This is a genomic window from Acetobacter okinawensis JCM 25146, assembly GCF_000613865.1.
GTDB classification, from domain to species: Bacteria; Pseudomonadota; Alphaproteobacteria; order Acetobacterales; family Acetobacteraceae; genus Acetobacter; species Acetobacter okinawensis.
Genome location: NZ_BAJU01000008.1, coordinates 1 through 57,671, shown reverse-complemented (window position 1 = coordinate 57,671; position 57,671 = coordinate 1). Strand labels below are relative to the sequence as shown.

Below are 57,671 nucleotides of genomic sequence, written 5' to 3'. Positions count from 1 at the left end.
ACCAGAAGGATGGTGAGCAGCCAAGGGCGCTGGCACTGGCCGTGCTTGCCTATGCCCGCCATATTGATGACCTTGGCACACTGGGTGGCATGGTCGAACGCATTGCCGAAAAACATGTCGGCCTGAACATTCTGCCCGAGCATTATCCCTTTGTGGCCACTGCGCTGCTGGGTGCTATTGCCCATGTGCTGGGCGATGCAGCAACGCCGGAAGTGCTGGACGCGTGGGGCAAAGCCTACTGGTTCCTGGCCGATATTCTGATCGGGCGTGAAGGCCAGATTTACCACGCGCATGAAACCGCCCCCGGTGGCTGGACCGGCTGGCGCAGCTTTACCGTAAGCACCCGTGTGCGTGAGAGCGAGAATATTACCTCGTTCGTACTGACCCCGACAGATGGCAAGCCGGTCATGCGCCACCAGCCCGGCCAGTACCTCAGCTTCCGGCTGGACATTCCCGGCCATGGCTCGCAGCGCCGCAACTACAGCATTTCCTCCGCCCCCAGCGACAGCAGCTACCGCATCAGTGTCCGGCGGATGGGTGGTGGTGTCGTGTCCGAATGGCTGCATGACAGCGTGCAACCCGGCACGGAACTTCAGGTCTCTGCTCCGGCGGGTGATTTTACACTGAGTGAGCCGTCCTCGGCTCCGGTTGTACTGCTCAGCGCAGGTGTTGGGCTTACCCCCATGATCTCCCTGCTGGGTGCGCTAACATCGGCACAAACACCTGCCGCCATCCGTTATATTCACACAACGCCTTCAACCGACACCGAAGCCTTTGGAGAGTACATCAACACTCTGGCACAATCGGGGAAAATTCAGGCAGACGTGTTCTATAGCCAAAAGGCCCCCACCAGTGCACATGGTGCTGTGACCCAACACACGGGGCGGATGACGCAGGACTGGCTGAAGAGCCAGATCGACCCGCGTGCGACATACTACATCTGCGGTCCCGACAGCTTTATGCGGGATGTGATTGCAACACTCAGAGAGGCCGGTTTGCCAAAAGCTCAGCTACGTTACGAATTTTTCGGGTCGGCCAGCGATGCCGATCTGGTTACGTGACCCACAAACCCCATATTCAGGTCAGGCGGGTTTATGACCCGCCTGAAGCCGATGATGGCGCACGGGTTCTGGTCGATCGTCTCTGGCCACGCGGGGTCAGCAAAGAGCGCGCGCATCTGGACCTGTGGCTGAAAGATATTGCCCCCTCCACCGCCCTGCGGGAGTGGTTCAACCACGACCCGGCAAAATGGTCTGCTTTTGGGGAACGTTATCAGGCGGAACTCTCAGCCAATCCGGTTGCGGTGGCCCAGATTATGGCGCTCATCAAACAAGGACCGGTCACACTGCTTTATGGCGCGCGGGACACTGAACACAACGAGGCCGTTGTGCTGGCGGCATGGCTGGATAAACACGACAAAGACTGAACCCCGGCGAGGACTTGTCATGATTTTGCATCTTGGCGCGCTGGCCGGGCGTCTGTCCATACCTGTTGGGCGCGCCAGCCGCATGGAGTTGCTGGGTGCTACCGGAGCACTCCTTGGCATTACGCTTACAGCCCTGCTCAGCAGCCTGCTCGCGCATTCGGCATTTCCTTTTATTGTGGCACCCCTTGGTGCATCGGCGGTTCTGCTGTTTGCAGTGCCTGCCAGCCCCCTAGCCCAGCCCTGGTCCATTGTGGGGGGCAATACTCTGAGTGCCGCCGTGGGAGTGGCCGTCTCCCTTACTGTGTCCAACATGGCCATAGCTGCGGGCCTGTCTGTGGCACTCGCCATTGTCGTCATGATCATGACGCGCTCCCTGCACCCTCCCGGTGGGGCTGCGGCCCTGACTGCCGTTCTGGTGCACCCCTCCGCCACCAGCCTGTCTGCCGCATTGCTTTTCCCTTTTCTGCCGGTGGCGCTGAACTCCCTTATTCTGGTTCTTGTGGGGGTGCTGTTTCACAAAATATCCGGGCACCGTTACCCGCACTCGGCCGAGGCCGCACCTGCCTCCCCCTCCCAGCGGCTGGCCATGGAAGATATTGAGGCAGCCCTGACAACTATGGGCGATGCGTTTGACATAGACCCCGCGGATCTACAGCACCTGCTACTCCTTGCCGAACAGCACGCGCTGGAAAGAACAACCAGAACCACTCCTGACAACAAAGCGTAACATAGGGGCGTGAGCCTGCCCCCAATACCGGCAGTTCGTCTGGCGGGTCGTAACACTGTTTTTGCACGTTCTGCCGCCACGAGGGCGCGCAATGTGAAAAACATGAGCCTGAGTGCCAGAACAGTGCCGGGTTGTTGCGCCCGGCTGCTGCACGCATGTTTTTTGCCCATGGCGCACGAATCATTCGATACGATGTTGCAATATTATTTAATGTATATACAACCAAAGAGGCGGTACGCATGCGCGGAATAGGATTCAGGCCCAATGAGCGTCCAATACGAGACCTCCTGTAAAAAAGAGCACACCCCCACTCAACCTGTTACGTTTGGCACACACACAACCACGATTGCCGAGATCGTTGCCGTGGCCTATGGAGCACCTGTTGTTGTGGATGAGGGCGCACTGGCGGCACTCCACGCGCTACAGGCCAGCCTACAGGACGCCATCGCCCAGAAGCGCCCCGTTTATGGCCTGACCACAGGGGTCGGTGACCAGTACTCGGTTCTGCTTTCTGCTGAAGAAATCAGCAATGCTCAGATTGGCATGCTCCGCAGCCATGCCTGCGGCATAGGCGCGCCACACCCCCACACGGTCGTGCGCGCCATTATGGCCACCATGCTCCGTGCACTCCTGCAAGGCCATAGTGGCGTGGGCACAGCCCTTGTGACCACAATGGCGGCCATGCTGAACAGGGGGGTCATTCCCTGTTCCCCCTCCAAAGGGTCTGTGGGCTACCTGATTGCCACAGCCCATATCGGTCTGGTTATTTTTGGGGAGGGAGAAGCCACCTACAGGGGCGAGCGCCTGCCCGGCCGTGTTGCCATGGAGCGGGCGGGTTAACCCCCCTCACCCCCGGCCCGCGTGAAGGGCATGCCCTGATCAGTGGCACATATGAGATTACAGCCATTGGTGCTCTGGCCTTTGAGCAAGCCCGCCGTGCGGTGGAACTGGCTGATCTGGCAGGCTGTATGACGCTGGAAGCATTGCGTGGGAACAGCCGTGGCTATGACCCTGACCTGCAAAGCCTGCGCCCCCATCCGGGGCAGGTCCACACGGCTGCCGTTCTCAGGCAGCTTCTGGCCGACAGCCAGATCATGGCTGCAAACCGGGACCACCGCTTGCAGGATGCGCTCAGCCTGCGCTGCATTCCACAGGTGCATGGCGCAGTCAGGGACGCCATGCACTATGTCGGGCAGGTGCTGGAGACCGAAATAAACGCAGTAACCGACAACCCGGTTTTTTTCTGGCGCAACAATACCTACGAGGCCCTACCGGGCGGGAACGGGCACGGTGCGCCCACGGCTCTGGCGCTGGACACACTGGCCATTGCCATTGCTCCATCAGCAACATGTCGCAAGCCCGCTCCGACCGGCTGACCAACACGTATTTAAGCGGCCTGCCGCCTTTTCTGGCCCCAAAGGGCAGTGGGCTTTCCGGCCTGATGATCCCCCCTTATGCCGCAGCCGCAGCCGCGGCAGAAAACAGGTGCCTTGCCACTCCCTCCTCCGTGAACAGCCTGTCCACCTGTGCCGGGCAGGAAGACCATACCAGCATGGGGGTGTATGCGGCCCAAAAAGCCCATACCGCGGCAGACAACGCGCTGGATGTTATTTGCATAGAGTTCCTGTGCGCCGCACAGGCACTGGAATACCACCAGCCCCTGCGTGCTGGCAGGGCTGTGCAGGCAGCGTATGAGGCCATTCGCGCCCATGTCCCACCCCGCCACGCGGACACTGCACTCCACCCCGAGCTAGGCGCTATCCGCACACTCATGGACACGGGTGTCCTCAGCGCCTGCGTGCAGGACGCTCTGGCCCCCTCACCCTCAGGAGAATGACCGTGACCGCTGCATCATCACCATGCCTGCCATTGCAGGGTGTTAAGGTTCTGGATTTATCCCGGGTTCTGGCAGGACCTTTGTGCGCCGCCATGCTGGCAGACCTTGGGGCGAATGTCACCAAGATCGAACGGCCAGACGGAGGGGATGATTCCCGCGCGTTCGGGCCTTACCTTAACGGAGAGAGCACCTACTTCATGCTCCTCAACAGAGGTAAAAAAAGCATCACCCTTGACCTTAAAAAAGAAGATGGCATGGCCATTTTTCTCAAACTGGTCAAACAGGCTGATGTTCTGGTCGAAAACTTCAGGCCCGGCGTAACAGCCCGTCTGGGCATTGATTATGCCAGCCTCCACGCCATTAACCCCCGCCTTGTCTACGTCAGTATTTCAGGCTTTGGGCAGGAAGGCCCCCTAGCCCAGCGCGCGGCCTATGACCACGTCATTCAGGCCATAGGCGGGATTATGAGCAGCACCGGCTGGCCGTCCACCGGGCCAACAAGGTGGGTGACCCCATTGCCGATGTGGTATCCGGCCTGTATGGCGCATGGGGCGCACTGGCAGGCATTCTCCAACGCCAGATCAGCGGTAATGGTACCCATGTTGATGTGGCCATGCTGGATGCTGTTATTTCGCTTCAGGTTGTCTCACTCGCGCAGCTTATGGGGGGTGCTCCCCCACCCGGCCTGCTGGGCAATGCCCATGCCATCAGCGCTCCGATGGACACATTCCCGACCACAGATGGGGAGATTGTTATTGCCGTAGCCAATGACAGCCTGTTTACACGCCTAGCAAAAGCCATAGGCCAGCCCGAGCTGGATCAGGACCCCCGTTTTAGTTCCGACCCACAGCGCCACCAGAATCAGGACACCCTGAAAACCATCCTGAGCGCATGGTCCAGCACTCTGACCACGCAGGAGGCCATGACCATACTGGTCACAGCAGGTGTGCCCGCAGCCCCGGTCAACACCCTTGTCGACGCACTACAGAGCCCGCATGTGCAGGAGCGCGGCATTGTAAAGCAGGTTGAACACCCCGTTGCCGGTCCCATACAGATTATTCCCCAACCTGTACGCTTTAATGGGCTCAACCCCGCGCCAGAGCGTGCGGCCCCGGTTCTGGGCGCACACACCGATACGATCTTGCACGATGATCTGGAACTGTCGGACGCGCAGATCGCACAGCTCCGCGCAGACCATGTGCTTTAAGCCCGGGCAGAACAGACAATGACGGACACCGCACACATGACCCAAAGTAAAATTGCCGTTGTCGGTGCGGGGACCATGGGCGCAGGCATTGCCAGCGTCTTTGCCGCACTCGGGTGGCAGGTTGCCCTGTACTCACGCAGTCAGACCACGCTGGATACCGCCAGAAGCATTGTAGAGGCCGGTGCTGGCAGTGCTGCTGCCCATGTTCTTTACACCACATCCTTGCAGGCCTGCCTGGAAAATGCCGATGTGGTCAGTGAAAATCTGGCTGAAAACCCTGAACTGAAAAAAACAGTTCTGCGGGAGGTTGAACAACAGGTTCCACCAACCTGCCTGTTAAGCACCAACACCTCCAGCGTGCCCATTACCCAACTGGCGACAGCCCTGCGCTGCCCACAAAGGTTGATTGGCATACACTGGTTCAACCCCCCTCAGGTCATGCCACTGGTGGAAATTGTGCTGGGGGAAGCAACAGCGGATGACGTTGTGGCTCAGGCACAAGCACTAGCCAAAGCTGCGGGTAAAGCCTCCATCATCGTCCGTCAGGACTGTCCGGGCTTTGTGGTCAACCGCCTGCAATACGCCATGCTGCGCGAGGCCCTTTTTCTGGTCGAACAGGGGGTTGCCAGCATGGCCGATGTGGACCTGGCGGTTGAGAGCACACTGGCGCCGCGCTGGTCCGCATGTGGGCCATTACGCCTGATGGACATGGCCGGACTGGATACGGTGAAAAATGTCTCCGCCATTCTTATGCCCGCCCTGAGCAACGCCACGGATATTCCTGCTCTGGTAACGCAACGGGTTGCTGAAGGCGCACTCGGCACCAAAACCGGACGGGGTTTTTACCCGTGGACGGAAGAAAGTGCTGCATCCGCCCGCAGCAGACGAGACCAGATGGTCACCCATGCACGCAAGGTCGCTAGCCATGACTGAACCACTCATCCTCAAGCAAAAACAGGGCTGTATCGGGCAGATTACCCTCAACCGCCCCCAAAAGCTGAACGCGCTCAGCCTGCCTATGCTGGCCGAACTTGTCGCAACCATACGGGAATACGATGCAGCTACAGATGTGCGGGCCATTGTCATCTGCGGGCAGGCACGCGCCTTTGCCGCCGGGGCGGATGTGGGCACACTTGCCCAGAGTGGCGCCATAGCCCTGTACACCAGCGGATTTAGCGAACACTGGGACCAGATTGCCGCCTGCCAGACCCCGATCATAGCCGCAGTGCAGGGCTATGCGCTGGGCGGCGGACTGGAACTGCTGATGGCGTGCGATATTATTATTGCAGCCCCAGACGCTGTTTTTGGGCTGCCTGAAACCACACTGGGCATTATCCCCGGTGCAGGAGCCACACAAAGGCTGACCCGCACACTAGGCAAGTCCCTTGCCATGGAAATGGTTCTGGCCGGGCGCAGGCTCACGGCAACAGAAGCCTGCACACAAGGGCTGGTCAGCCAGATAACACAAGCAGGCGAGGCCGTCTCCACCGCCATGGCAGTGGCCGAACGCATTGCTCAGGCTGGCCCGCTGGCTACACACATGGCCAAAGCGGCCCTGCTGGCCAGCTATGACATGCCGCTTACTGCGGGCATCAAATATGAACGTACACTCTCCGCACTGGTCGCCGCGAGCGAGGACCGGCAGGCGGGCTTGAGTGCCCTTGCAAGCAAAACCAAGCCTATTTTTCACGGACGTTAAAATCAGACGCCACTACAAGGCAGCGCCCTGCAACCCGGCTTTGTGCCTGCTACCAGCACTCTCTACCAGACATGCCGGGGGCAGCGGGCCTGCCCCCAACACATCTTTGCTGGACTATACGGCAGGGGATAGCGCGCAGTTCTGTGGGTCCACCACCACACGGCCACCAAAAATGACCCCACGTGGTTTTCTGCCCCCGATCCAGTAAGACAGTTCATGGGGGCCTGCCATGTCCCATAGGGCCATATCCGCCTGACAGCCGGGCTTGAGCATACCCAGACTTTGCTCCAGCCCCAGTGCGCGCGCACCTACGGTTGTGACGGCCCTGAATGTTTCCTCCGGTGTCATTCTGAACAATGTGCAGGCCATGTTCATTACACCGGGCAGGCTTAATATGGGGGAAGTTCCGGGGTTGCAGTCCGTTGCCAGCCCCATGGGTACACCATAGTGACGGAACAGATTGATAGGAGGCACCTTGCTCTCCCGGATAAAGTAGAATGCGCCGGGCAGCAGCATAGCAACTGTGCCAGCCTGCGCCATACAGCTTACGGCTTCCTCATTCACATATTCCAGATGGTCAGCAGACAGCGCACCGTAACGCGCAGCCAGCAGCCCGCCGCCACTGGCCGACAACTGGTCGGCATGAATACGCACGGGCAGCTTGAGCTCCTGCGCCCTGCTGAACAGTTTTTCGGCCTGTTCTGTGGAAAACGCTATATTTTCACAAAAAACATCCAGACTATCTACCAGATTTTCTGCCATCAGGCATGGCAGCATCTCTTCACTCAGGTGGCGGATGTACTCGTCAGCGCGGCCAACGTATTCTTCTGGCAGAGCGTGCGCACCCAAAAACGTGGTGTGTACATGTACAGGCAAGCGGCGCGCCAGTTCCCGCGCAACGCGCAGTTGCTTCAACTCATCACGCGTGCGCAGACCATAACCGGATTTGACCTCTATGGCCGTTGTGCCCGACGCAATCATCTCCTGCACACGGGGGATGGCCTTATGGAGTAACTCCTCCTCCGTGGCATCACGCGTGGCCCGGACCGTGGAGAGAATTCCCCCGCCCTGACGCGCAATCTCCTCATACGACACGCCATGAAGGCGGAGGGAGAACTCGGCACTCCGGTCACCACCAAAAACAACATGCGTATGCGCATCCACCAGACCAGGCGTCATCCACAGTCCCTGCCCGTGGCGCAGTTCGCGCGCAAGCGTATGGGCGGAGGCAGGCAGATCCTCCATAGCCCCGACCCATGCAATCTTGCCGTCCTGCACAGCCAGAGCGCCATTGCGTATGCAGCCAAAGCCATCCTCCCCGGATATCCGCTCTGGGTCAGAGGTCGCCAGATGGACGTCCAGCCACAAAGTATCCCACGTCATAGCCTGTTCCTTTTATTCTTCGACTGACCCAGCAATATATGTATATACAACTATGTCAATTCCGTTATAGTTTCGAAACAGACCCGTTGTGGTGAACCCTTGCTTGAGCTCGCAGAACTTCAGATGTCCGATCTTTTTGCACGACAGGCCCTCCTCCCCGATGGATGGCACCAGAATGTTACAATAACTCTTGCCAAGGACGGCACCTTTGCAAAGGTTACGCCCAACAGCGCAGCCCCCGCAGGCGTGGAGCAGGTAGCCTGTGTTGTGCCACCCATGCCCAACCTGCACTCACACGCCTTCCAGCGCGCCATGTCCGGTCTGGGGGAAAAACGCGCCAACCCGGACGATACATTCTGGACATGGCGCAAGCTCATGTATCAGCTCGCGCACCGCATAACGCCCGAGCAGATGCACGCCATCTCCGCTTACCTGTATGCAGAAATGCTGTGTGCAGGGTACACGCAGGTTGCTGAATTCCATTACCTGCACAACGCGCATGACGGCGCGGCCTATGCCCAGAAGGCCACACTCTCCCTCTGTCTGGCCAATGCGGCGGAAGAAGCGGGCATGGGCCTGACCCTGCTACCCACACTGTACACCTATGCGCTTTGGCAAAAACCACTGCAAGATGCCCAAAAACGCTTTGCCAGCACGCCAGAACTCATCGCCGATATTGTAACCGCCACACAGGCAGCCACACAGGATTCTAAACTGGTCAGGGTAGGTGTTGGCCTGCATTCACTCCGCGCTGTAGCACTCGATACGGTCGCCGACATGCTACGCATTGCAGGCCCGCATACGCCCGTCCACATCCATATTGCAGAACAGATGCAGGAAGTGCGGGACTGCATAGCGGCAACCGGCCAGCGCCCGGTGGAGCATCTGCTCACCCACGCCCCGGTCGATGCACGCTGGTGCCTTGTGCATGCCACCCATCTGACTGAAGCCGAAACACAGGCTCTGGCAAAAAGTGGGGCCATAGCGGGCCTTTGCCCGATTACGGAAGCCAATCTGGGCGATGGTATTTTCCCTCTGGCAGACTACGTCAGCCATAATGGCCGCTTCGGGCTGGGGAGCGACAGTAATATTCTTCTCAGCCCATGGGAGGAATTGCGGATTTTGGAATACAGCCAGCGCCTGCACCACCAGAAGCGCTGCGTCGGCCTACCATCGAAGCATCTTGGCTCTACCGGCGGCTGGCTCTACCGCGAGAGCCTGAAAGGCGGCGCACAGGCCTGTGGCCTGCCTGAGTGGGGCCTGCAAGCCGGAGCCCGCGCGGACCTGTGCGTGCTGGATACAGAGGCGTTTCTCCTCCCCGACCTGATGGGGGATGATGTGCTGGACGCTGCCATTTTCTCGCAGACAGCGCCGCCGGTGCTGCATGTGATGAGTGCCGGGCAATGGCGCGTGCGTGACAGACAACACCACAACGCCACCGCCCTGCGTCAGGCGTTCCGTCAGGCGGTGCGTCCGCTCCTGTCCAATTAACTCCAAGCAGGCCCAAAAGCATGAGCGATATTTTTACGTATTCTCCCGGTCAGTTGCCTCTTCTGGTCACTATTCCCCACTCTGGCACCCTGCTCGCCCCCGGCATGGAGGCGCGCCTGACACCTAATGCACGCACACTGCCGGACACGGACTGGTACGTGGACCACCTTTACGCCTGCGCACACACACTGGGTGCCAGCACCTGCGGGCACGCTATTCACGCTATGTCACGGACCTGAACAGGGGGGCGGACAATGCGGTGCTCTACCCCGGCCGCCCCAGCACAGGTGTTGTGCCAACACATACCTTTGATGGTACCCCCCTTTATCTGGCCGGGCAGGAGCCGGACGAGGCCGAAATACAGGAGCGTATCAGCTCGTACTGGCACCCCTACCACAACGCCATAACAGCGGAACTGGAGCGACTACGGGCCAAATGGGGCTGGGCTATCCTGTGGGATGCGCATTCCATCCGCTCGCAGATTCCGCATCTGTTTGAAGGTACGCTCCCGACCCTTAACTTTGGCACAAACAGCGGCGCAAGCTGTGCAGCCAGTTTGGCGGAGCAGCTTGTGCAGCACGCAGCACAAAACAGCAACTACACGCATGTGCTCAATGGTCGCTTCAAGGGTGGATATACAACCCGCCATTACGGGCAGCCACAGAACGGCATCCATGCCGTGCAGCTTGAGCTGGCCCAGTCCGCCTACCTTGCCAGCGAGGATGCACCATGGCCCATGAGCCTGCCCGCCGCAGCCCAGCTTGGCCAGTTAATAGAAGGCCTGCTCAAACTTGCCATTGCCTACCGGCCTGACAGGTAAAAGCGCGCAACACACCCCGGCGGCACTTTACCAAACCGTGCCACCGGGGCATTTGCCCCTAAGCCTTCAGCCCGCCCCATCTGTTACAGCGAACACACCATAGGCCAACGGGGCCTCCCCCTCTTCCGGGGCCAAATCCAACGTCTGCGGGGTGGAAGAGCGTAAAAAGGAGGCTCCCGCTGCAACGCGCACCTCCTCCTCTGGCGGCACGGCACCAATACGCCAGACACCCCGCACAGGCACAAGAGCGAGCAGACCGTCCACCCTGCATGCCTGTGTTATCGGGCGCAATAGATGGCGCTGCCCGGCACCGTACATCAGGTTCAGCACCTGCACCGGGCCATCATGCAGCATGCCAGTCAGCGCAAGATTGCCAGAAAAAGCAAAACACACACCAGCCCTATCCAGCACCATGGGGGCAAGCGCCTGATCCTGTGGCTGAAGAGAAAGGCCATGGCCACGCATCAGACCAATTTCGCGCGTCAGCCCCTCAAAAATGGAGAAGCTGGAGGACGTCCGGATTTCTGCCAGACTGAGCCGCCATGTGGCATCACCCCCCAGCACACGGGTCAGCCCCTGTCCGTTTTTCCAAGGCTCCCAGTTACAATCCTCAAAAAAAACAGCCTGAGACATGCTCGCGATACCTTATACAATCAAACTGTCTTTATTGGTTTTCCCGGGCAGGCAATGTCAATACGGCAGGGTCGTATTGTAGGCGGTAAATACAATGTACCGCATTCCCATAATTTTCCTATGCTCGCTTTTTGCGCCACCAATGCTAAGGTGTGCGCAATCAGGCAACGATTTCATGGAATAACCGTGTCACAGACTCTGAAAAAAAACCGTTCTGCCTCTCGTTATGTACAGGTCAAAACCTTTATTACCGACCGTATTAACAAGGGGGAATGGAATGTTGGCTACCGCCTTCCTTCCGAGAACGAACTTGTTGAACAACTTGGCATTTCACGCATGACGGTGCATCGCGCCCTACGTGAACTGACAGCAGACGGTATTGTGACACGCGCACAAGGGGTTGGCACCTTTGTGGCCAAACCAGCCAAACGGGTAGAACTGCTGGAAATCCGCGATATTGTTGATGACATTGTTGCCAGCGGCAACAACTACCGCGCTCAGGTTCTGGCGCTGGAAATGATCCGGGCCAACAGTGATCTGGCCATTGCCTTTGACCTGCGACCGGGAGCGCGGCTTTTTCGCTCCCTGATTGTGCATTACGAAGACGACACCCCACTCCAGCTAGAAGAACGCTTTGTTCTGCCCTCCTTTGCACCGGATTATCTGGAGCAGGATTTTACCACGACCATTCCCCACCGCTACCTGTTTGGCATTGCGGGCCCAGAGGAAATTGAACACGTGGTATTTGCTGTCTCCCCCTCCCCCAGCATGTCCAAGGATTTGCAGATTGGCCAGCATGATGCCTGCCTGCAACTTGTCCGGCGCACATGGGTGGACAATCATGTCGTTATGAAAGGGATTTTTACCTACCCCGGCAACCGTTACAGCTTTGGTGGGCATTACAAACCCTAATCGGGGCAGGCTCCGTATTGTCTGATTGACAGCGTGGAAAATAGCATGAAACATACTTGTACATACAATAGTGCAGGTAGTAATCCGACCCATGCCCGATACGCGACAAACCCTGTTACTGGATGCCCCCCTTACCCCCCAGCAGGTCTGGGATATAGCGCAGAACACCGTAAAGCTGGACCTGTCCAGCGCGGCGCGCCTACGCATCCGCCATGCCAACACCAGCCTGCGCCAGCTCATTGAAGGTGACACCCCTATTTATGGCCTGAATACAGGCGTAGGGGGGTTATCCGAGCAGAGAATATCCGCCGCACAGCAGGCTGAACTGTCCAAAAAAATTCTGTTCAGCCATGCCGTGGGCGTTGGCCGCCCGCTGGACGCTGCACAGACACGTGCAATTATGGCCTGTGCCATCAATTCCTATGCACTGGGTTATACTGGTGTTCGGGAAGATATTCCTGACAGGCTGCTCGCCCTGCTCAACAGCAACAGCCTGCCCATTATTCCCAGCGAAGGCTCGGTGGGTTATCTGGTCCATATGGCGCATATTGCACTGGCGCTCATCGGCCACGGCACGCTGCAAACACCCACAGGGCTAGAACCCGCAGCCCTTGTCCTGCAAAAACTGGGCTTTGCCCCCTTGCAGCCAGAAGCTAAGGAAGGGCTTGCACTGGTCAATGGGCTGGCCTGTGCAACCGGGCTTGGGTGCCTGAGTGCGCACAGCCTGAGCACAACCCTGCATTGGGCCGACCGGATTGCCGCTGCAACATTTGATATTATGGGCGGCCAAAGCCGGGCGTTTGACCCGCGCTCCGCAGCCTTGCGCACCATGCCCGGCGGGCAGCATGTTTCCGCCAGATTACGCGCACTGACACAGGGTTCCGCACACCTTGCCGCACGGCAGGGCGGTAGAACACAGGACGCCCTGAGCCTGCGCGCCGTCCCCCATATTCATGGTAGCGTGCATGACGCGCTTGAGGGCATTGAGCGCACACTGGCGCAGGAACTCAATAGCCTGTCTGATAACCCCGCAATTATTAACATTGACAACCAACCACAGGCTTTTTCTCAAGCGCATGCGGTTGGGGCCAGTCTGGCCCGGATTATGGATGAAGCCGCACTGGCCGCAGCATCGCTCGGCGCTGTTGCGGAGCGGCGGCTTGACCGGATGGTCAACCCGCTTGTCAGCCCCTTCCCCGCCTTTTTACCGAGCGATAGCGGCACAGGAAGCGGGTTTATGATCGCGCAGTACACAGCCTGTGCTCTAGTTGGGCAGAACCGGCGTCTGGCGGCACCTGCCAGTCTGGACGGGGGGATTACCTCTGGATTGCAGGAGGATATTCTGGTCCACGCCACACCTGCGGCCCTTAAAGCCCAAAGCGTTGTGGACAATACCCGCACCATCCTTGCCATTGAACTGCTGGCACTGTGCCAGGCCATAGACCTTGCCGGGCTTTACCCTGATCTGGCCCCAAAAACACAGGAGCTTTACACACAGGTCCGCGCCCAAGTGTCCTATTATCAGGAAGACCACCCTTTAGCGGATGATATTGCAACCATTACCCACTGGCTTGGAACTACCCAGCCCTGAGACAAGGGCACACCAATCCCTGACACCATGCAGTAAGGCGGCTGTCACAGCCGCCTTTTTTGTGTGCCACCCCAGCGCTTGCTTTGGCAGGGTTAGACCATTTCCAGATGCGCTTCATGCTCTGTGGGTGCCATAGTGGACTTGTGTAATGCTCTAAAAAGAACCGGCAATGCAAAAGGCAAGGGGGCGACACACATCAGGAATCCACAAATCCCAAGCACAGTAAAAGAGGTATGGTCAACCAGCAGACCACCTAGTGGCGCGCCCAGCGCATAGCCCATGCGGTCCATGCCACCACAAAACGTGCCAACACGGCCACTGCCATCCAGCGTTGCCGCACTCCCCAGCAACCATGCGTAGGACAACATGGCACAATTCCAGTACAGAACCACACCAACACCATAGCTCAGAGCATCCCACGCCACGCAGGTCAGCAGGCACCCGGCCCCGGTTCCCAGCAGGGTCAACAGTAAAACCGTCTCCCTGCGCCAGCGATGGGCCAGAGCAGCCCCAACCAGACTGGCAAGAACACTGGTAACAATGCCAACGGTCGAGAGAGAGACAATAAAGTCAGGGGTAAGGCCAAGGTTGCGGCCCATACGCTCCGCAAAGGACCATGCCATACTGGACCCCAGAGAACAGCCAACCCACACGCACAGTAGGGCAATGGCCCCACCTGTTAGCAGCGGTCCACCCTTTTGCTGCCGGGTGACCGGCCTGCAAGCATGCACGTGGCGGAAGCTGAGAACAGATGGCATGGCAAGCAGCATGATACAGGCCACAGCCAGAAAAACACCTAACGGGCCGAAATACCGTGTGCTGACAGGCACAAGAGCAATGACAGACACAATAATGACCAGTCCGCCCCCACTGGCAATGGCGTATATCCGCTCGGGGTTCAGGGAGGAGGAGACAGCGCGCACATACGAGCGGCATAGCAGGGCAGCAGAAAGGCCAAGCAGGACGGCCACACTACAGATCCAGACCTCCACCCCCGGCCCGATATACAGCAAAAGGCAGGCGACAATACCAAGAGCCATGCCAGACAAGGCAGAGTACATGACCGGTAGCGCAAGGAACACGCGCGACAGCAGGAGCATGAACAACGCAAAGGAGAAAATTTCAAAAAAACCGAAAACACCAGCCAGACTGGCCGACTGGTGCAGGCCGGTCATTAACGCATCAATCTGGAAAGGCATGATGGATGACCCCAGATGCGCGCAGCCCGAGCAGATACTCGCACCCATGGCCAGAACCAGAACGGAACGATCCTGAGCAGAGTGCGCTTGTTCTGATCTGGCCATATATCTTGCCTTTTTTGATGATGTGTTAACGAAGCAGTACGAAGAGAGCACAAGGCATACGGTATGGGCGCAGAGTGCCCGCAGAACATCTCTGGCCCATGCTCCTTACGTGGTCTCAGCTTTTGCGGGTAATCATAGGCAGATCAAGGCCTTTTTCCACCGCGCAGTTGACTGCAATGTCGTACCCTGCATCCGCATGACGCATCACACCGGTTGCCGGGTCGTTCCACAGCACGCGTTCAAGCCGGGCGGCCGCATCCTCCGTGCCATCTGCAACAATGACCATGCCCGAATGCTGCGAGAAGCCCATGCCAACGCCACCACCATGGTGAAGGGAAACCCAAGTGGCGCCAGAGGCCGTGTTAAGCAGCGCATTGAGCAGCGGCCAGTCAGACACAGCGTCCGAACCATCCTGCATGGATTCTGTTTCGCGGTTGGGGCTGGCGACCGAACCACTGTCCAGATGGTCACGACCGATGACGATGGGGGCTTTGAGTTCACCCTTGGCAACCATTTCGTTAAAGGCCAGCCCCAGACGGTGCCGATCCCCCAACCCAACCCAGCAGATGCGCGAGGGCAGCCCCTGGAACTGGATTTTCTCACGCGCCATATCCAGCCAGTTGTGCAGGTGCTTGTCGTCGGGCAGGAGTTCCTTGACCTTCTGGTCAGTCTTGTAAATGTCTTCCGGGTCTCCGGACAAAGCAGCCCAACGGAACGGACCAATCCCCCGGCAGAAAAGCGGGCGAATATAGGCCGGCACAAAACCGGGGAAAGCAAAGGCATCTTCCAGACCGTCTTCAAACGCCATCTGACGGATGTTGTTGCCATAATCAAAGGTGGGAATACCCATGCGGTGGAACGCAACCATAGCGGCGACATGCTCCCGCATGGAGGCACGGGCGGCTTTTTCCACTGCTGCGGGGTTTGTCTCCCGCATTTTGGCGGCCTGTTCCAGCGTCCAGCCAGCAGGCAGGTAACCATTCAGCGGGTCATGGGCAGATGTCTGATCCGTTACCGCATCGGGGCGGATGCCACGGCGCACCAGTTCGGGGAAAACCTCTGCCGCATTGCCCAGCAGACCAACAGAAACAGCCTCGCCTTTTGCGCAGGCGTCATGGATAATGCTCAGCGCCTCATCCAGCGTATCAACCTGCCGGTCAAGATAGCCGGTTTCCAGACGTTTGCGAATACGTGAGGGTTCGCACTCAACCGCCAGCATGGAAGCACCGGCCATAACCGCTGCCAGAGGCTGCGCGCCGCTCATGCCGCCAAGGCCGCCAGTCAAAATCCAGCGCCCTTTCAGGCTGCCGTTGTAATACTGGCGGGCCATCTCGACAAAGGTTTCATACGTCCCCTGCACAATGCCCTGCGAGCCGATGTAAATCCATGAGCCAGCCGTCATCTGGCCATACATCATCAGGCCACGCCGATCGAGTTCGTTAAACTTGTCCCAGTTGGCCCAGTGGGGCACCAGATTGGAGTTTGCAATCAGCACACGCGGCGCATTGGCATGGGTGCGGAACACCCCAACCGGCTTGCCGGACTGCACGACCAGTGTTTCCTCATCCCCCAGTCCACGAATGCATTCTACAATGCGGTCGTAGCAGGCCCAGTTACGGGCTGCCTTGCCAATGCCACCATAAACCACCAGCTCGTCCGGTTTTTCGGCCACTTCGGGGTCCAGGTTGTTCATGAGCATGCGCAATGCGGCTTCTGTCTGCCATGATTTGGCAGTTTTTTCCGTCCCATGGGCGGCCCGGATCACGCGACCGTTCGCCACAACCTGATCGGAAGAAAAGGACTCATTTTGCATAGACTTGAAACCTCTGTTTTTCTTGTAATGGACTTGACGCGATAAATTCAGAAACCGGCGGCAATAGTCATGGACGTGGTAAAGCGCGGCGCAATGTAATACTGGGGTGAAGAGCCTCCTATGCTGGAGCCGTGTATTCCCGTTACGGTCTGGGCGTTCAACTGGGGAGACGCCACACCGGAGAGCACTTTCTCATCAGTCAGATTCATGAATGCAACGCGTATTTCAGGGTTTTTAACAAACCCGAAGCTTGGAAGACGGTACCCCAAAGACAGGTTAAGGGTCTTGTAGCTCGGCATTTTTTCGTCGTTCATGAATGTCGAATACTGCGAGCCGGTGTATTTGACAGAGAATGTGCCAAAAAAGTTCCGATGATCGTAAACAATACCAATAGCCCCCTGAAAATGCGGGCTTCTGACTGCTGTTTTACCAGCCGTTGGCAGGTAGTCATTGCCAACCTGAATGTTGTTATCAATCGTTGCGTGCAGGTATTCGGCCGAAACATAGGGAGAAAACCCATGGAATGGCATTAAGCCTGCCTCAAAATCCACACCGCGCGTTGTCTGCCCACCGCCGTTAATGGTGGAGTAAACCTGCACGTTGTTCACGTAGCGCTGACTGGAAACCTGACGATTGGTAAAGTTGTAGTTGAAAAGGGCAACAGACGCATGAACGATGTTCCCCTGATACCGATACCCCAACTCTTCCGAAATTGAATATTCAGGTTTGAGGTTGGAGTTCCCCTGCGTACTGATCGCCCCGCCTGAGTAGCTGTTGTACAGCGTGTCATCAATCGGCATGAGCGTATTGGTGGTGACGTTAAAGAAGACCTGATGGTCTTTGCTGAACTTGTACGCCACGGAAAGCCGGGGAAGCGGCTGGAAGTTGTTGCTCCCCACATGGTACTGCGGCCCGGGCAGGCCGTTGGTACCTTCCTTGTTCACCATCAGCGCTTTAATGCCGCCCACAATCTTCAGCCTGTCCTGCAGGAGGGAGACCTCGTCTTGCAGGTAAAGGGCGTTTGTCTGGGTCACCGTGTGTTCTTTTTCCGCCAGATAGGGCTCGCCATTGCCCATGGTGACGTTGTGCAAACTCCATGCAGACCCAGTCAGCCCCGAAGAGGACACGCTGGAAAACGGCATGGACAGATCATCCACACCATACTGGTACCAGTAACCCAGAGTAATTTTGTGGTCGCCAAACTTGCGTGACAGAGCCGCATTGACCCCGCCCACACTCTGCGTGCCCACATAGTCGCTCCGCACACTCCCACCCGATTCATCAACACCGGGGATAGTGACGGAAACAGGCTGCGTGCCGTAGTAATTCCCTGTCTCGGACAAGGTGGAAGAGGCAGGAGAGTTCTGCCATGCTTCCAGAAAATAGGGAGTAACATTCAGTTCGGTTTTACCCGGCAGTTTGAACAGCGATGGCATGCTGAGCATGATCTGCTCCCACTTCCAGCGGTTCTGCTGCCAGTAATCCGAGCTACCGGGCGAGAAGGTTCCGCCCCATGCATAGCTGCGCCCGTAGGTGTTCCAGCTATCCTTGGTCGGGTTGGGGTTGTACATGTAGTCCATGTCAACGTAAGAGCCATTCAGCTTGATGACATCGCCGTTTTCAAAATCTTTTTTCACAGCAAAATCAACGTGCCGCCGCATCTGCCGCCCCGGACCGAGCGAGTTTTTGGCTGTTCCGTTGGAAAAAGAGACATAACCCGTCAAACCCGTGTGACCGATTTCGCCACTGTCGATGCGGCCATAAAACCGCTCCAGATTCAGTGTGCCATAGCTATAATCCACCAGCCCGCCGAACTTCTTGCCCGGGTCGCGCATGGTCGTGGTAATCTGTCCGCCTGCTGCGTTCATGACCGGGGCCGTAATGGCAGCGGAGCCCTGCGTCAGGCTGACGGACTCAATATCCTCACCATCGGCCCAGTAGGTCGGGTATCCGTTGTAGGTTTCAATGTCGTTTACGGGCATGCCTTCCCAGACCTGCCCTACTTCATTCCCACCCAGACCGCGCACGCTCAGCATGGAGTTAGCCGCAAAACCGTACGGATCACTCTGCGAAAAGTTAGCGCCCGGCGTCAGCGATACCGCCTGATAAGCCGTAGTCGTTGCTGCCTGCTTGTTGATATATTCCGACGTAACCGTGCTGCGCATATCCCCGCCGGTCTGGCGCGCCATCAGCCCACCACCGGCAATACGGCGCATCCGCCCATAAGCGCCATGCTGCAGGGCCGCGTTAACCTGCACTTCTTCCGTGCCATGCGATACAAGTGTGCGGGGTGCCGCAGCCTTAGCCTTACCCGAAGCGGCCTTGCCCGACGTAACATGCGACCCGGATGCCACCTCATGCTGCCCGGCAGCACTGCGCACGTGGGTATGATCGACAGCGGCATGCGCCAAGGCAGTGGAAGCCAGAAAGGATGCGGTTGAAAGTGCAATGTATGTCTTACACGCACGATAATGTACGATGGTTAGCATGGCACCTGCCCTGGATGGTATTTTTGTTTCAAACAAGCAATGACATTGTTTAACTTGTCTATGCAACCATATTTTTCCCTCGGACCGAAAAAACATTACGATTTAGAATTAAAAAATCTTCACCTCACGACGTAGCGTGCCGCAGTTTTGAAATATTTTTTTTGTTTTTACATGCACTTAACGTGTATTTTTTATGGCGCATCACCGCATCATGCATATTCTTGCATGCGGAAAAGTCATTTCCATCAAGAACCAAATCCCCTCGTAAAATAGGATTCGTTCGGAAATTCCGAAAAATAAAATATTGTATAGGTATGTTGTGTTCTCTTTCCTCAGTACACAACTGAACCTCACCGCGACACACCTGAATTTTCCACCATATTTTATAAAATATTATCTTCTATGCAAGAACAGGAGATTATTTTATCATTCAAAGCGCAGAACCAAGTTGTACATACATTTGTATGGGATTTATCATGCATCAGCCTGCAAGCCATATCGGGGATCCGGTTGCTCCTTTTACACAAAGAGCCAGCACCCCCACGGGCAGCCATACATTTGATATGAGTGGAGGGCGCTTTAACCTGCTTTTGTTTTGCAGCACACTCAATACGCCAACAATCGCAGATACGCTGGATGCCATTCAGGCCAACCCTCCGCCTGCAGGGCCGCCAAACTGCTCTGTTTTTATCGTCTGCTCCGGCACAATCAATTCAACAGATGCAGACTTGCAAAAGCGTTATCCACACTGCGTGTTCTTTTTTGACTGTGACCATAAAGTCCATAAGCTGTTCGGCATATCACCCAACGACCCCACCCAATGGGTCATTGTTAATCCGATGCTGCATGTTGCTGAGCGGATGCCGCATACACCACAGATATGGCAAACCCTCCATACATGGGTTAGCCAGCAGCAGGCCGTGCCACTGGGCATGGATTGTCCGGTTCCCGCACTTGTTTTGCCACATGTTCTGGAACCAGAATTCTGCGCCGCCCTCATGCATTATTACCAGACCCATGATGCCCAGCCCTCCCCCATTCTTTTTGCAGACTGGGACGGAAATCCACAGCGTGTTATCGCCCCAGACTTCAAAAGACGACATGACTGCTTTTTACGGGACAAACATCTGGTAGAGGGACTGCAAGCGCGCGTCATACGTCGGGCCGTGCCCGCTATTTTTAAAGTATTCCGCTTTCAGGCAAGCCGGATGGAGCGCCTGCTCATCAGCGCATACCATGCGGAAGATCAGGGTTTTTTTGGCCCTCATAGAGACAATACTGTTTCGTCCTCCGCACACAGGCAGTTTGCAATTTCCATCAATCTCAACAATGACTTTGACGGCGGCAGATTGTTCTTTCCAGAATTCAGCCTTCAGGAGTTTTCGGCCCCTGCGGGGGGTGCTGTCATTTTTTCCTGCGCCCTGCTCCACGCCGTAACACCCGTAACCCGAGGGAAACGCTACGCCTGCCTGCCCTTTATTTCCTGAGCAGCCCTGATGATGCAAAACACTTCCATAAATACCTACCAGAGCAGTTTTGCACTATGCCAGCACTGATATGTGCACTGTTTTTTTGGGCACATGCGAACCAAGATCGGCCCTTGCATATTTGAACAAGCACACCTATAAACCGTGCTCACGGAGAGGTGCCAGAGCGGTCGAATGGGGCGGTCTCGAAAACCGTTGTGCGAGCAATCGTACCGAGGGTTCGAATCCCTCCCTCTCCGCCAAAACCAATTCTCAGACATTCTTATAAGCTAGCGCCTGAACTGGAACAGGTGATCGGGGCATCCATCACCACATCTTCGCCCCCGGTATGGAACCCACCTTGTGGCGGCGTAGTCAAAATATGTGTCTGACATCCATATTAAGTGAGCTTTTCCACCTTTATACCAGCCATTCCTCACGCTGTTTGCGTCTTGACGCTGGCAGTTATCTGGCGCAAGTCAGCGGGCGATCTTTTGTTTTTGTTGACGCTGAATGGTATGGGGCCACCTAACATGACATCAATCCCCCGGCACGCTTTGTCCTGAGCGAAGATGCACAACAGCACTTGCCATTCCAGCCTGTACATCCATTTTTTTGACATGACAGATCATCAGGAACGCCTTCAGAACATGACCATGGCCCATCAGGACGTGCTGAAAGAACATTCACCTGAGCAGTCTGCGCCACGCCACATCAAGGTGGTTTTTCTTCTGATCGCCCAGCCACACCAGACGCTGCACTCCCTGCCAATCGCTTTTGAAATGGCAACACGTCACCCCGATGTGGAGGTGCATGTTACCTGCCTGACCAAACGCCATCTGGATTATGTGCGCTCACTCGGCAAGCTCTACCCCTCCGCCAGAGTAGTGTATGAGCTGCTGCCCATCCCGTCATGGCTGACAAAACTGATTGAACGGCACGGCCCCGGCCCGTTTGAAAAAGTGGCCTCCCTGTTTTTTAGCCGGCATTATTTTGACCATTTTCAGGCCATTGTGGTGCCCGAGCGCACATCGCTGTACCTCAAGCGCATGGGCGTTACCAAACCACGCTATATCTGGACAAGGCATGGTGCGGGTGACCGCGCCATAGGGTTTGCCAAAGATATCAAACGGTTCGACTTTGTGCTCCTGTCCGGCAAAAAAGTGGAGGAAAGGCTGCTCGAACGCCGCCTGATCACACCGGGCAACTACTATATGGGCTCCTACGCCAAGTTTGATATTGTTGAGCGGCTGCAAAAAAAACGGTCGCGCCTGTTTGATAACGACAAGCCTATTGTGCTGTATAACCCGCATTTTTCGCGTAACCTCACCTCATGGTATCTGTTTGGTGAGGCGATCTTGAACTATTTTGCCAATCAGGACCGTTACAACCTGATCTGTGCCCCCCATTACCGCCTGTTCAATAGCCACCAAAAACAGGGTAAGGCACTGACCAAACGCTTTGCGCAGTATTCCAACATCCTGATCGATACTGGCAGCACCAGCAGCATAGACATGACCTACACCATGGCTGCGGATCTTTATCTGGGTGATGTCAGCAGTCAGGTTGCTGAATTCCTGATCCGCCCGCGCCCCTGTATTTTTCTGAACGCGCACCACGCTGCGTGGCAGAACAACAAGGATTACCGCTTCTGGACATTGGGGCAGGTCATTGATAACCCCGCGGACCTGAAAAAAGCACTCCCCGTAGCCTTTGCCCGACAAAACGAATTTGTGGCCAAGCAGCGTGCCTACGTGACAGAAACCTTTGAGCATTGTGAGCAGGGCCCCACATCACCTGGTGCAGCGGATGCGATTGTCCGGTTTTTGCAAAAATCCGCCTGAGGTCTGGCTGACCAGCACGGATGACGGGGGCATGCTCCCTCGCCTATTCGGCTGATTTGTGCAAAACTGGCGATAATGAAAATCGCATATGTCATAAACTCCGTGGAAGGCGGCGGCGCGGCCTCGCCAGTTCCAGCCATAACGCAGGTCATGCGTGAGACAGGGCACCATGTGGAAGTATTTGCCCTGACCCGCCGGGACGGACTGGCCGTAGAGCCAATGCACAAGGCAGGCCTGAATGTGCATATCCGCCCCGGCACACGCAAAGACCATGGTCCAGCCCTGTACTGGCTGAACAGACAAATGCGCACCTACCAACCCGATGTCATATGGACATCCCTTAGCCGGGCAACGCTGCTGGGGCAGATTGTGGGGCAATGGCACCATGTGCCGGTTGTAAGCTGGCAGCATTCAGCACGCCTCAAGCCCTTTAATGCCTTTCTGCTCAGGCGTTTCAGGAACAGAAGTGCGCTGTGGGTGGCAGATTCCTCATGCGTGGCGGAGCAGACACGCCAGACACTGAGCGTATCCCCCGAACATCTTGTGCAGTGGCCCATCTTCCGGGCGGATGCGTCTTTCCCCATGGCCACTCCATGGCAGCCGGGAACTACCGTGCGTATTGGCGCACTGGGCCGTCTGCACCCTGTAAAAGGGTATGATATTCTGTGCGCAGCCATTGCCAGACTGCAATCCCTCCCCGACCTGCCGCCATTTGAGGTTTTGATTGCAGGCGAGGGAGAAGAACGCCCCAAGCTGGAAAAACTGATTGCGCGCGACAACCTGCCCGTGCGGATTATAGGGCATGTCAAAAACCCGGCAGGGTTTTTGTCGCAGTTGCACCTTTATGTGCAGCCCTCCCTGTGGGAAGGCTTCTGCCTTGCCGCACACGAGGCCATGCTGGCTGGACTGCCCGTTATTGCCTCCAGAGCAGGGGAAATGCCCTCCACAATCACGCCCCAGACCGGACGTATTGTACCTCCGCAGGATGTGGAGGCCCTGACATCTGCCCTGCACGAACTGCTCCGGCAGCCTGAGCAGCTGGCAGCCATGGGCCAGCGCGCGCGCAGCACTGTGCTCGAGCGTTTTGGCGCGGCCCGTTTTGACCAGACAGGGCGCACCATACTGGCCCGCGTTGAACAGATTGTTAAAGACAGCCGCTAAAAGCGCCGCACAGCCTCCAATGGCAATACGGACCGACTGGCACGGTGCCTGTTACTCTTTACCCGCGACGGGCGTGCAGTTTGCTTTCCACTGCTGCAATATACATCTGTGCACCAACATTGATCCGAAAACGGGCCACACGCTCCCCGACAAGATGGGTAATATCGCGCCCATTCTGCAAAGCCTCAACCAACCCCTCGGCCAGAGCCTTCGGGCTGTTGGGCGGCACGACCTTGCCACAAACACCATCATCAAAAATATCGTACACGGCTGGCGTGCAATCCGTTGTCACGACATAACGCCCGGCTTCCAGCGCTTCCAGCAGAACTGCACCATACCCTTCCCGGCGGGAGGAGAGGACAAAAATGGCGTTCCTGTCCAGATACGGACGTATATTCTGCACATACCCCACCAGCGTTACAGCATCCTCCAGCCCATAGCTGCGTATAAGCTGCTCCAGCGCGGGTCTTTCCTCCCCCTCGCCACAGATGGTCAGTTGGGCCTGTGGCAGCGCGCGCCGCACCAGTGCAAACGCCCGGACCAGATCATCAAACCCTTTTTGTTCAGTCAGCCGCCCTGCGGCAACAACAGACAGGGTTGCAGGGCGCGGTGTAGGAGGAGCCCCAGTTGCGTCCAAGGCAGGCAACGGTATGAGCAGCGTGTCTGTTCTGTGCAAAATGGCGTTGCTCTGGCGCGCACTCATGCGATCCATGGCGACCACAAGGTCACTCCTGCTCAGCAGGTAGCGCATACGCAGGTTGAACAACATCTGTCTGAAGCGTGAGCGACCGGGTTTGTAAATAAGAGAACTGATCTGGGAGACAAGAACAGGACGCGAAGAGACCGGCAGACGGGCCAGCTCATGCGTAACAAGCCAATGGTAATTACCCGGAATATAGCAGAAATCCACAGGGTTTTCGGAAAAATACCGCCGCGCCCTGCGTGCAAGCTGGTACATGCTGCCATAATGGCGTGACAGGACAGGAGACGTGCAGACCACCCTGACACTGTCACAGAGGAGATGACGCATCTCCCCCTGAACGGAGGCACAGAACACTGTTACCGAAAACCCGTTACCAGCCCAGTAATTTGCAAGCCTGATGGCTATGCGCTCCGAGCCACCGAACTTGAAATCGTGAATAACCACACCAATGCTTGACAGTTCCGTACCCCCATACCTTCACCCATGATACCCTGTTTAAACTTTAAGAAGACATCTCCATTTTTCCATAATTTTATCGGGCGAAAACAAATTGGACCGCGCCTTGGCGGCGGTGGAAAAACGCATGCGCATGTCTCGGTCCCCCATCAACTCAATAACAGCATGGGCAAATCCCTCTGCATCATCCTGCGTTACAAGAAAACCTGTTTGACCTGACGCAATAATTTCAGCCGGCCCTGTTTCACAATCAAAGGCGACAATCGGTATTCCTGCGGCCTCCGCTTCCAGCATGACCATGGGCAGCCCCTCATACCGTGATGTGGAAACCAGAATACCAGTGCGCGCATAAACAGCGCTGACATCTTTCCGCGCAGGCAGAAAATCTACATGTACGAGCGATTCAGCCCTGCCTCGTAACTGGTCCAGCTCTGGGCCAGATCCCATGATCTGCAACACCCAGCCCGTAGAACGCCGATCCTCTATAATTTTTTCCCAAGCGGCCAGAAGCCTGTCAAACCCCTTCTGGTGCGTAAGTCGACCAATAGCGACAACATGGCGTGAGTCCGGGTCATATTGCACAGGTGGTAGGGCAGGCACCATGTTGGGAATACAGACCAGTCTGGCTTTTGGGGCCAGTTTCTGACGCCACAAGGCTATGTCCCTGCTGGTCAGGGTTACAATGTCATCCGCCCAGCGTGCCGCTATCCACCGCCCCCAGCGGCGCTTGCGTTTGCCCATATCCACGTTGCAGTTAAAATGTTCCCAGACAACGCAGCGAATACCCGCCAGACGGCAGGCTGCAACACCGTACAGGGCATGCGTACTTTCCACCACCACCAGCACGTCCAGCTTTAAGGCGCGGATCTGCCTGTAACACTGCCAGACCAGACGCCCCCAGTGGCTGAGCATGGGCATATGTCTGGTAAAAAGGGAGACAGTTTGCACTCTGGGGTCTAACCCATACGCAGCGGAGCCTTGTGACCAGAGTTCGATCAAAGATACGCTGGTATGCTCGACCAGCCCATTCATCACAGCGCAGGCGGTCCGTTCTGTCCCGCCCAGACCATTGATGTGCTGAATGAGAAACCCTACGCGCATATCATGCCAACCCTATACGCCCGAACAGCAGGCACCCCGCATAGGATCAAGGCACATGCAGTCATTAAGACTGCGTTTTACTATCACCAAGGAGCGGCATAAACCAATCCCCTTTACACGCGCAGCAGAAATTCACCACACGATCACGCAACCTACCCGGCCCGGCCTCCGGAGCCTGACGCCAGTAGGGAAAGATAATGCTCCCCACCGTGGGCCAGATGGAAAGAGCGCACGGTTTCAGCCAGCCTTTCACACGGCGGAGCTGGCTGGGCCTGCAGGCGCACAATGGCATCCGCCAGAGCACACGGGTCCCCCACTGGCACGGCTTCCCCCACCCATGGGGCCTGCATCAGGTCCTGTAGCGCAGGCGTGCAGCGGGTGCTGACAATCTGCCGCCCTGCAGCCAGAGCCTCCACCAGAACAGCACCATAACTTTCTGCATAAGAAGACAGGACAAACATACGGCACGCATCCAGCCATGGACGGATGCAGGAGACATAACCCGCCAGCACCACGTTCTCGTGTAACCCCAGAGTGCTTATCAGACTTTCAAGCCTTGGGCGTTCCGGTCCCTCGCCACAGATGATCAGGCGCACGGTTGGGCACTGTTTTTTCACAAAGGCGATGGCTTCGATCAGCACATCAAACCCCTTGACCGGCACCAGCCTACCTGCTGCCAGGATGTTCAGATCACCATTCTCTGGCACAGGCACAAGGTCGTGCTCCACCCACACAACGGGCAGGGGAATAACCTTGACCTCCCGGCCCGTCAGCACGGTGCGGGTGTCTTTGGCCAGTTCATGCTAACGGCCACAACATGGTCGCTTGCACGCAGCAAAAACCGCATGCGTACATTATACAGCCACTGCGACAGCGGACTACGCCCCTGCCGGAAGATGGGAGAACTGACCTGCGACACAAGGGTCGGTCTGACCCGTCTGGGCAGTTGAGCCAGACGTCGGGTAATGGGCCAGTGACCATTGCCCGGCACATAACATGCCTGCACGGGATTAGCCCGAAAATGCCGCCGTGCAGCCCAAGCTGTTTTTTTGCCCAGTAACCTGTCCGGGACGGTTGTGGGGACTGATGCGGAATGCACGGCAATTTCCGGGCGAAGCAGATCACGCATTTCCCCCTCACTGCGCCCGACAAACACCGTGACCAGAAAGCCAAGCCCGGACCAGTAATTAGCAAGGCCAATAGCAACACGCTCGCTGCCGCCAAGCCTGAAGTCCCTAAGAACAACCCCTATTTTAAGCAGTTTCTGGCTTGCAAAACGTTCCATTACCGACATCTTTATTATCAGATGGTTTCTAAAATGCCTGTTTGGTCTCAAACATGTGCAATTGATAATTTTTTTATAGAATAACAAAGTGAAAACCTACCTATATTCAGCACATGCCAAGTGCAACATTACTTGGAGAAATTAAATTTATTTTTAATTCTCTCTATTCAACTCATATTTCACAAAATGAAAGGCATAGACACGACATATACAAATGTTTTCCACGATTTTATCAGAAAAACACTGCACCTATACCTAAAGATACAAACATCTGAATTAACCAGAACCCTCATCTTTCAGGTATTTTAGCACAGCATACATGCCACATCAGCAATAAATATGCAGACAGGGCCTTATTTTCCACACACCCCCAATTGGTGTAAAAGCCGCGCTTCAGGCCTTTGATGTGTGAGATTGCATGGACCACAGCCACAATTCTGTTTTTATGCGTATTCTGGGAAATACAGGAATCCTGATCGGCAGCCGTGTGGTCAACGCCGTATGCAGTTTTGTCTATGTTGCATGGGCAGCCCAGACACTGGGGTTGCAGGATTTTGGCGTCATGCTGCTCGTCATTACCTTTGCATCCATGGTGTGTGACATCACACACCTGCAATCGTGGCAGTCCCTTTTGCATTACGGCACCAGTTATTTTGAACAAAAACAGTTTGACCGGTTTTATGATGTGCTCACCTTCTGCATCCGTGCTGATTTTATCAGCGGGCTGGTTGGGGTGCTTACGGGCCTAGGGGGGGTCGCCTTGCTGGGCGGCTCCTTTATGGGGTGGAGCCCGCAGGTCCAGCTTGATGCAGCCTTGTGCATGCTGACCATTTTTTTCATGAACACGGGCTGGTCAACCGGCATGCTGCGGCTGTGCAACCGCTTTAAGCTTGTGCCCGTCTATGAGTTCCTGACAACCTGCGTGCGCACGGGTGGCACCGGTATTGGCTTTATGTACCATTTGGGTATTGGCTACTTTCTACTTGTCTGGTCCTTAACCCAGTTGACCATGTTTGTGTCCTGTAGCTGCGCCGGGATATACTTGGTTAAAAAACAGACAGGGGGCTTTCCCTCCCTTTCCCACATCATTCTGGGCAGGTCAGGCATTACGGGCATATGGCCCTATACGATCAAGACAAGTGTCAATCAGGTTCTGGAATCCTTTTTCTCGCAAGGGGCCACGCTACTGATCGGTGGCAGACTGGGTGCGAGCGAAGCCGCAGTGTACAAAGTGGCGCGCCAGATCAGTAACGGGCTAGCCAAACCCGCGCAGTTGATGATTCCAACACTCTACCCCGAATTCATCCGCCTGAGGGATGCACAGGACTGGCAGGGCATCCGCACCGTTATATTCAAGATATTTGGTCTTATCATTGCATTTTCAGCCCTCTCGCTTGTGCTGACAGCAACAGTTGGCAACCGCCTGTTTTCGTACATGCTGCATGACGTCTGGCCCGGACAGCAGACCATACTCCTGCTGCTTGTGGGCGGCTCCTTGCTGGATATCTGCCTGATCCCGCTGGAGCCATTCCTTGTCATGATCGACAAGGTTTCCATTCTGCTGCGGTGGCGTATTATTGTGATGTGCCTTTATTTTCCGCTGCTTTTTGTGTTCATGGCGTTTGGCGGCATCAAAGGCGCATCGCTGGAGACACTTCTGGCCTCGCTGATGATGTTTGTGGCCTGCGCGCTCCCCGTCCTGCGCCAGCTCAACCACAAGGTCGTCCAGCCCCGGCCCACAGGCCAGACCACGCCGGGCTAGGCAGACTGCGCCGCCCTCCACAAGGTCGCCCCAACACCTGACCCGACAAGCAAGGAACACTCTACCATGGGATTGCGAAAAGACATCTGGCGCGTTGGTATTGTCGACAGCCCCCTGCCCGCCATTCTTGAGCGCGGCACGCTTGAGGGGCTGCCTGTTGTCTGGACCCCTCCCATGCGTAGCTTCTGCTTCCGCGCAGACCCGTTCGGACTATGGCGCGATGGCAGGCTGCATGTGTTCGTGGAGGATTACGACCACCGCGTGCGCGTGGGTTCCATAGATGTCTTTATCTATGACGCGGCATTCAACCTTCAGGACCAGCGCAAGGCGCTCCAGACTCCGTGGCATCTCTCCTACCCTTATGTTTTTGAGGCAGACGGGCAGACATGGATGCTCCCCGAGGCCCACCACTCAGGCAAGCTCACGCTGTATCGGGCCGTCAACTTTCCTGACCAGTGGGAGGAAGCGGCCGTTATCCCCCTTGGGGAAGATATTGCCGTGGATGCAACCCCCTTCTTCCACGACGGGTTGTGGTGGCTGTTCTACACACCCGCCAGACGCCCAGCCGCCCCTGTGGGTGAACTCCACCTTGCCTACGCCCCCAGCCTGCTTGGCCCGTGGCAGCGCCACCCCACCAACCCCGTACGGCTGGACAACGCCAGCACCCGCCCCGGCGGCACCCCCTGTGTGGTCGGCGGCAAGGTTGTGCTGCCCGTGCAGGACTGCACCCACACCTATGGTGGGGCCATCCGCCCCCTGATTTTTGATGAACTGAGCCCACAGAAGGTCATAACCCACGCCGGTGCGGCCATTCGCAGGCCCGCAAGCTACGCCCCTTATACAGAGGGCATGCATACGCTTGCAGCCGCCGGCAACGTGACCCTGATTGATGTGAAATACACCAACCTGTCTGCGCACGGGCTGGGGTTGCAGGCGTGGCGTGAGGTCAAAAAACTGGCCCGCAAAATACCACCGCGGGCCTGAGCATGCAGGTGCAGCAAGGCTATGTCTGGCAGGCAGAGTGTGGCCAATCTGCACGGCGCAGACCGCCAAAACCACCTCACGCGCCCAGAACCGTGGCATGCGCGCAAGTTCGTTGTTGACGTGGCGGCGAGTCTGCCAGTAAAAGCCCCGCTGATCCACGCAGATGGAAGCATGCCGTGCAAAGTCACGGTCAAAGAATAAAAAGCGAGCTGATCTTTCGCCTGTGCCCAAGGTGCCGCGAGGGTCAAGAGATCGGAAAGAGAGACAGTTTATGTTCGCAGTTATCCGCACTGGCGGCAAACAGTACCGGGTTGAGCCCAACATGGTGCTGAAGGTTGAAAAGCTGGAAGTCGAAGCCGGCTCCACCATCACCTTTGATGACGTTCTGGCCGTTGGTGGCGAGAGCGGCACCACCATTGGTGCTCCCACAGTAGCTGGCGCAAAGGTAACGGCCACCGTTATCGCTCAGGACCGCCTCAAGAAGGTCATCATCTTCAAGAAGCGCCGTCGGCAGAACAGCCGCCGCAAAAACGGCCACCGTCAGCCGGTTACCGTTCTGCGCATTCAGGAAATTAACGCCGCCTGATTTCCCCAAGGGGAACAACAGGCCGGTACGACCACGGAGGACTTAGGTCATGGCACAAAAAAAAGCTGGCGGTTCATCCCGTAACGGGCGCGATAGCGCCGGACGCCGCCTTGGTGTAAAAAAGTTTGGTGGCGAGCAGGTTATTGCTGGCAACATCATCATTCGTCAGCGCGGCACAAAGGTTAAGGCTGGCGTTGGCGTTGGTGTTGGCCGCGACCACACACTGTTTGCTCTGGTTGACGGCAGCGTGCGTTTTGAACGCCGTGCAGAAGGCCGCGTCCACGTTTCTGTTGACGCGCTGCCCCTCGCAGCCGAATAAGCAGGCTGGTTTTTCCAGCCTACGTTTTAGCGTAGCTGGAACGCAAAACAGGGCCGGGCCGGAAGGTTCGGCCCTTTTTCGTGTTCCGGGGCGGAAGGTATGTCATGAAATTTCTGGACCAGGCTAAAATCTACGTTCGCTCAGGCGATGGTGGAGATGGGGTGACAGCCTTCCGGCGGGAAAAATACGTCGAATTCGGTGGCCCCGATGGCGGTAACGGCGGCCGTGGGGGCGACATTATATTCGAGGCGGTTCCCAACCTGAACACGCTGATCGATTTTCGCTATACCCAGCATTTCCGCGCCCGCAAGGGGGGGAATGGCGCAGGCTCGGACCGCACGGGGGCTGCCTCTCCCCCCGTTGTCATCAAAGTGCCCATCGGCACCCAGATCATGGATGATGACCGCGAAACCCTGCTGGCTGACCTGGACGAGGCAGGCAAGCGCGTAACCCTGTGCCGTGGGGGCGATGGCGGCTTTGGTAACGCCAACTACAAAAGCAGCACCAACCGCGCCCCCCGCCGCTCCGACAAGGGCTGGCCGGGCGAGGAACGCTGGGTGTGGCTGCGGCTCAAGCTGATTGCAGATGTCGGGCTGGTGGGCCTGCCCAATGCTGGCAAATCCACATTCCTTTCCGTTGTCTCTGCCGCCCGACCAAAAATTGCCGACTACCCCTTTACCACCCTGCACCCCCAACTTGGGGTTGTCCGCCTGTCCATGACCGAAGAATTTGTGGTGGCAGATATTCCCGGTCTGATTGAAGGCGCACATGAAGGCACAGGGCTGGGTGACCGCTTTTTGGGCCACGTGGAACGCTGTGCCGTACTGCTGCACCTGATTGATGGCGCGGCGGGCAATGTGGTGGACACATGGCGCACCATCCGCCACGAACTGGCGGCCTATGGGGGTGGTCTGGCTGAAAAGCCCGAAATTATTGCCCTGAACAAGAACGATGCCATGACCCCGCGTGAGGCATCTGCCCGCCGAGCGGCCCTGCAAAAGGCCAGTGGCGCGCCTGTTCTCCTGATCTCCGCCGCAACACGGCAGGGTGTTCCCGAACTGCTGCGCCTGCTGCAAGATACGGTCACCGCAAAACGACGGGATGCGGACGCCCAATCCTGAGCCAATACCCCACAATGCCATAGCTGGAGGGGGGCATACCCCCAACGGATAAGCCCATGACCACACACAGTACCCGCCCCTCCCTCCTGCGTGCCAAACGGCTGGTTGTCAAAATTGGCAGCGCTCTGGTGGTGGACCCACAAAAAGCGGCCCCACGGCAGGAGTGGCTGGCAAGCGTTGCCGCAGATATAGCTGTTTTGCGCAAGCAGGGTGTTGCTGTCAGTGTTGTCTCCTCCGGGGCTATTGCTCTGGCACGCCACACGCTGGGCCTTACAGGTGGCCCCCTGCGGCTGGCGGAAAAACAGGCCGCGGCAGCCGTGGGCCAGATCAGCCTTGCGCAGGCGTGGAGCCATGCGCTTTCCGCCCACGGACTAACCGCAGCCCAGCTCCTGCTGACCCCCGAAGATACAGAAGACCGCAAGCGCTACCTGAACGCCCGCGCAACGCTGAACACCCTGCTGGAACTAGGGTGTGTGCCGGTCATCAACGAGAACGACACCATTGCCACGGCCGAGATCCGCTTTGGGGATAACGACCGCCTTGCCGCACGCGTGGCGCAGATGACCGATGCCGACCAGCTTGTTCTGCTCTCCGATATTGATGGGCTCTACACAGCCGACCCCCGCACCAACCCCGATGCCCAGCACCTGCCGGTCATTGAGCACCTGACCCCTGAAATAGAAGCCATGGGGGGAGAGCCACCTCCGGGTTATTCCTCTGGTGGCATGCGCACCAAACTGCTGGCGGCCAACATTGCCACGCGCTCGGGTTGCGCCATGGCCATTGCCATAGGCAAACCCCTGCACCCGTTGCAGGCTCTTATGGATGGTGCGCGCTGCTCGTGGTTCCTGCCCCATAGCAACGGGCACACAGGCCGCAAGCAGTGGATTGCAGGAAGCCTGAACCCCACAGGCGAAATCAGGGTGGATGACGGCGCAGCCGAGGCGTTGCGCAAAGGCGGCTCCCTGCTGCCTGCGGGGGTCCTGCATGTGCAGGGTAATTTTACACAGGGTGATCTGGTTGAGGTGGTCGATGCCAGCGGGCGCATTCTTGCCCACGGCCTTGCTGCCTACGATGCGGATGACGCCCGCCGCATAGCAGGCCACCAGTCAAGCGAGACGGCACGCATTCTGGGCTGGCAGGGGCGCGACGAGCTGATCCACCGTGATGACCTTGTCATGGTCTGAGCCAGCCCGCAGGTAGCCAGCAAATACAGACCGGGCCAACAGAGGTCCGGTCTAAACCCCGACAGCCCACGCAAGAGCTTACGGCCTGTTGCGGGATGGAAAATGCAGCACAGGTTCAGCCCGACCTGTATGCGCGTCATAACGCGTTTCGGACACGGAAGGGCGTGTGGGTGACTGCTCGTGTGAAAAATCAGGCCTGTATGCAACCTGATTGGCATCAGCGCTCTCTGGCGGCGCAGAATTTCGGCCCCGCTTTCTGCCTCGGGGGGCTGTTCCTCGTGCCATGGCATACGTCTGGCTGGAGCAGCTTTGTAGGAATCAGGTTCAATGTGCGGAGCGGGTGGTGCATCCAGCCGTGGCTCGTAAGCATCCGAGACCCTTGGCGCACGCAGTTCCGCAAAAACGGGGGTGCTGCGAGGTGGCTGGTTTTTTTCCGCCACGGGGGGGCGTACCTCCTCCACCACGGGAGCATCCGTACGCCGGGCAACAAAGGGGAGCGGACCTTCCGCCGCGCCAGTGGCATATCCGGCGGAAACCCCATTCCCCTGCATGGCGCGTGCACGCAGTTCTGCCTGAAGCTCCTCCAACTGGAGAGAGAGTTCAGACAGCCTGCTTTTGACGCCAAAAACTGCAAACGGCATCATCATAAACGCAAGCCCGAACACAATGCCCACCGCCAGCGCCAGCAACTGGCCCCATAGCGGCACCCATTCGGGAAAAGACAATGTCATCATCAAAAGCCGTCCCGACCTTGTGTTGCGCCTGCGCGGATACTCTTACATGCCCAGAGCACGGCGGTAGATGTCCAGCAGGGTTTCCTGCTCTTCCACTTCCGAGGGCTCCTGTTTGCGCAGGCGGATAATCTGGCGGATGACCTTAACATCAAACCCGGCCGATTTGGCCTCGGTAAAAATGTCCTTTATGTCACCCGCAAGTGCCTTGCGCTCTTCCTCAAGCCGCTCCACCCGTTCAATAATGCTTCTCAGCCGGTCTGCGGCAATACCGCCTACTGCTGCGTCTTCATGTTCGCCATCCATGTTCGGCTCCCTTTAGTTGCGCATCGTATCCCAGGCTCATCAGTACGGGATAACAAAAACCGTACTGTGCGGCCTAGCCAAAGGCTGCGGGCTTATCGTGCCGCGTGCATGCGGTCAATGTCACACACCATTCTAACCCTTGCAAACCCGCCCCGAGCCTTCCATAAGCTGAACAATTCTTGTGTTGCGGGCGCACACCCCTACAGCACCTTTATGGACGGCGGCCCAGCCCACCACCCCTGCGGGAATGTTCTTCCATGGCTCTTGTCAATCACACGGGACCTTTTGACTTTGTCATTTTTGGCGCAACGGGCGACCTGTCGCGCCGCAAGCTGCTGCCTGCCTTTTTGCGCCGCTTTCATGCGCAGGAGTTCAGTGATGACGCCCAGATCATCTGCGTTGCCCGCACAGCCCTGAACACGGAGCAGTTCCGCGAGCAGACAGAAGCCGCCCTGCGTGAATTTGCCCCCGAAACCGCCCAAGACGAGCAGACCCTGCACCATTTTCTGGGCCTTCTGACCTATATTACGCTGGATGCGCTCCAACCCGGTGGGGACTGGCAGGCGCTCAAAACCCTGCTGGCGGCAAACGACCGCCCCCGTGTTTTTTATCTGGCCACAGCCCCGGCCCTATACTCCCCGCTCTGCGAGGCACTGGCACGGCATGACCTGATCAACCAGCACTCCCGCGTGGTGCTGGAAAAACCCATTGGCGTTAATCTGGAGACCGCGCAGACCATCAACCATGGCGTGGGGCAGTTCTTCCCCGAGGCCTCCATCTACCGGATCGACCATTATCTGGGCAAGGAAGGGGTGCAGAACATTCTGGCCCTGCGCTTTGCCAACCCGATGCTGGAAAAACTCTGGTCGTCCGAGGCCATAGCCCATGTGCAGATCACCGCAGCCGAGACTGTAGGCGTTGGCAGCCGCGGCTCCTACTACGATGAATCCGGAGCACTGCGGGACATGGTGCAGAATCACCTGTTGCAGATGTTGTGCATGGTAGCCATGGACGCCCCGGCCTCCCTCGGTTCCGATGACCTGCGCAACGAAAAGCTGAAGGTGCTGAATGCCCTGCGTCCCATGACCCCGGATATGGTGCGCCGCAATGTTATTCGCGGGCAGTACGTGGCAGGGGAACTCAAACGCACGGATGTGCCCGGTTATAATGATGACCTTGGCACAGGCCGGGCCAGTAATACCGAAACCTTTGTGGCCATCCGCACCAAAATCCGTACTGCGCGGTGGGGGCATACACCGTTTTACCTGCGCACCGGCAAGCGGCTGGCAACAAAAACCACCGAGATTGTCATCCAGTTCCGCCCGCAGGTGTGGCCGATCTTTACCAACATGCCCTCGCCGGGGCGGCTGGTCATTCGCATTGCCCCGCGCGAGGAGTTGTCCCTTGTGACTGCGGTGCGCGACCCCGGTGCCGGTGGGTTCCGCGTGCGCAATGCAAAGCTGAGCATGTCTTACGAAAACGCGTTTTCCGTCACCTATCAGGACTCATACGAGCGCCTGCTGCTTGATGCGGTGCGCGGAGACCCTGCCCTGTTCATCCGCCGTGATGAGGTCGAGGCCTCATGGCGGTGGATCGAGCCCATTCTCAACTCATGGCGCCACGCCATGACCCCGCTTGAGCCCTACCGCGCAGGAAGCTGGGGACCCGCCTCCACCAGAGCCCTACTGGCCCGCGATGGCGCCTTGTGGCATGAAGATATGCTGACATGACAGACACCAACAAAACCCCGACCTCCGCCCGCCCCACAATAGGGGCAAAACGCGGCCCATTTGCCAAGCGTACCCTGCGCCAGCATATCCTGCGCAGGCTGGCCATGGTGCTGCCCCTGACTCTGCTTATGCTTGTACTGGCAAAAAGCGGCATTCTGGAGCGCATGGTGGACCGTTACACGTTCTCCGCCCAGAGCTGGTACAACGACACGGCATTAGTCCAGCACCTGCGGCTCAAGGTCACGCAGAACGGCATGACCCACGACAAGCCGGAATGCCTGCTGTTTGTTGTCAATGGCAACGACCAGCCTACGGCATCACGCATTGATGTGATGGAAAAAAGCACCGGCACATGCCCTGCCCCCAAGGGGGAGCTGAACAAGCTGTTTACCCTCAAGGTGGACCGCATGAACCGGGTCATCCTCTCCGATCAGGCTCGCCCGGCTTTTTCCACCCCATTCCCTAAGCCACCTCCCCTATATCTGGGCAGGTCGCGGGTCGCCCGTAGTTATGTGCGGGCGGCAAAAACCCTGCGCAGTGCTCTCCCCCCAAGGCGTAAGGCCGCCTTGCCATGGGGCATAAGGGCATAAAAATTGAGAAAAGCATGTAAGGTTCCGGGGTAGCAGCGGTATAGCACCGCCACCCCGGCCTGCTGGAGGGCCGAGGCATAGGCTCGCCCTTCATCACGCATGGGGTCACATTCCGCCGTCACAATCACCGCTGGGGCCAACCCACCCAGTTCGGCCGTGTGGCCGGGTACAAAGCTGGGGTGGGTCCAATCCTCGTCGCGCTGCACATACTGGGCGGCATACCACTCCATGGACCGGCGGGAGAGAAAATACCCATCCTCGTAAGTTGCCTGCGATGGCAGGTTATTGCGCCCGTAAAGCGAGGGATAATACAGCAGTTGCAAAGCCGGATCAGGGCAGCGACCTGCCCGCCCCTCCTGCGCCAGTACCGCCGCCAGATTCCCCCCCGCACTATCGCCTGCAACACCCACCTGCCCACCCCAATAGCGCGCACTCGCACGCGCAAGCCAGCACAGGGCCGCACGCGCATCCTCCACAGCAGCGGGAAAAGGGTGTTCGGGTGCCAATGCATAGTCCGGCAGCAACACCGCAGCCCCTGACTCGCGCGCAAGGCGGCAGCATATGCCGTGGTGCGAGTTCAGCCCGCAATGCACAAACCCGCCTCCATGCAAATACAGCACTGCCCCCCGCACCCGCCCGCGCGGAACATACAGCCGCGCAGACAAAAGCCCCGTAGCTCCGGGTATTTTTACGGCAATCACCCGCCGCAACGGCAGGGCGGACAGACACTGGGGGAAGGACGGGGTATCCATGGCCCTGCGCAAGGCGTGCAAAAAATGCCGGTGCGTATCCGAGTGTTCAGGTGCCAAAGGAGCTGGCTTTGCATCGGGGTCTGTGGCAGCGGCGTGGTGGCACTCCTGCGCATCCGTCGGGTGGACTGCGTGATTGGCCTGCCGCTTTTTACGCCGCTCCTGCCAGCGGATGACCCCCAGCAGCACGCGTGAGGACAGGTTGGGCACAAGCGGGACAGACGCGGATGGTGGAAGCGTAAAATCGGGCATTGCGCATGATGTGCATTCTTACCCCATGCTGCCAAGAGCGCTTTTACACCACAAAGCCCTTGACCTGCGCCTGCCGCCAACGCAGGGTGCGCGGGCCAGACGGTCGGACGGTCGCTGTTGTGCGTTTTTGCGCATGATGGAGGAAAGTCCGGGCTCCACGGGAAGAACGGTGCCGGTTAACGGCCGGCGAGGGTGACCTCAGGGAAAGTGCCACAGAAAACAGACCGCCTTCCGGGTTCCGTAACATGGGACACCATGGGACGGGCTGAAGGTAAGGGTGAAACGGTGCGGTAAGAGCGCACCGCTCCGCTGGTAACAGGGGAGGCACGGTAAACCCCACCGGGAGCAAGACCGAATAGGAACGGCAGAAACCCTCTGGGTTTCGGGGGTTCTCCCGCCCCGTCGTTCGGGTTGGTCGCGTGAGGCATGTTGCAAGACATGTCCCAGAGGAATGATCGTCCAGGCCCTTTTGGGCTAGACAGAACCCGGCTTACAGACCGTCTGGCACTCAATCTCCCCTTTTCTACTGCGCAACCGCACATGGGCTTTTGCGTACCATTTTTACCGTAAAAGAACATAACATGAACAAACAATGTCTTTTCCGCGTGCGATTCTAGATGATCAATACATCCGCCCGACTCCCGAAGTAAGTATGAATACTTTATAAACGGCAGTTTTCTGCTGTTTTTTCTTCGCTTTTAATTTGCGTCCCATGTCATCCCATGCTATCCCACGGCAGACCATAAAACACGGTTGCGGTCCCATGTTCCCCGCGCCCAACGAACAAAAACCATTGGCTCAAAAGGACTTCTGAACTTCGTGAGTGTGTTCCTCGGCACGCATGAAAATCGATTCGACGCAAAAGGACGCGTCTCGATTCCTGCTGGGTTCCGCTCTGTTCTTAAGTCACAGCAAAAGGAAGGCGATGCGCTGGTGATTCTCCGCCCCTCCCATACGCTGCCCTGCATTGAGGCATGGCCAGCCACGGCCTTTGCCCGCCTGACCGAGCCACTGGACCGGCTGGACATGTTCTCCGATGAGCATGACGACCTTGCCGCCGCCATTTACGCCGATGCCTACCCCATGGACCCCGACCGCGAAGGCCGCCTGATGCTGCCCGACTTCCTACGCGAGCACGCAGGCCTACAGGACGGAGCGACCGCAGCCTTCATGGGGGTTGGCCGCATTTTCCAGATCTGGGAACCAGAAGCCGCGCGCGCACGCCGGGCCGAAGCACGCCAGAAGTCCCGCCGTGTCACCATTCCCGCGGCTCCGCAGACCAGCCAGAGGGAAGACTAGGCCATGAACGCGCTCCCCCTTCCCTCCGCCATTACGCCACCGGGCAACGGGCATGTACCCGTCATGCTGGCCGAGGTGCTGCACTACCTGACCCCAGCCAACGATGAGGCCATTCTGGACTGCACCTTTGGTGGGGGCAGCTATAGCTGCGCAATCCTGAACACGGCGGAATGCAACGTCTGGGCCATAGACCGTGACCCGGATGCCATTGCCCGCGGGGAGGCCCTGTGCGCAACCTTGCAGCAGGTCGAAGGCCGGTCGCGCCTGCACATGCTTGCTGGTAGCTTTGGCCACATGGCCGAACTGGCAAGGCAGGCCGATGCTCCGGGCTTTGACGGCATTGTCATGGACCTTGGCGTATCCTCCTTCCAGATTGATGAGGCCGAGCGCGGCTTTTCCTTCCGTTTTGACGGGCCGCTGGACATGCGCATGGCGCGGCAGGGCCGCAGTGCGGCCGATATTGTCAACACAGCCCCAGAGGCGGAACTGGCCGATATCTTCCATTTTTATGGGGAGGAGCGGCACGCCCGCCGTGTGGCCCGCGCCGTTGTGGCTGCACGGGCGGAAGCCCCGCTGCACACCACCTTGCAACTGGCCGAGGTCATACGCTCCGTTGTGCCACAGGACCGCTCCGGCATTGACTCCGCCACCCGTAGTTTTCAGGGCCTGCGCATAGCCGTGAATGACGAACTGGGCGAAATCGAACGCGGGCTGGAACAGGCTCTGACCCTGCTCAACAGTGGCGGGCGGCTTGTTGTGGTGTCCTTCCACTCTCTGGAGGACCGTCTGGTCAAGCGCGCCATGCAGCGCGCCCTTGGCAAAGATGTCAGCTTCTCACGCCACGATCCGCGTGCCTCTCTGGCTCCGGCAGCACCGCCCGCTTTTGTCGCCCTGACCAGCAAGGCCATCCGCCCCGGAGATGCCGAGTGCAAGGCCAACCCCCGCGCACGCAGTGCACGCCTGCGCGCCATGATGAAACGCCCCGCCCCCACCGCTCCCTCGCCTAAAGGATTGCAAGCATGATCCCACGCCCATTTACATGCTGCTGCGCTGTGCTGGCGATTACATCGGGGTTCTTCCTGTACACGAAGAAGCACCAGACAACCCTGCTGGACCAGCAGATTTCGGGCATTGTGCTCGAAACCGAACACGTGCGCGCCCAGACTGCCATGCTGCGCACCGAATGGGCGCTGGAAAACCAGCCCGAGCGGCTGACAGCCCTTGTGGCCAAGCATGCCGCTTATCTGCAATCGATGGACCCGGCGCAGTTCGTGCGTATGGCCGATCTGGTGCAGCATCTGCCTGATGTGCCAAAAGATGCCACACCTGTGGCCCAGTCCAGCACACCAGCAGTGGTGGCTGCTACCAACCGGCCCGCGCCAGTTGCCGCACCTGCTGCCGCTGTAGTTGCTACCAGCACCATGCTGCATCCGCCTGCTCCAACGCCAGAACATGAGCGCGCAACGGTTGTGGCGGATACTACACCTGCGGTGCCTGTCCATGCAGCGCCTGTGCGTGTCGTGCGCCCGCACCCCACTGTCGTGGCCATGGAAAGCCCCGCGCCAACTCCCCCGCGCGCCCTGTTGCCGCCTGCCCCCCTACCTGCCCCGGCTATCGTGCATGATGGGTCCGTCGCACCACGGGCTGCTGCTGTAACGCACCGACAGCCAACGGTTGTAGCAGATGCTCCGCGCCCCCTGCCGCACCAGACCATACAGACCGCCAGCGTGGATGACACGGACATCTCCGCCCGGCGCGCAGCCCCCGCTACCCTCAGCCACGCGGAGGCCATGGCCCCACGCCGTCTGGCCCAGAATAGTGATGACGTAACCCCTGTACGCCACCCGCTCCCCGTGGCGGCGGCAAGCTGGCATCCTGTACGCCAGCACAGAACCCCAATGAGTCAGGGCTATATGGAAGCCCGCGCGACTTCCGGTTATACGAGCGGGTCCCTGCTGAGTCGCGGCAGCGATGCCCTGCCGGCACCCGTTCCCGTAACCAACTGATTATTTTGGCTGAAAGTCCCCCTGACACGATATGGTCGTTCCCCCACGCCATGATTCTGAAACAACACGCACGATTGGTGTAACGGGGGAGGACCTGCGCGCCCGCGCGCACCGGGAGCAGATGCACGTCCGGCTTTTGTGGGTGTCTGCCGGGTTCTGCGCACTATTTGCCTGTGTGGCCATCAAGCTGACAATTGCCACGGTGCTGCGCCCCATGGCGCCCGAACAGCGCCAGATTGCCCCACAGGTCCCCAAAATTCCCAAAATTGACCCCAAGGGGAGTCTGGCGGGAGATTATGCCCTGCCGCAGGTGCACCGCGCCTCCATTGTGGACCGCAACGGGCAGACACTGGCCCTCTCTCTGCCGGTGGCGCAGGTGTATGCCAATCCGCAGGAACTGATCGACCCGCAGGACGTCGCCCACAAGCTCAAATCAGTCCTGCATGATCTGGATGAGCACGAAACTGCTGAGCGGCTGGCCCGGCATAAACAGTTTGTCTACATTGCGCGCAACATTACCCCCCAGCAGGAGCTGGCGATCAACAACCTTGGCATTCCCGGTATTTATTTTGAACCGGGCGAGCAGCGGCATTATCCGCTGGGCCGTATGGCCGCCCAGATCATGGGCGCTGTGGATATTGATGATAACGGCATTGCCGGTGTGGAGCGGTTTTTCAACAAACGACTGCTGGTGGATCGCAAACCCTTGCGGCTCTCGCTGGATATTCGCGTGCAATCCGCCGTGCGTGAGGAAGTAGCCGCAGCCAAGGACACATTCCAGGCCATTGGGGCGTGCGGCATTGTTATGGATGTGCGCACGGGCGAAATTATCGCCATGGTCAGCCTGCCGGACTATGACGCAAACGAGTTTGCCCACGCCACAAATGATGAGCGGTTCAACCGCTCGGTCACAGGGCTGTACGAACCGGGTTCCACCTTCAAGCTGCAAACCACCGCCATGGGGCTGGAGACAGGGACCATTCATATATGGGACAGTTTTTCCTCCGTCCCGCTCAAGATCGGCCGCTTTACCATCCGGGATATGAAGAACGACCACTTTGCCCCGTGGCTGTCCCTGCCCGAGGTCATGGCCTATTCCTCCAACCCGGCAGCGGCCCATATTGCGCTTGATGTGGGTGGCAAGCGGCAGGCCGACTGGCTGCGCAGCATGGGCTTTTTTGCCCCCGTCCCCGTAGAACTGCCAGAGGCCGCCCGCCCGCTTGTGCCCCGCCAGTGGGGCCTAGCCACCACCATGACCGTAGGCTTTGGCCACGGCGTGGCAGAACCGCCGCTGGCCATTGTCCGTGGCACAGCGGCGACAGTTAATGGTGGTATTCTGGTCACCCCCACCCTGCTGGATCAGGAAGATGCGGACCCGCCAGAGCAGGACGCCACTCCCGGCGGAGCGCTCCAGCAAGGCGTGCAGGCTGTAGCCCTGAGCCAGAGCCTGCCCCCAGCCCCCCCCATGGGCACTGGTGCTCCCATGCCCGAGGCCCCGGTTGTGCCGCAGGGTGTGCGTGTTCTGTCCGAAAGCAATTCGGCGCTACTGCGCAGGCTGCTGCGGCTGGACGTTACGCAGGGCACTGGCAGAACCGCAGAATCACCCGGCTATTTTGTGGGCGGCAAAACCGGCACGGCAGAAAAAATCGGGCCGCATGGCGGCTACCTCAAGCACGTCAATATTTCTGCCTTCACCAGTATTTTCCCCATGAACGCACCACGCTACGCGGTGTATGTCATGCTCGACAGCCCCCAGCCCACGCCGCAGACACATGGCTGGACCACTGCGGGGTGGAATGCCGCGCCTACAGTCTCACGCGTGATCTCTCGCATTGGCCCCATGTTGCAGATCTTCCCTGACATGGACCACGCCAAGCAGATTGACGCCCAGCTTGCCATTCCCATGCACCCGGCAGTACCGCGTGGCGTCAGGCCGCTCGGTCCGGGCAACGACCCCGGAGACCCACGCAAACTGGAGGCCGAACACCGCGCCACCAAACTAGCGGCAAAACAGGCACAGGAGCAGGGCGCACACACGCTGGCAATCCGTAAAAAAATGGCACAGGAGAAGATGGACGAATGAGCAGCCCACTCTCCACCCTACTGCGCGCATGCAAGCTGAGCGCCACAACGCCAGCCGACCCGCACGTCCACGCCATTACGGCCGACAGCAGGCAGGTCGGGCCGGGTGTTATATTCGCGGCACTACCCGGCACACGCGTGGATGGTAGCAGTTTTATCGGGGCGGCAGTCCACGCAGGTGCTGCGGCCATTCTGGCCCCTACCGGCACGCAATGGCCGCAGGGCCTGCCTGCCTGCCCTTTGGTCACCTGCTGACCCGCGCCATGTTCTGGCGTTGTGGGCCAGCATGCTGGCAGGGCCACAACCGGCCCATCTGGTCGCGGTAACGGGCACAAACGGCAAAACCAGTACAACCGACTTCATACGTCAGATATGGTCCTTACAAGGCCACAAAGCGGCAGGCATTGGCACACTGGGCCTGACCGGGGCCGAGGGTACGGGGGTTACCTTTCCCCCCCTGACCACGCCAGACCCGGTGGCGCTGGCCCGCGGGCTGGCAGCCCTTGAGCGGGCTGGTGTGCATTACGCAGCGCTGGAGGCATCCTCCCACGGGCTGGAACAACGGCGGCTGGACGGGCTGCATCTGCAAGCTGCGGGCTTTACCAACCTTACACGTGACCATCTGGACTACCACGGCACAATGCAGGCCTACAGAACGGCCAAGTTGCGGTTGTTTGACACGCTTTTACCCCACGGTGGGCTGGCTGTGGCCAATGCGGACATGGATGAAACAACCCTCAATGCCCTGCATACCATTGCCCGCGACCGCAGTTTGGACCTGCGCCTGACAGGAACCCACGGTACCACCCTACACCTGCTGGCCTGCCACGCAGTACCCGCCGGGCAGGAGCTGCATATTGCGTGCAATGGGCGGAGCAAAACTGTCACCTTCCCCCTGCCCGGCCGTTTTCAGGTCGATAATGCACTACTTGCCCTTGCGCTGGCCGTGCCTGATGAGACCGCACTTTATGGCGCGCTTGATCTTCTGCCCGCCCTTACGGGGGTACGCGGACGCATGGAGCGGGCCGTAGTCCTGCCCAATGGGGCCTGCGCATATGTGGATTATGCCCATACGCCCGATGCCCTCACCCGGCTGCTATCCTCGCTCCGTCCACATGCGCGTGGGCGGCTGATTGTTGTTTTTGGCGCAGGCGGGGACCGTGACAAGGGTAAACGGCCACTTATGGCGCAGGCTGCAGCCAATGGCGCTGATATTGCCATAATTACAGATGATAACCCCCGCTCAGAAGACCCCGCGCAAATCCGTGCGGAAGTCCGCGCAGGCGCACCTGACGCGCTGGAGATAGGGGACCGCAGGCAGGCCATAACAGAGGCCTTGTCCATGCTAGGATCGGAGGATGTATTGGTGGTGGCGGGCAAAGGCCATGAGCAGGGGCAGATTATAGGCACAACCGTACTGCCGTTTGATGATGCAGCGGTCATTCGCGCTGTGGCGGGTCAGCATGAGCACCCTGTGGACCCGCGCGGAGCTGGAAGAGGCGACTGGTGGCCACTTCCTGCCCACCACCGGCGCATCATCAGCGGCCGACAAATCTGCCAACACCGCTGAGTATGGGGCCGTCACCGGCATTTCCATTGACACGCGCACCCTTGCCCCCGGCGATCTGTTTATTGCCCTTACAGGGGATACGAGCGATGGCCACGCCCATGTACAGGCCGCGCTGGACAAGGGAGCCGCCTGCGCCATGGTGCATACGGCCCATGGGCTGAGCGACCCGCGCATTCTGGTCGTATCCGACACGATGGTGGGCCTACAGCAGCTGGCACTGGCTGCCCGCGCACGGTTTGCAGGCAAGGTTGTGGCCATAACGGGCAGTGTGGGCAAAACCACTACCAAGGACATGCTGCGCCTGTGCCTGAGCGCCAATGGCCGGACGCACGCCTCCGTAGCGTCCTACAACAATCATTGGGGGGTTCCCCTTACCCTCGCACGTCTGCCGCGTGATGCTGCCTTCTGCATTAGCGAAATCGGCATGAACCACCCCGGCGAGATCCTGCCCCTTGCACGCATGGTCCGCCCCGATGTGGCGTCATCAGCACCATCGGCTCCGCACATCTGGGGCATATGGGCAGTCTGGACGCGATTGCGGCGGAAAAAGCCTCCCTCATCACCACCCTGCCCGCCGGTGGCATTGCCGTAGTGCCTGATGATGCACACGGCGCATCCTTTTTTACCAGTGCCGCACAGGCAGCCCACGCAACCTTGTGGACGGCAGGCACAAACCCTGCCAGCACCGCGCACATGGACCACCTGCGCACAGAGGCCAGTGGCACACGGTTTACAGCCCACATAGCAGGGGTGGACGTTGCTGTGCATGTGCCAGCCCCCGGCCTGCATCTGACCCGCAATGCACTGGCCGCACTGGCCGCCTGTGCTGCTCTTGGGGTGGACTTACCCAAAGCCGCAGCCGCATTGCAGGCTTTTGCCCCCGGCAAGGGCCGCGGGGCGCTCAGCCACATTGCAGGTGGCACCGTAACCTTGCTGGATGAAAGTTATAATGCGTCCTCGGCCTCCATCCGGGCTGCACTGGATGTGCTGCACCACCTTGATGCCGCCCGCCGCATTGCCATTCTGGGCGATATGCGCGAACTGGGGGACTTCTCCACGGCAGAACACGCAGCCCTTGCCCAGCCGGCAGCCACATCAGCCGACCTTGTTTTTTGTTGCGGACCACACATGAAAACCCTTTTTGACGCACTCCCCCCGCCCGACACGCATGGGCGGACAATGCCGCAGCCCTTGCCCCACTGGTATGCACCGCCCTGCGTGCGGGGGACGCGGTGCTGGTCAAGGGCAGTCTGGGCAGCCGCATGCGTGACGTGATAACAGCCCTTGAAAACCTTGATAGCGTGGAGCCCGCCTGAATGTTGTATCTTCTGGTCTCTCACGCGGTCCATGACGGGCACATTACCCTGCTTAACCTGCTGCGCTACATTTCCTTCCGCGCAGGCTGCGCGTGCATGACCGCGCTGGGCATAAGCCTTGTGCTGGGCAGGCCGCTCATTACCATGCTGCGCCGCATCCAGCGCTATGGCCAGCCTATCCGCGCCGTAGGACCGGAGCGGCATATTCTTGAAAAAGCAGGAACCCCGACAATGGGGGGCATGCTCATCCTGATCTCACTAACCGTGGCAACGCTGCTGTGGGGCAACCTGGAAAACGGGTTTGTCTGGGCGGTACTGCTGACCACGCTCGGCTTTGGCGTCATCGGCTTTGCCGATGACTACCGCAAGCTGGCACGGCGCAATACGGACGGGCTTTCCAAGCGGGCCCGTCTGGGGTCAGAGTTTGCCATATCGCTCATTTGCGGGGCGTGGTTGCAGTACCTTATGCCGCCTGAACTGGCCAACCATCTGGCCTTCCCCTTTGCCAAAGAACTGCTGCTCCCCCTTGGTCTGCTCTACCCCGTGTTCGCCATGATCGTGATTACGGGCTTTGGCAATGCGGTCAATTTTACCGACGGGCTGGACGGGCTGGCCATTGGCCCCGTGGTGGTGGCCTCCCTTGTGTTCGCCATTCTCTCCTACGTGGTGGGCAACCATGTTTTTGCCGACTACCTGCAGGTCCATGCCGTACCCGGCACGGGGGAGCTGGCGGTGTTCTGCGCAGCCCTTGTGGGAGCCGGGCTGGGCTTTTTGTGGTTTAACGCGCCCCCGGCCGCCGTGTTTATGGGGGATACGGGGTCCCTCTCCCTTGGTGGGGCACTTGGCTCGCTGGCTGTCGCCATCAAGCACGAACTGGTGCTGTGCATTGTCGGCGGTCTGTTTGTGGTGGAAACGCTGTCGGTCATTATTCAGGTCTTCTGGTACAAGCGCACCGGCCGCCGTGTGTTCCTTATGGCCCCCATCCACCACCATTTTGAAAAGAAAGGCTGGGCAGAGCCAAAAATTGTCATCCGGTTCTGGATTGTTTCCATCGTGCTGGGCATGTGTGGTCTGGCCACGCTGAAGCTGCGATGAGCACCTTCCCCCACACAGTGTTTGCCGTGAAACGTTTTGCCGTTCTGGGGCTGGGCCGCAACGGCCTGCCCGCCGTGCAGGCACTCAGCGCCTGCGGCGCACATGTGCAGGCATGGGATGATGGGGACACAGGCCGCAACGGTCTGGCCGACGCTCTGGCCCAGATGCCCCCCGAACAGGCCGCCCGCATTACCTGCGCCCCGCTGGATGATCTGGGCGGGTTTGACGCCCTTGTGCTCTCCCCCGGTATTCCGCACCATCTGCCACGTGTGCACCCCGTTGCAGCGCTGGCCATTGCGGCGGGTGTTCCCATTCTCTCCGATGCGGAACTGCTTTACCGTGCGGTACGCGCCTGTGGGGGCAAGGCCCGCTTTGTCGGTATTACCGGCACCAACGGCAAATCCACCACCACCACTCTTTTAGCCCATATTCTGGAGCAGGCCGGGCTGCCGGTGGCTGCGGGCGGCAACCTTGGCCCAGCGGCCCTTGCCCTGCCCCGCCTGCCGGATAACGGCGTATATGTGCTGGAAATGTCGTCCTACATGCTTGAGCGGCTGGACACCCTGCACTTTGATGCCGCCTGCCTGCTCAACCTGACCCCCGACCATCTGGACCGCCACGCAGGAATGGCGGGGTACGCACAGGCCAAGCGCCGCGTGTTCACGGGGCAGACTGCGCAGGACATGGCCGTCATTGGCATTGATGATGCGGACTGCGCCCATATTGCCACCGAACTGGCCCGTGGTGCAGCACCCTGTGTGACTGTCTCTGGCACCAACCTGCTGCCAGTTATTACGGCAAGGATGGCGCCATATGGCACAACGACGCAGCACTTGCACCGCTGGGGCCTACGCTACCGGGCGCGCATAATGCGCAAAATGTCGCCGCCGCACTGGCCATGGCCCGCTTTTTAGGCGTGGCGGACAATGTGGCCGCACGGGCAATTGCCAGCTTTACCGGCCTGCCACACCGGCAGAAACTGGTTGAAACCTGCAACGGCACCGCCTTTATTGATGACAGCAAGGCCACCAATGCCGATGCCTCCTCGCGCGCGCTGGGCTGCTACGACAAGCTGGTGTGGATTGCAGGCGGCATCGCCAAGGAAGGCGGGATCGACAGCCTTGCCCCTTACTTCAACCGTGTTGAACATGCCTTTCTGATCGGGCGGGATGCGGCCTTGCTGGCGGCAACCCTTGCCCGCCACAACGTGCCCCATACCGTGGTGGACACGCTGGATCATGCGGTTGTGCAGGCTTACAGTCTTGCACAGCAGACCCAAACGCCCGTTATCCTGCTCTCACCCGCCTGTGCGAGCTTTGACCAGTATGCCGGGTTTGAGGCACGGGGGCGGCATTTTCAGGCACTTGCCCACGCGGTGCATGCACAACAGACGAGCGGAACGGGGCAGTAGGACAAGCATGGCCGGTTATTCCCGTACTGATGATTCGCCTTTCGGCCGCTGGTGGCGGAATGTGGACCGGACAACACTGGTCTGCACCTTTATCCTGATCGGCTTTGGCTACATCCTTATGCTTGCAGCCAGCCCTGCCGTTGCGGTGCGCATTGGCGCGTCACGCAACATGTTCATTTTCAAACAGGTCATGTTCCTGAGCGTGGCAGGGCTGATTGTGACCGGCGTTTCCATGCTCTCGCGCCGCACCGTGCTCCGCCTTTCCCTGATCGGGGGGGCGCTCATGCTCGGTGCAACCATGCTCACGCTGGTGCACGGCATAGAGATCAAGGGCGCGCGCCGCTGGATTGCGCTGCCACTCATGTCCCTCCAGCCATCAGAGTTCCTTAAGCCGTGCTTTGCTGTGGTTACGGGGTGGCTGCTGACCGAGCGTCGTATTTCACGCTATTTTCCGGGTATGCTCATAGCCTTTGGCCTGTATGGGCTTATTCTTCTGCTGCTCAAGTCCCAGCCGGATATTGGCATGCTTACGGTCATTACCGCCGTTTTTCTGGTCCAGTTGTTTGTGGACGGGCTGAACCTGATTTTTGTCGGGTTTGGGTTTGCCTGCATGGTGGGTGCGGGCATTGCGGCGTTTTTTATCTTCCCGCATGTGCGCTCCCGCGTGGAGCGGTTCATGCACCCCAATGTAGGGGACCATTACCAGATTGATACGGCCCTGCGCGCCTTTGGCAACGGCGGGCTGATGGGCCGTGGCCCCGGAGAGGGCCGGGTCAAGGACCTGCTCCCCGACGCCCATGCAGACTTTGTGTTCGCCGTGGCGGGGGAGGAATATGGTCTGGTCATCTGCCTGCTGATCATCTGCATTTTTGCGGCCATTGTGGTGCGGACCCTGCTGCGCCTGATCCGCGAGGACGACCCGTTTGTGGTCATTGCCACCACAGGCCTGCTGACGGGGTTTGGGTTGCAGGCGTTTGTGAACATGGCTTCGACCTTGCATCTTATCCCCACCAAGGGCATGACGCTGCCATTCATTTCCTACGGGGGGTCTTCAGCCATGTCTGTTGCTCTGGCCATTGGTATGGTGCTCGCACTCACACGGCAGCAGCCGGGGGGGCTGCGCTCTGGTAACGGCTTTATCACCACTCTCAGACAATGGCGGTCAGCATGACGTCCCGTACCATCGTGATCGCGGCCGGGGGTACTGGCGGGCATTTTTTCCCCGCCGAGGCTCTGGCTGAAGCGCTGGTGGCGCGTGGCCACCACATTGTGCTCATGACCGATGCCCGCGCAGGCAAACGCGCCAATGGCGTATTTGCCCACAACCCGCAGTATGTGCTGCGCGGTGCGGGGGTTGCCGGGCGTGGCCCCATTCGCGCCCTGCGTGCTGGTATTACGCTGCTGGGCAGCGCATGGAAGGCCCGCGCCATCCTGCGCACCATACAGCCCGATGCCGTGGTGGGGTTTGGCGGCTACCCCTCCATTCCCCCCCTGCTGGGGGCACGGCTACTGGGCCGCAAACACCCCGCCCTTATCATCCATGAAGGTAACGCGGTACTTGGCAAGGCCAATGCCGTGCTCTCCCGCTTTGCCGATGTGATCGCCACCTCCTTTCCCACGGTTGCCAAGCTACCCATGGGGGCCAGAACCGTGCTGACCGGCATGCCCGTACGCCCCGCCATTGCAGCCCTTGCGGGTGAGCCATGGTCCGCCCCGGCACAGGACATCTCCCTGCTGGTCTGGGGGGGCTCTCTGGGGGCGCGCATTTTTTCGCAGGTGGTGCCCGCAGCCATTGCGCGCCTGCCAGCGGAACTGCGCGCACGCATAAACCTGACCCAGCAGGCCCGTGCGGATGATGTGGATGCCGTGCGTCAGGCCTATGCCGACATGGGCGTAAAAGCCCGCGTGGAACCTTTTTTGAACGACGTGCCAGCCCTCCTGCGTGCGGCTCATCTGGTCATCGGGCGCGCGGGGGGCTCCTCCGTAGCGGAAATAACCACCGCAGGTCGCCCCTGTGTTCTGGTCCCCCTACCATTGCCGCCTCTGACGAGCAGACAGAAAACGCCCGCGCCGTAACCGATGCGGGCGCAGGCTGGATGATCCGCCAGCCCGACTTTACCGCCCCAGCCCTTGCAACCCGTCTGCAAGACCTTTTCACCACTCCGGACGACCTTGCCCGTGCGGCTGCCGCCGCAGCAACACTGGCCCGCCCGGACGCCGCCCTCCGTCTGGCTGATATAGTAGAAGAATGCCTCCAACTTTCTCCTTCACCCGCCCATCCGCCCTCACTCGAGACGGAGACACGCACATGAGAGCCCTGCCCCTTTCCATCGGAACCATCCATTTTGTCGGCATTGGCGGCATTGGCATGTCCGGCATTGCGGAGGTTCTGTGCCTGCTGGGCTACTCCGTGCAGGGGTCGGACATAGCAGAGAACGCCAACGTCAAGCGCCTGCGTGCTGCGGGCATTCCGGTTACCATCGGGCATGATGCGGCCAATCTGGGCAACGCGCAGGTTGTGGTCATTTCCACCGCCGTCAAGCGCGACAACCCCGAGGTGGTTGCCGCACGCGCCAAGCTTATTCCCGTTGTGCGGCGGGCAGAAATGCTGGCCGAGCTCATGCGCCTGCGCTGGGCTGTGGCCATTGGCGGCACACATGGCAAAACCACCACCACAAGCCTTGTGGCCGCTGTGCTGGAGGCCGCCAAACTGGACCCAACCGTTATCAACGGCGGGATTATCGAGGCCTATGGCACCAACACCCGCATGGGCAAGGGCGACTGGATGGTGGTGGAGGCGGACGAGAGCGATGGCTCGTTCCTGCGCCTGCCTGCCGTTATTTCGGTCGTGACCAACATGGACCCCGAACATCTGGACCACTGGGGCTCTGCCGAGGCCATGGAGGCGGCGTATGACCAGTTTGTCTCCAACGTGCCGTTCTACGGCTTTGCCGTGCTGTGCATTGACCACCCGGCTGTGCAGCAGATGATCCCGCGCCTGTCGGACCACCGGATTGTCACCTATGGCTTCTCCCCCCAGGCGGACGTGCGGGCCGAAAAGGTGATTACCGACAAGCTGGGCGCCACGTTTGAAGTCACGCTGACAGACCGCGTAAGCCGCCGCACCCGCAAGGCTGGCCCCTTCCGCCTGCCCATGCTGGGCAACCATAATGTGCAGAACGCCCTTGCCGCCATTGCGGTCGCCACCGAGATGGACATCAGTGACGATGTCATCCGCTCCGGCCTTGCCAGCTTCCGTGGTGTCAAGCGCCGCTTTACCCGCACGGGTGAAGCTGGCGGTATTACCGTGATTGATGATTACGGGCACCACCCGGTGGAAATTGCCGCCGTGCTCAAGGCTGCACGGCAGGCTGGGGCCAACCGTGTTATTGCCGTCATGCAGCCGCACCGTTACTCACGCCTGAGAACCCTGTTTGCCGATTTCTGCACCTGCATGAATGATGCGGATACGGTCATTGTCTCTGACGTGTATGCCGCGGGCGAGGACCCTCTGCCCGACGCCAGCCGTGACAAGCTCATAGAGGGTCTGCGCGAACGCGGGCACCGCTCCGTGGTCCCGCTCTCCAGCCCCGAACATCTGGCGGAAATGATCAACGCCATTGCCAAGCCGGGTGACTATGTTGTCTGCCTTGGTGCGGGCACCATTACCAACTGGGCGCAGGCCCTGCCCGCCCAGCTTGCCGCCCTGCAGGCCGAGCAGAAGGGCGGAAGCGCGGCATGAGCTCCCTCCCCGCAACCACGCTGGAAGACATGGTGCGCCATGCTTTTGCTGGCGCACGCGGGCGTGTAAGCGCGCAGGCTCCCTTGGGCGCACGCACATGGTTCCGCGTGGGTGGTCCAGCCGAATGGCTGTTCCAGCCCAGCGATGCGGAGGATCTGGCAGGCATGCTCAGCCGCCTCTCCCCCGAATTGCCGGTTATTGCACTGGGTGCCTGCTCCAACGTGATTATCCGTGATGGCGGGCTGGATGGCGTTGTGGTGCGCATGGCCCGTGGTTTTGCCGATATTGCGGTAGAGGCCGACGGGCTTGTGGTCGGCAGCGCCTGCCTTGACGCCACCGTGGCCGAACACGCAGCACAGGCGGGCCTTGCAGGGCTGGAATTTCTGGCAGGTATTCCCGGCTCCATTGGCGGTGCCGTACGCATGAACGCGGGTGCTTACGGGGCAGATATTGCCAGCGTGCTCGACTGGGCGGAAATTGTTACGCGTGACGGCAACATGCTCCGCCTGGGCAATGCCGCCCTGCGCTTTGGCTACCGCCGCTCTGGCCTGCCCGAAGGGGCCATGGTAGTGCGGGCCCGCCTGCGCGGCACACCGGCCAGCCCGGCTGATATTGCCCGCCGCATTGCCGACATCCGCGCAGCACGCGAGTTGTCCCAGCCCGTACGTGCGCGCACGGGAGGCTCCACCTTCCGCAACCCCGACCCCGAAGTTTCCGCCCGCAAGGCGTGGGAGCTTATTGATCAGGCCGGGTGCCGGGGTCTGCGCAGAGGGGATGCGCAGGTCAGCGAGAAGCACTGCAACTTCCTCATCAACCTCGGCCACGCCACGGCCCAAGACCTTGAAGCACTGGGCGAAGACTTACGCCAGCGCGTGACCCAGCACTCCGGTGTGTCCCTGCACTGGGAGATCAAACGCCTCGGCCGTACACAAGGAACCCCCGCATGAACACTGCCAAACGCATTACTGTGTTGATGGGGGGCATGTCCTCGGAACGGACTGTCAGCCTTTCCTCCGGGCATGGTGTGGCGGAAGCCCTGCGCAGCCTTGGCCATACGGTCAGCACGCTGGACGCGGGGACCGACCTTGGCGTGCTGGTGGCCGAACTGGAGGCGCAAAAGCCCGATGTGGTGTTCAACGCCCTGCACGGCCGCTTTGGTGAGGACGGGTGCATTCAGGGTATTCTGGACTGGATGGGCCTTGCCTACACCCACTCGGGTGTGCGGGCCTCCGCCACAGCCATGGACAAGGCCGCCGCCCGCGCCACGTTTGTGTCTGCCGGTCTGCCGGTCGCACCCGGTCGGGTTATTGACATTTCCGAACTGGAAGCAGGCGACCCCCTGCCCGCCCCCTATGTGGTCAAACCCGTGTGCGAGGGGTCGTCCGTAGGGGTTTCCATCGTCCGGCCCGGTGCCAACGTGCGCGCACGCATTGTGCGCGACTGGACCTTTGGCCCACAGGCACTGGTGGAAGAGTTTATTCCGGGGCGGGAAATTACCGTAGGCGTTATGGGCGATCGCGCCCTGACAGTGACCGACATTACCCCCACAGGCAACGGCCACGACTTTTACGACTACGACGCCAAATACAATGCCGGTGGCTCCCGCCATGAACTCCCGGCCCGGATCGCACCCGATGTGGCCGAGCAGGCACTGGACGTGGCCGTGGCAGCACACAGGGCGCTGGGCTGTTCGGGCGCATCACGCTCGGACTTCCGGCTTGATGATACTAACCCGGATGCCCCACGCCTGATCCTGCTGGAAGTCAACACCCAGCCGGGCATGACCGCGACATCACTCCTGCCCGAGCAGGCGGCCTACTGTGGCATCAGCTACCCCGAACTGTGCAACTGGCTGGTTGAGCAGGCCACCTGCCGCCAATGACGCGCCCCGCCAGCCGCCCCTCCCGCACGGGACTGTTCCTCAAGCGCCAGAAGCGCCTGCTCCGACCTGTTATCGGGCTGGCGCTTCTGGCGTGCGCTGGGGTCGGGGTTTATCTGGCGGTACCACTTCCCCTGCTGGAACAACAGATTGCCCCACTACGGGACAAGGTTCTGGGCACGTCCGCCCTGCGGGTGACCAGCATCCGGGTCGAAGGCGCCAACCTGACCAGTGATGGCGCAATCCGTGCAGCGCTCAATATTGCCGTGGGCGACCCGGTGCTGAACTTCAACGTCTCCCGCGCGCGGGAGAACCTGAACGCCCTGCCTTTTATTGACCACGTCAGTGTGGAACGCCACCTGTCGGGCGAAATTGACGTGCATATTACCGAACGCCCCCCCTATGCGGTGTGGCAGCATCAGGGGCATTTCATCCTGATCGACCGGCAGGGGCAAAAGGTGCCTGACCAGGGTGCGAACGACAAGGACGCCACGGCCTTTGCAAAACTGCCTCTGGTGGTGGGTGACGGCGCAAACGAAAACGCCGCGGCACTGATTGACGTGCTTGCACAGGAACCCGAGGTCAAATCCCGCGTAGCCGCTGCCGTGCGGGTCAGTGACCGCCGCTGGAACCTTAGCCTCAAAGATGGCGCAACCGTGCTTTTGCCTGAAGGGGAGGAAGCTCCGGCCATTCACCGTCTGGCCCGGATCAACGCCAGTACCCAGTTGCTGGACCGCCCCGTGGTGCTGATAGACATGCGCCTGCCCGACCGGCTGACCATAAGGGAGCGCCCGCCAGAACCCACTCCGGCCTCCACGCCGCAGGCGGGGGATACAGCCAAGGCTGCGCCACCGGCCCATAATACTCCGGGCAAGGACACCTCCCGCATCCCGCACCACGCCCAGAGTAAAGACACCCCCAAAACCCCTACGGAGGAAAGCCGAGATGAATGACAGCGCGCACTCCCCAGCTTCCCCCGAGCTTAGTCTGACTGACCGCCTGCACAAAAAACGGACCAGCACCCCGGCCAGCTCTACCCTACGCATGAGCGGGGGGGCTGGTTCGCTCCCCCTGCCCCCGAGCGAGCGCAACAAGCGCCCGCACACATGGCGCAACGGCTACAGCGCCGTGCTGGACATCGGGTCCACCAAAATCACCTGCCTGATCGGCAAGGGCGAACCCAACGGCATGCTGCGCGTGGCAGGCTATGGCTGGCGCCGTTCTGCCGGTGTGCGCAACGGGGCCATTACCGAGTTGCAGGAGGCTGAAGCCGCCATACGCGCAACCGTGGCTCAGGCCGAAAACATGGCCGAACGCACTATAGACAAGGTGGTTGTCAACCTGTCCTGCGGGCACCCGGCCAGCCGGCTGTTCAATGTCCGCTGGCCCATTGGCGGGCGGGTTGTGACCGAAGCGGACATTCGCCGGGTGGTAACGGAAGGCCGGGTGCAGGCCACCGTGCAGGGGCGAGAGGTCATTCACACCCTGCCCATCGACTTTACGGTGGACGATACCGAAGGCGTGTCCGACCCACGGGGGCACCTGTGCGAAACGCTCAAGGCGCGCCTGCACATCATAGATGCGGCAACCACCGCCCTGCTGAACCTTGAGACCGTACTCAACCGGGCAGAACTACGCATGGAGGCTCTTGTCTCCTCCCCCCTCGCATCGGGGTTATCCGTGCTGGATGCGGATGAGCGTGACCTTGGCTCGACCATTGTGGACATGGGGGGCGGCACCACATCGCTCGCGGTGTTTGGCGAGGGGCAGATCCTGCACACCGCCCAGATCGGTGTTGGGGGGCTGCACGTCACGCGTGATATTGCCCGCGGGCTTGGCACATCGCTCGACAATGCGGAGCGGTTGAAAACCGTTTACGGCAGTGCCGACCTCTCCACCGATGTTGAGGACGAAATCCTGACCGTGGAACTGCTGGGCAATGACGTGCCGCATTTTGAGCAGATATCCCGCGCGCAGCTTGGCCGCATCATTCGCCCACGCATGGAAGAAACGCTGGAACTGGTGCGCGAAAAACTGGATGGTGCGGGCCTTGGCATGGCCGCCAGCGGTCGCATCGTGCTGACCGGGGGCGGCTCCCTGCTGGATGGAATCCGCCCTCTGGCAGAGCGTATTCTGGGAGCGCCGGTCAGTGTTGGCCGCCACTCCGGCCCCGGTTTTACCCGCTCCGTCCGACTGGGGCGGCCCAAGAATATTGCCGGACTGCCAGAAGATACCGCAGCCGCCGCAGGCTTTGCCACAGCCGCCGGACTGCTGTTCTGGGCGGCCAGTGCGGAGCGCCCGTTTAGTGATGTGGAATTCCGTGAAGCCGCACCAAGTGGTTTTTTACAAAAACTGGTTGCTTTTATTCGTGAGAGGGTTTGATTTGCCTCTCAAAAGCTTGGTAAACTATCCGCAATCTTATCCAACCCGCCCCCGTTAACCCGCCGCAGTCCGGGAGAGACACATGACACTCAACCTAACAGTTCCACCCCAGACTCATGCTGATTTTTCGCCCAAGATCACCGTTATAGGCGTAGGCGGCGGGGGCACGAACGCGGTTGACAACATGATTGCCTCCAACCTGGAAGGGGTGGAGTTTGTTGTCGCCAATACCGATGCGCAGAGTCTGGCCAAAAGTCTGGCCGACAGCCGCATCCAGCTTGGCCCGCACCTGACCCATGGCCTTGGCGCTGGCGCCAAGCCCGAAGTCGGACGTGCCGCAGCGGAAGAAGCTGCGGACGAAATTGCCCGGTATCTGGACGGCGCGCACATGGTGTTCATTACCACCGGCATGGGTGGGGGCACGGGTACGGGGGCGGCTCCTGTTATTGCCCGCATGGCGCGTGAGCGGAACATCCTGACCATTGGCGTGGTCAGCAAACCCTTTGCCTATGAAGGCAAGCGCCGCGCCCGCGTGGCGGATGAAGGGATTCAGGAACTTCAGCAGTATGTTGATACGCTGATCGTCATTCCCAACCAGAATCTCTTCCGTATTGCCAACGAGCGCACCACCCTGCGTGAAGCCTACAAGCTGGCTGACGAAGTTTTGAACATGGGTGTACGCGGCGTTACCGACCTGATGATGGAGCGCGGCTACGTCAACCTCGACTTTGCCGACATCCGCAGCGTTATGGCCGAAATGGGCAAGGCCATGATGGCACTGGCGAGGCAGAGGGCGACAACCGCGCGGTGGAAGCAGCAGAAGCGGCCATCTCCAACCCACTGCTTGAAGACACCTGCATGGCTACAGCCAAGGGTCTGCTGGTCAATGTCACGGGTGGTGAGGACATGACCTTCTTCGAAGCCGAAGAAGCGTTCAACCGCATCTGCCGCGAAGTGCCAGAAGACGCAAACATGATCTTTGGTACGGTTATTGAAGAAAAAATGACCGGACGACTGCGTGTGTCCGTTGTGGCAACCGGCATTGACGTCCCCCCCAATGGTGGCGGGGCCGAACGCCCCCATACGGCGGTAGAAGCCGAAGCACAGCCAGAGCAGCCTTATGCTGCCCCCGGTGCGCCGCCAGCCGCAGCACCGGTGACGGCTCAGCAACAGCACGCTCCAGCCCCTGTAGCGGAGCAGCCCGTTGCCCCGCAGCCGCAGGCC

At 59.2% G+C, this 57,671-nt stretch carries 41 protein-coding genes, 1 tRNA gene, 1 other RNA gene and 9 pseudogenes (1 of these 52 running past the window's edge); 40 read left to right on the top strand and 12 right to left on the bottom strand.

What is annotated here, in order from left to right; all coding sequences use genetic code 11:
- The 7 genes and pseudogenes from hmpA to JCM25146_RS05740 all read left to right on the top strand — a co-directional run.
- Positions 1–1,061: the 3' portion of an NO-inducible flavohemoprotein gene (hmpA, locus tag JCM25146_RS05770; protein WP_025826534.1), read on the top strand. 145 nt of this gene lie to the left of the window's left edge; only the last 1,061 of its 1,206 coding nucleotides appear in the window; the start codon falls outside the window, past its left edge; the stop codon is at positions 1,059–1,061.
- Positions 1,058–1,426, top strand: a complete 369-nt coding sequence (locus JCM25146_RS05765) for a DUF488 domain-containing protein (protein ID WP_025826532.1) — start codon at positions 1,058–1,060, stop codon at positions 1,424–1,426. The genes hmpA and JCM25146_RS05765 overlap by 4 nt, the downstream gene beginning before the upstream one ends.
- Before the next feature lie 19 nt (positions 1,427–1,445).
- On the top strand, positions 1,446–2,153 hold the full coding sequence (locus JCM25146_RS17550; RefSeq protein ID WP_051544047.1) for an HPP family protein: 708 nt from the start codon (positions 1,446–1,448) through the stop codon (positions 2,151–2,153).
- Between the two features lie 264 nt (positions 2,154–2,417).
- A pseudogene (locus JCM25146_RS24835) lies at positions 2,418–3,990 on the top strand (HAL/PAL/TAL family ammonia-lyase).
- A pseudogene (locus JCM25146_RS24830) lies at positions 3,987–5,197 on the top strand (CaiB/BaiF CoA transferase family protein). Before JCM25146_RS24835 ends, JCM25146_RS24830 begins: the two co-directional pseudogenes overlap by 4 nt.
- A gap of 36 nt (positions 5,198–5,233) precedes the next feature.
- Positions 5,234–6,130 (top strand): 3-hydroxyacyl-CoA dehydrogenase family protein, encoded by an 897-nt coding sequence (locus tag JCM25146_RS05745; protein WP_025826530.1) that lies wholly within the window; start codon positions 5,234–5,236, stop codon positions 6,128–6,130.
- The gene (locus tag JCM25146_RS05740; protein WP_025826528.1) at positions 6,123–6,896 is read left to right on the top strand and encodes an enoyl-CoA hydratase-related protein; all 774 of its coding nucleotides are present in this window, start codon (positions 6,123–6,125) and stop codon (positions 6,894–6,896) included. The genes JCM25146_RS05745 and JCM25146_RS05740 overlap by 8 nt, the downstream gene beginning before the upstream one ends.
- Positions 6,897–7,010: 114 nt before the next feature.
- On the opposite strand, the gene hutI is transcribed toward JCM25146_RS05740, so the two are convergent.
- Positions 7,011–8,279 carry an imidazolonepropionase gene (gene hutI / locus JCM25146_RS05735; protein WP_025826526.1) on the bottom strand — a complete coding sequence of 423 codons (1,269 nt, stop codon included), beginning with the start codon at positions 8,277–8,279 and terminating at the stop codon, positions 7,011–7,013.
- Positions 8,280–8,402: 123 nt separating this feature from the next.
- On the opposite strand from hutI, the gene JCM25146_RS05730 reads away from it, so the two are divergent.
- A complete protein-coding gene (locus JCM25146_RS05730) occupies positions 8,403–9,770 on the top strand; it encodes a formimidoylglutamate deiminase (RefSeq protein WP_025826525.1) in 1,368 nt (455 codons plus the stop codon).
- Between the two features lie 20 nt (positions 9,771–9,790).
- Positions 9,791–10,590, top strand: a pseudogene (gene hutG / locus JCM25146_RS17535) (N-formylglutamate deformylase).
- A gap of 66 nt (positions 10,591–10,656) precedes the next feature.
- On the opposite strand, the gene JCM25146_RS17530 reads toward hutG, so the two are convergent.
- Complete coding sequence (locus JCM25146_RS17530) at positions 10,657–11,223, bottom strand: HutD/Ves family protein (protein WP_025826523.1); 567 nt, start codon at positions 11,221–11,223, stop codon at positions 10,657–10,659.
- A 186-nt stretch (positions 11,224–11,409) separates the two neighbouring features.
- Between JCM25146_RS17530 and hutC the strand changes: the two genes are divergently transcribed.
- On the top strand, positions 11,410–12,135 hold the full coding sequence (hutC, locus tag JCM25146_RS05715) for a histidine utilization repressor (RefSeq protein ID WP_025826521.1): 726 nt from the start codon (positions 11,410–11,412) through the stop codon (positions 12,133–12,135).
- Positions 12,136–12,226: 91 nt separating this feature from the next.
- Complete coding sequence (locus tag JCM25146_RS05710; protein ID WP_025826519.1) at positions 12,227–13,726, top strand: HAL/PAL/TAL family ammonia-lyase; 1,500 nt, start codon at positions 12,227–12,229, stop codon at positions 13,724–13,726.
- A gap of 92 nt (positions 13,727–13,818) precedes the next feature.
- Here the strand turns inward: JCM25146_RS05710 and JCM25146_RS05705 are convergent, their stop codons facing one another.
- From JCM25146_RS05705 to JCM25146_RS05695, 3 genes are all read right to left on the bottom strand, one after another.
- Positions 13,819–15,030: an MFS transporter gene (locus JCM25146_RS05705; RefSeq protein ID WP_025826517.1), complete on the bottom strand. Its 1,212-nt coding sequence runs from the start codon at positions 15,028–15,030 to the stop codon at positions 13,819–13,821.
- A 115-nt stretch (positions 15,031–15,145) separates the two neighbouring features.
- Positions 15,146–16,843 carry a urocanate hydratase gene (gene hutU, locus JCM25146_RS05700; protein ID WP_035372058.1) on the bottom strand — a complete coding sequence of 566 codons (1,698 nt, stop codon included), beginning with the start codon at positions 16,841–16,843 and terminating at the stop codon, positions 15,146–15,148.
- Between the two features lie 47 nt (positions 16,844–16,890).
- Positions 16,891–19,254 (bottom strand): TonB-dependent receptor, encoded by a 2,364-nt coding sequence (locus JCM25146_RS05695; RefSeq protein ID WP_159101959.1) that lies wholly within the window; start codon positions 19,252–19,254, stop codon positions 16,891–16,893.
- A 554-nt stretch (positions 19,255–19,808) separates the two neighbouring features.
- Between JCM25146_RS05695 and JCM25146_RS05690 the strand changes: the two genes are divergently transcribed.
- The 4 genes from JCM25146_RS05690 to JCM25146_RS05670 all read left to right on the top strand — a co-directional run bounded on the left by JCM25146_RS05690 (position 19,809) and on the right by JCM25146_RS05670 (position 23,803).
- The gene (locus tag JCM25146_RS05690) at positions 19,809–20,819 is read left to right on the top strand and encodes a 2OG-Fe(II) oxygenase (protein WP_025826513.1); all 1,011 of its coding nucleotides are present in this window, start codon (positions 19,809–19,811) and stop codon (positions 20,817–20,819) included.
- Positions 20,820–20,971: 152 nt separating this feature from the next.
- Positions 20,972–21,061: transfer RNA gene (locus tag JCM25146_RS05685), tRNA-Ser, on the top strand.
- Positions 21,062–21,511: 450 nt separating this feature from the next.
- Positions 21,512–22,642: a CDP-glycerol glycerophosphotransferase family protein gene (locus JCM25146_RS05675; RefSeq protein ID WP_025826510.1), complete on the top strand. Its 1,131-nt coding sequence runs from the start codon at positions 21,512–21,514 to the stop codon at positions 22,640–22,642.
- 75 nt (positions 22,643–22,717) lie between these two features.
- Complete coding sequence (locus JCM25146_RS05670) at positions 22,718–23,803, top strand: glycosyltransferase (RefSeq protein WP_025826508.1); 1,086 nt, start codon at positions 22,718–22,720, stop codon at positions 23,801–23,803.
- 58 nt (positions 23,804–23,861) lie between these two features.
- On the opposite strand, the gene JCM25146_RS20635 is transcribed toward JCM25146_RS05670, so the two are convergent.
- The 4 genes from JCM25146_RS20635 to JCM25146_RS05650 form a co-directional block, all read right to left on the bottom strand.
- Positions 23,862–24,950, bottom strand: coding sequence for a glycosyltransferase (locus JCM25146_RS20635; protein WP_025826506.1), 1,089 nt, complete (start codon positions 24,948–24,950; stop codon positions 23,862–23,864).
- Between the two features lie 51 nt (positions 24,951–25,001).
- The gene (locus JCM25146_RS05660; protein ID WP_025826504.1) at positions 25,002–26,063 is read right to left on the bottom strand and encodes a glycosyltransferase family 4 protein; all 1,062 of its coding nucleotides are present in this window, start codon (positions 26,061–26,063) and stop codon (positions 25,002–25,004) included.
- A gap of 152 nt (positions 26,064–26,215) precedes the next feature.
- Positions 26,216–26,839, bottom strand: a complete 624-nt coding sequence (locus JCM25146_RS17520; protein WP_025826502.1) for a glycosyltransferase — start codon at positions 26,837–26,839, stop codon at positions 26,216–26,218.
- Positions 26,833–27,348: a glycosyltransferase gene (locus JCM25146_RS05650; RefSeq protein WP_025826500.1), complete on the bottom strand. Its 516-nt coding sequence runs from the start codon at positions 27,346–27,348 to the stop codon at positions 26,833–26,835. The genes JCM25146_RS17520 and JCM25146_RS05650 overlap by 7 nt, the downstream gene beginning before the upstream one ends.
- 445 nt (positions 27,349–27,793) lie before the next feature.
- Here JCM25146_RS05650 and JCM25146_RS05645 point away from each other — a divergent pair, with 445 nt between their 5' ends.
- From JCM25146_RS05645 to proB, 6 genes are all read left to right on the top strand, one after another.
- Complete coding sequence (locus tag JCM25146_RS05645; protein WP_159101958.1) at positions 27,794–29,110, top strand: lipopolysaccharide biosynthesis protein; 1,317 nt, start codon at positions 27,794–27,796, stop codon at positions 29,108–29,110.
- Between the two features lie 66 nt (positions 29,111–29,176).
- Complete coding sequence (locus JCM25146_RS05640) at positions 29,177–30,094, top strand: glucosamine inositolphosphorylceramide transferase family protein (RefSeq protein ID WP_025826496.1); 918 nt, start codon at positions 29,177–29,179, stop codon at positions 30,092–30,094.
- Positions 30,095–30,365: 271 nt separating this feature from the next.
- Positions 30,366–30,680 carry a 50S ribosomal protein L21 gene (gene rplU / locus JCM25146_RS05630; RefSeq protein ID WP_025826492.1) on the top strand — a complete coding sequence of 105 codons (315 nt, stop codon included), beginning with the start codon at positions 30,366–30,368 and terminating at the stop codon, positions 30,678–30,680.
- Between the two features lie 49 nt (positions 30,681–30,729).
- Complete coding sequence (gene rpmA / locus JCM25146_RS05625) at positions 30,730–30,999, top strand: 50S ribosomal protein L27 (protein ID WP_025826490.1); 270 nt, start codon at positions 30,730–30,732, stop codon at positions 30,997–30,999.
- A 104-nt stretch (positions 31,000–31,103) separates the two neighbouring features.
- The gene (obgE, locus tag JCM25146_RS05620) at positions 31,104–32,120 is read left to right on the top strand and encodes a GTPase ObgE (RefSeq protein WP_025826488.1); all 1,017 of its coding nucleotides are present in this window, start codon (positions 31,104–31,106) and stop codon (positions 32,118–32,120) included.
- Positions 32,121–32,176: 56 nt separating this feature from the next.
- The gene (gene proB, locus JCM25146_RS05615; RefSeq protein ID WP_025826486.1) at positions 32,177–33,307 is read left to right on the top strand and encodes a glutamate 5-kinase; all 1,131 of its coding nucleotides are present in this window, start codon (positions 32,177–32,179) and stop codon (positions 33,305–33,307) included.
- Here the strand turns inward: proB and JCM25146_RS21255 are convergent.
- Both JCM25146_RS21255 and JCM25146_RS05605 read right to left on the bottom strand, forming a co-directional pair.
- Positions 33,190–34,041, bottom strand: coding sequence for a hypothetical protein (locus JCM25146_RS21255; protein WP_025826483.1), 852 nt, complete (start codon positions 34,039–34,041; stop codon positions 33,190–33,192). The two genes, proB and JCM25146_RS21255, sit on opposite strands and share 118 nt — an antisense overlap.
- A gap of 42 nt (positions 34,042–34,083) precedes the next feature.
- Positions 34,084–34,344: a DUF2312 domain-containing protein gene (locus JCM25146_RS05605; RefSeq protein WP_025826482.1), complete on the bottom strand. Its 261-nt coding sequence runs from the start codon at positions 34,342–34,344 to the stop codon at positions 34,084–34,086.
- Between the two features lie 257 nt (positions 34,345–34,601).
- Between JCM25146_RS05605 and zwf the strand changes: the two genes are divergently transcribed.
- Entirely contained in the window at positions 34,602–36,074 is a 1,473-nt protein-coding gene (gene zwf / locus JCM25146_RS05600; RefSeq protein ID WP_025826480.1) for a glucose-6-phosphate dehydrogenase, read from the top strand.
- Positions 36,071–36,540: pseudogene (locus JCM25146_RS17515) on the top strand (hypothetical protein). Before zwf ends, JCM25146_RS17515 begins: the two are co-directional and overlap by 4 nt.
- A gap of 42 nt (positions 36,541–36,582) precedes the next feature.
- On the opposite strand, the gene JCM25146_RS05590 reads toward JCM25146_RS17515, so the two are convergent.
- Positions 36,583–37,665 carry an alpha/beta hydrolase gene (locus JCM25146_RS05590; protein WP_025826478.1) on the bottom strand — a complete coding sequence of 361 codons (1,083 nt, stop codon included), beginning with the start codon at positions 37,663–37,665 and terminating at the stop codon, positions 36,583–36,585.
- Positions 37,666–37,760: 95 nt separating this feature from the next.
- Here JCM25146_RS05590 and rnpB point away from each other — a divergent pair.
- The 17 genes and pseudogenes from rnpB to ftsZ form a co-directional block, all read left to right on the top strand.
- Positions 37,761–38,174, top strand: an RNA gene (rnpB, locus tag JCM25146_RS20640) — RNase P RNA component class A.
- Positions 38,175–38,484: 310 nt separating this feature from the next.
- Entirely contained in the window at positions 38,485–38,964 is a 480-nt protein-coding gene (gene mraZ / locus JCM25146_RS05585) for a division/cell wall cluster transcriptional repressor MraZ (RefSeq protein WP_025826476.1), read from the top strand.
- 3 nt (positions 38,965–38,967) lie between these two features.
- Positions 38,968–39,987: a 16S rRNA (cytosine(1402)-N(4))-methyltransferase RsmH gene (gene rsmH / locus JCM25146_RS05580; protein ID WP_025826474.1), complete on the top strand. Its 1,020-nt coding sequence runs from the start codon at positions 38,968–38,970 to the stop codon at positions 39,985–39,987.
- Entirely contained in the window at positions 39,984–40,970 is a 987-nt protein-coding gene (ftsL, locus tag JCM25146_RS05575; RefSeq protein ID WP_025826472.1) for a cell division protein FtsL, read from the top strand. Before rsmH ends, ftsL begins: the two co-directional genes overlap by 4 nt.
- Before the next feature lie 31 nt (positions 40,971–41,001).
- Positions 41,002–43,053, top strand: coding sequence for a peptidoglycan D,D-transpeptidase FtsI family protein (locus JCM25146_RS05570; protein WP_025826470.1), 2,052 nt, complete (start codon positions 41,002–41,004; stop codon positions 43,051–43,053).
- Positions 43,050–44,526: pseudogene (locus tag JCM25146_RS17510) on the top strand (UDP-N-acetylmuramoyl-L-alanyl-D-glutamate--2,6-diaminopimelate ligase); the annotation flags it as partial. The gene JCM25146_RS05570 and the pseudogene JCM25146_RS17510, both read left to right, overlap by 4 nt.
- Positions 44,516–45,938: pseudogene (locus JCM25146_RS17505) on the top strand (UDP-N-acetylmuramoyl-tripeptide--D-alanyl-D-alanine ligase). The pseudogenes JCM25146_RS17510 and JCM25146_RS17505, both read left to right, overlap by 11 nt.
- Positions 45,939–47,033: a phospho-N-acetylmuramoyl-pentapeptide-transferase gene (gene mraY / locus JCM25146_RS05555; protein WP_025826468.1), complete on the top strand. Its 1,095-nt coding sequence runs from the start codon at positions 45,939–45,941 to the stop codon at positions 47,031–47,033.
- Positions 47,030–48,444: pseudogene (gene murD, locus JCM25146_RS17500) on the top strand (UDP-N-acetylmuramoyl-L-alanine--D-glutamate ligase). Before mraY ends, murD begins: the two are co-directional and overlap by 4 nt.
- Before the next feature lie 7 nt (positions 48,445–48,451).
- A complete protein-coding gene (locus tag JCM25146_RS05545; protein WP_025826466.1) occupies positions 48,452–49,615 on the top strand; it encodes an FtsW/RodA/SpoVE family cell cycle protein in 1,164 nt (387 codons plus the stop codon).
- Positions 49,612–50,756: pseudogene (murG, locus tag JCM25146_RS17495) on the top strand (undecaprenyldiphospho-muramoylpentapeptide beta-N-acetylglucosaminyltransferase). The gene JCM25146_RS05545 and the pseudogene murG overlap by 4 nt, the downstream one beginning before the upstream one ends.
- Positions 50,753–52,186 (top strand): UDP-N-acetylmuramate--L-alanine ligase, encoded by a 1,434-nt coding sequence (murC, locus tag JCM25146_RS05535; RefSeq protein WP_025826464.1) that lies wholly within the window; start codon positions 50,753–50,755, stop codon positions 52,184–52,186. The pseudogene murG and the gene murC overlap by 4 nt, the downstream one beginning before the upstream one ends.
- A complete protein-coding gene (gene murB, locus JCM25146_RS05530) occupies positions 52,183–53,133 on the top strand; it encodes a UDP-N-acetylmuramate dehydrogenase (protein ID WP_025826463.1) in 951 nt (316 codons plus the stop codon). Before murC ends, murB begins: the two co-directional genes overlap by 4 nt.
- Entirely contained in the window at positions 53,130–54,068 is a 939-nt protein-coding gene (locus JCM25146_RS05525) for a D-alanine--D-alanine ligase (RefSeq protein ID WP_025826461.1), read from the top strand. Before murB ends, JCM25146_RS05525 begins: the two co-directional genes overlap by 4 nt.
- Positions 54,065–55,018 carry a cell division protein FtsQ/DivIB gene (locus tag JCM25146_RS05520; protein ID WP_025826458.1) on the top strand — a complete coding sequence of 318 codons (954 nt, stop codon included), beginning with the start codon at positions 54,065–54,067 and terminating at the stop codon, positions 55,016–55,018. The genes JCM25146_RS05525 and JCM25146_RS05520 overlap by 4 nt, the downstream gene beginning before the upstream one ends.
- Positions 55,011–56,447: a cell division protein FtsA gene (gene ftsA / locus JCM25146_RS05515; RefSeq protein WP_025826457.1), complete on the top strand. Its 1,437-nt coding sequence runs from the start codon at positions 55,011–55,013 to the stop codon at positions 56,445–56,447. Before JCM25146_RS05520 ends, ftsA begins: the two co-directional genes overlap by 8 nt.
- An 82-nt stretch (positions 56,448–56,529) precedes the next feature.
- Positions 56,530–57,671: pseudogene (ftsZ, locus tag JCM25146_RS17490) on the top strand (cell division protein FtsZ); the annotation flags it as partial.

Excerpts from the sequence above, each read along its gene's own strand:
- JCM25146_RS05705 (WP_025826517.1), bottom strand. The coding sequence starts at position 15,030 with ATGGCCAGATCAGAACAAGCGCACTCTGCTCAGGATCGTTCCGTTCTG.
- obgE (WP_025826488.1), top strand. The coding sequence starts at position 31,104 with ATGAAATTTCTGGACCAGGCTAAAATCTACGTTCGCTCAGGCGATGGT.
- murC (WP_025826464.1), top strand. The coding sequence starts at position 50,753 with ATGAGAGCCCTGCCCCTTTCCATCGGAACCATCCATTTTGTCGGCATT.
- JCM25146_RS05545 (WP_025826466.1), top strand. The coding sequence starts at position 48,452 with ATGGCCGGTTATTCCCGTACTGATGATTCGCCTTTCGGCCGCTGGTGG.
- JCM25146_RS05605 (WP_025826482.1), bottom strand. The coding sequence starts at position 34,344 with ATGGATGGCGAACATGAAGACGCAGCAGTAGGCGGTATTGCCGCAGAC.
- JCM25146_RS05710 (WP_025826519.1), top strand. The coding sequence starts at position 12,227 with ATGCCCGATACGCGACAAACCCTGTTACTGGATGCCCCCCTTACCCCC.
- JCM25146_RS05590 (WP_025826478.1), bottom strand. The coding sequence starts at position 37,665 with ATGCCCGATTTTACGCTTCCACCATCCGCGTCTGTCCCGCTTGTGCCC.
- JCM25146_RS05660 (WP_025826504.1), bottom strand. The coding sequence starts at position 26,063 with ATGCGCGTAGGGTTTCTCATTCAGCACATCAATGGTCTGGGCGGGACA.
- murB (WP_025826463.1), top strand. The coding sequence starts at position 52,183 with ATGAGCTCCCTCCCCGCAACCACGCTGGAAGACATGGTGCGCCATGCT.
- rsmH (WP_025826474.1), top strand. The coding sequence starts at position 38,968 with ATGAACGCGCTCCCCCTTCCCTCCGCCATTACGCCACCGGGCAACGGG.
- hutU (WP_035372058.1), bottom strand. The coding sequence starts at position 16,843 with ATGCAAAATGAGTCCTTTTCTTCCGATCAGGTTGTGGCGAACGGTCGC.
- JCM25146_RS05570 (WP_025826470.1), top strand. The coding sequence starts at position 41,002 with ATGGTCGTTCCCCCACGCCATGATTCTGAAACAACACGCACGATTGGT.
- JCM25146_RS05670 (WP_025826508.1), top strand. The coding sequence starts at position 22,718 with ATGAAAATCGCATATGTCATAAACTCCGTGGAAGGCGGCGGCGCGGCC.
- JCM25146_RS17530 (WP_025826523.1), bottom strand. The coding sequence starts at position 11,223 with ATGTCTCAGGCTGTTTTTTTTGAGGATTGTAACTGGGAGCCTTGGAAA.
- JCM25146_RS05640 (WP_025826496.1), top strand. The coding sequence starts at position 29,177 with ATGGGATTGCGAAAAGACATCTGGCGCGTTGGTATTGTCGACAGCCCC.
- JCM25146_RS05745 (WP_025826530.1), top strand. The coding sequence starts at position 5,234 with ATGACCCAAAGTAAAATTGCCGTTGTCGGTGCGGGGACCATGGGCGCA.
- JCM25146_RS21255 (WP_025826483.1), bottom strand. The coding sequence starts at position 34,041 with ATGATGACATTGTCTTTTCCCGAATGGGTGCCGCTATGGGGCCAGTTG.
- JCM25146_RS05645 (WP_159101958.1), top strand. The coding sequence starts at position 27,794 with ATGCGTATTCTGGGAAATACAGGAATCCTGATCGGCAGCCGTGTGGTC.
- JCM25146_RS05730 (WP_025826525.1), top strand. The coding sequence starts at position 8,403 with ATGTCCGATCTTTTTGCACGACAGGCCCTCCTCCCCGATGGATGGCAC.
- hutI (WP_025826526.1), bottom strand. The coding sequence starts at position 8,279 with ATGACGTGGGATACTTTGTGGCTGGACGTCCATCTGGCGACCTCTGAC.
- zwf (WP_025826480.1), top strand. The coding sequence starts at position 34,602 with ATGGCTCTTGTCAATCACACGGGACCTTTTGACTTTGTCATTTTTGGC.
- rplU (WP_025826492.1), top strand. The coding sequence starts at position 30,366 with ATGTTCGCAGTTATCCGCACTGGCGGCAAACAGTACCGGGTTGAGCCC.
- JCM25146_RS17550 (WP_051544047.1), top strand. The coding sequence starts at position 1,446 with ATGATTTTGCATCTTGGCGCGCTGGCCGGGCGTCTGTCCATACCTGTT.
- ftsL (WP_025826472.1), top strand. The coding sequence starts at position 39,984 with ATGATCCCACGCCCATTTACATGCTGCTGCGCTGTGCTGGCGATTACA.
- JCM25146_RS05525 (WP_025826461.1), top strand. The coding sequence starts at position 53,130 with ATGAACACTGCCAAACGCATTACTGTGTTGATGGGGGGCATGTCCTCG.
- JCM25146_RS05650 (WP_025826500.1), bottom strand. The coding sequence starts at position 27,348 with ATGGAACGTTTTGCAAGCCAGAAACTGCTTAAAATAGGGGTTGTTCTT.
- rpmA (WP_025826490.1), top strand. The coding sequence starts at position 30,730 with ATGGCACAAAAAAAAGCTGGCGGTTCATCCCGTAACGGGCGCGATAGC.
- ftsA (WP_025826457.1), top strand. The coding sequence starts at position 55,011 with ATGAATGACAGCGCGCACTCCCCAGCTTCCCCCGAGCTTAGTCTGACT.
- proB (WP_025826486.1), top strand. The coding sequence starts at position 32,177 with ATGACCACACACAGTACCCGCCCCTCCCTCCTGCGTGCCAAACGGCTG.
- JCM25146_RS05740 (WP_025826528.1), top strand. The coding sequence starts at position 6,123 with ATGACTGAACCACTCATCCTCAAGCAAAAACAGGGCTGTATCGGGCAG.
- JCM25146_RS05690 (WP_025826513.1), top strand. The coding sequence starts at position 19,809 with ATGCATCAGCCTGCAAGCCATATCGGGGATCCGGTTGCTCCTTTTACA.
- mraY (WP_025826468.1), top strand. The coding sequence starts at position 45,939 with ATGTTGTATCTTCTGGTCTCTCACGCGGTCCATGACGGGCACATTACC.
- JCM25146_RS05520 (WP_025826458.1), top strand. The coding sequence starts at position 54,065 with ATGACGCGCCCCGCCAGCCGCCCCTCCCGCACGGGACTGTTCCTCAAG.